The sequence below is a fragment of the Salegentibacter haimaensis genome, from assembly GCF_054121495.1.
Map to the genome: position 1 here is coordinate 442922 of NZ_JBSYGH010000001.1, position 57671 is coordinate 500592.

General features: G+C 42.7%; 53 protein-coding genes (2 of these 53 running past the window's edge). 34 read left to right on the forward strand and 19 right to left on the reverse strand.

Features of this window, described 5'->3' with window-relative positions; all coding sequences use genetic code 11:
* Positions 1-421: the 5' portion of a PepSY-associated TM helix domain-containing protein gene (locus ACW6QP_RS02090; RefSeq protein ID WP_457909173.1), read on the reverse strand. Its footprint begins 761 nt before the window's first position; the window shows 421 of its 1182 coding nt (coding positions 1-421); the start codon lies at positions 419-421; the stop codon falls past the left edge of the window.
* Between the two features lie 218 nt (positions 422-639).
* On the opposite strand from ACW6QP_RS02090, the gene ACW6QP_RS02095 reads away from it, so the two are divergent.
* The 13 genes from ACW6QP_RS02095 to ACW6QP_RS02155 all read left to right on the forward strand — a co-directional run bounded on the left by ACW6QP_RS02095 (position 640) and on the right by ACW6QP_RS02155 (position 13888).
* Positions 640-1581: a ribose-phosphate pyrophosphokinase gene (locus tag ACW6QP_RS02095; protein ID WP_457909174.1), complete on the forward strand. Its 942-nt coding sequence runs from the start codon at positions 640-642 to the stop codon at positions 1579-1581.
* 105 nt (positions 1582-1686) lie between these two features.
* Positions 1687-2328 carry a 50S ribosomal protein L25/general stress protein Ctc gene (locus ACW6QP_RS02100; protein WP_457909175.1) on the forward strand — a complete coding sequence of 214 codons (642 nt, stop codon included), beginning with the start codon at positions 1687-1689 and terminating at the stop codon, positions 2326-2328.
* 177 nt (positions 2329-2505) lie between these two features.
* A complete protein-coding gene (pth, locus tag ACW6QP_RS02105; protein WP_457909176.1) occupies positions 2506-3135 on the forward strand; it encodes an aminoacyl-tRNA hydrolase in 630 nt (209 codons plus the stop codon).
* 7 nt (positions 3136-3142) lie between these two features.
* Positions 3143-4081, forward strand: a complete 939-nt coding sequence (locus ACW6QP_RS02110; RefSeq protein ID WP_457909177.1) for a bifunctional riboflavin kinase/FAD synthetase — start codon at positions 3143-3145, stop codon at positions 4079-4081.
* On the forward strand, positions 4071-5390 hold the full coding sequence (locus tag ACW6QP_RS02115) for an HTTM domain-containing protein (RefSeq protein WP_457909178.1): 1320 nt from the start codon (positions 4071-4073) through the stop codon (positions 5388-5390). The genes ACW6QP_RS02110 and ACW6QP_RS02115 overlap by 11 nt, the downstream gene beginning before the upstream one ends.
* Before the next feature lie 58 nt (positions 5391-5448).
* The gene (locus ACW6QP_RS02120; protein ID WP_457909179.1) at positions 5449-6642 is read left to right on the forward strand and encodes an alpha/beta hydrolase-fold protein; all 1194 of its coding nucleotides are present in this window, start codon (positions 5449-5451) and stop codon (positions 6640-6642) included.
* Positions 6643-6733: 91 nt separating this feature from the next.
* Entirely contained in the window at positions 6734-8005 is a 1272-nt protein-coding gene (gene serS, locus ACW6QP_RS02125) for a serine--tRNA ligase (protein ID WP_457909180.1), read from the forward strand.
* 48 nt (positions 8006-8053) lie between these two features.
* Positions 8054-9841: a tetratricopeptide repeat protein gene (locus tag ACW6QP_RS02130; protein ID WP_457909181.1), complete on the forward strand. Its 1788-nt coding sequence runs from the start codon at positions 8054-8056 to the stop codon at positions 9839-9841.
* A 32-nt stretch (positions 9842-9873) separates the two neighbouring features.
* The gene (locus ACW6QP_RS02135; RefSeq protein WP_457909182.1) at positions 9874-10182 is read left to right on the forward strand and encodes a DUF4286 family protein; all 309 of its coding nucleotides are present in this window, start codon (positions 9874-9876) and stop codon (positions 10180-10182) included.
* A gap of 9 nt (positions 10183-10191) precedes the next feature.
* Positions 10192-11019: a 16S rRNA (adenine(1518)-N(6)/adenine(1519)-N(6))-dimethyltransferase RsmA gene (gene rsmA, locus ACW6QP_RS02140; protein WP_457909183.1), complete on the forward strand. Its 828-nt coding sequence runs from the start codon at positions 10192-10194 to the stop codon at positions 11017-11019.
* Positions 11003-12355: a magnesium transporter gene (gene mgtE, locus ACW6QP_RS02145; protein ID WP_457909184.1), complete on the forward strand. Its 1353-nt coding sequence runs from the start codon at positions 11003-11005 to the stop codon at positions 12353-12355. Before rsmA ends, mgtE begins: the two co-directional genes overlap by 17 nt.
* Before the next feature lie 124 nt (positions 12356-12479).
* A complete protein-coding gene (locus ACW6QP_RS02150) occupies positions 12480-13460 on the forward strand; it encodes a 2-hydroxyacid dehydrogenase (RefSeq protein WP_457909185.1) in 981 nt (326 codons plus the stop codon).
* A 38-nt stretch (positions 13461-13498) separates the two neighbouring features.
* On the forward strand, positions 13499-13888 hold the full coding sequence (locus ACW6QP_RS02155) for a VOC family protein (protein ID WP_457909186.1): 390 nt from the start codon (positions 13499-13501) through the stop codon (positions 13886-13888).
* Between the two features lie 563 nt (positions 13889-14451).
* Here ACW6QP_RS02155 and ACW6QP_RS02160 read toward each other — a convergent pair.
* From ACW6QP_RS02160 to ACW6QP_RS02185, 6 genes are all read right to left on the reverse strand, one after another.
* The gene (locus ACW6QP_RS02160; RefSeq protein ID WP_457909187.1) at positions 14452-14769 is read right to left on the reverse strand and encodes a GIY-YIG nuclease family protein; all 318 of its coding nucleotides are present in this window, start codon (positions 14767-14769) and stop codon (positions 14452-14454) included.
* Positions 14770-15337: 568 nt separating this feature from the next.
* Positions 15338-15988 carry an SDR family oxidoreductase gene (locus tag ACW6QP_RS02165; RefSeq protein ID WP_457909188.1) on the reverse strand — a complete coding sequence of 217 codons (651 nt, stop codon included), beginning with the start codon at positions 15986-15988 and terminating at the stop codon, positions 15338-15340.
* Positions 15989-16075: 87 nt separating this feature from the next.
* Positions 16076-17878: a GNAT family N-acyltransferase gene (locus ACW6QP_RS02170; RefSeq protein WP_457909189.1), complete on the reverse strand. Its 1803-nt coding sequence runs from the start codon at positions 17876-17878 to the stop codon at positions 16076-16078.
* 46 nt (positions 17879-17924) lie between these two features.
* A complete protein-coding gene (locus tag ACW6QP_RS02175; RefSeq protein WP_457909190.1) occupies positions 17925-19175 on the reverse strand; it encodes an aspartate kinase in 1251 nt (416 codons plus the stop codon).
* On the reverse strand, positions 19172-19651 hold the full coding sequence (locus ACW6QP_RS02180; protein WP_457909191.1) for an N-acetyltransferase family protein: 480 nt from the start codon (positions 19649-19651) through the stop codon (positions 19172-19174). The genes ACW6QP_RS02175 and ACW6QP_RS02180 overlap by 4 nt, the downstream gene beginning before the upstream one ends.
* 97 nt (positions 19652-19748) lie before the next feature.
* A complete protein-coding gene (locus tag ACW6QP_RS02185) occupies positions 19749-20231 on the reverse strand; it encodes an N-acetyltransferase family protein (RefSeq protein WP_457909192.1) in 483 nt (160 codons plus the stop codon).
* Positions 20232-20336: 105 nt separating this feature from the next.
* On the opposite strand from ACW6QP_RS02185, the gene fbp reads away from it, so the two are divergent.
* Positions 20337-21338: a class 1 fructose-bisphosphatase gene (gene fbp / locus ACW6QP_RS02190; protein WP_457909193.1), complete on the forward strand. Its 1002-nt coding sequence runs from the start codon at positions 20337-20339 to the stop codon at positions 21336-21338.
* 48 nt (positions 21339-21386) lie between these two features.
* Here the strand turns inward: fbp and ACW6QP_RS02195 are convergent, their stop codons facing one another.
* Positions 21387-21815 (reverse strand): tellurite resistance TerB family protein, encoded by a 429-nt coding sequence (locus tag ACW6QP_RS02195; protein ID WP_457909194.1) that lies wholly within the window; start codon positions 21813-21815, stop codon positions 21387-21389.
* Between the two features lie 145 nt (positions 21816-21960).
* Here ACW6QP_RS02195 and ACW6QP_RS02200 point away from each other — a divergent pair, with 145 nt between their 5' ends.
* The 4 genes from ACW6QP_RS02200 (at position 21961) to ACW6QP_RS02215 (ending at position 27747) form a co-directional block, all read left to right on the forward strand.
* Positions 21961-23025 (forward strand): ligase-associated DNA damage response exonuclease, encoded by a 1065-nt coding sequence (locus ACW6QP_RS02200; RefSeq protein ID WP_457909195.1) that lies wholly within the window; start codon positions 21961-21963, stop codon positions 23023-23025.
* Between the two features lie 59 nt (positions 23026-23084).
* Positions 23085-24680, forward strand: coding sequence for an ATP-dependent DNA ligase (locus ACW6QP_RS02205; protein ID WP_457909417.1), 1596 nt, complete (start codon positions 23085-23087; stop codon positions 24678-24680).
* 17 nt (positions 24681-24697) lie between these two features.
* A complete protein-coding gene (locus tag ACW6QP_RS02210; protein WP_457909196.1) occupies positions 24698-25150 on the forward strand; it encodes an endonuclease domain-containing protein in 453 nt (150 codons plus the stop codon).
* Positions 25151-25278: 128 nt separating this feature from the next.
* Positions 25279-27747 (forward strand): ligase-associated DNA damage response DEXH box helicase, encoded by a 2469-nt coding sequence (locus ACW6QP_RS02215; protein ID WP_457909197.1) that lies wholly within the window; start codon positions 25279-25281, stop codon positions 27745-27747.
* Here ACW6QP_RS02215 and ACW6QP_RS02220 read toward each other — a convergent pair.
* On the reverse strand, positions 27744-28259 hold the full coding sequence (locus ACW6QP_RS02220) for a DUF1440 domain-containing protein (protein ID WP_457909198.1): 516 nt from the start codon (positions 28257-28259) through the stop codon (positions 27744-27746). The two genes, ACW6QP_RS02215 and ACW6QP_RS02220, sit on opposite strands and share 4 nt — an antisense overlap.
* A gap of 98 nt (positions 28260-28357) precedes the next feature.
* Between ACW6QP_RS02220 and ACW6QP_RS02225 the strand changes: the two genes are divergently transcribed.
* A complete protein-coding gene (locus ACW6QP_RS02225; RefSeq protein WP_457909199.1) occupies positions 28358-29140 on the forward strand; it encodes an amidohydrolase in 783 nt (260 codons plus the stop codon).
* On the opposite strand, the gene ACW6QP_RS02230 is transcribed toward ACW6QP_RS02225, so the two are convergent.
* Positions 29137-30750, reverse strand: a complete 1614-nt coding sequence (locus ACW6QP_RS02230; protein WP_457909200.1) for an Ig-like domain-containing protein — start codon at positions 30748-30750, stop codon at positions 29137-29139. The two genes, ACW6QP_RS02225 and ACW6QP_RS02230, sit on opposite strands and share 4 nt — an antisense overlap.
* A 57-nt stretch (positions 30751-30807) precedes the next feature.
* Positions 30808-31488, reverse strand: coding sequence for a ComF family protein (locus ACW6QP_RS02235; RefSeq protein ID WP_457909201.1), 681 nt, complete (start codon positions 31486-31488; stop codon positions 30808-30810).
* A 65-nt stretch (positions 31489-31553) separates the two neighbouring features.
* On the opposite strand from ACW6QP_RS02235, the gene ACW6QP_RS02240 reads away from it, so the two are divergent.
* From ACW6QP_RS02240 to ACW6QP_RS02265, 6 genes are all read left to right on the forward strand, one after another.
* Positions 31554-32438, forward strand: coding sequence for a hypothetical protein (locus ACW6QP_RS02240; protein WP_457909202.1), 885 nt, complete (start codon positions 31554-31556; stop codon positions 32436-32438).
* Positions 32439-32504: 66 nt separating this feature from the next.
* Complete coding sequence (locus ACW6QP_RS02245; protein ID WP_457909203.1) at positions 32505-34040, forward strand: glycine--tRNA ligase; 1536 nt, start codon at positions 32505-32507, stop codon at positions 34038-34040.
* Positions 34041-34154: 114 nt separating this feature from the next.
* The gene (locus ACW6QP_RS02250; RefSeq protein WP_457909204.1) at positions 34155-37115 is read left to right on the forward strand and encodes a GEVED domain-containing protein; all 2961 of its coding nucleotides are present in this window, start codon (positions 34155-34157) and stop codon (positions 37113-37115) included.
* Between the two features lie 77 nt (positions 37116-37192).
* Positions 37193-37954 carry an exodeoxyribonuclease III gene (locus tag ACW6QP_RS02255; RefSeq protein WP_457909205.1) on the forward strand — a complete coding sequence of 254 codons (762 nt, stop codon included), beginning with the start codon at positions 37193-37195 and terminating at the stop codon, positions 37952-37954.
* A gap of 8 nt (positions 37955-37962) precedes the next feature.
* The gene (locus tag ACW6QP_RS02260; protein WP_457909206.1) at positions 37963-38913 is read left to right on the forward strand and encodes an OmpA family protein; all 951 of its coding nucleotides are present in this window, start codon (positions 37963-37965) and stop codon (positions 38911-38913) included.
* An 18-nt stretch (positions 38914-38931) separates the two neighbouring features.
* Positions 38932-39966, forward strand: a complete 1035-nt coding sequence (locus ACW6QP_RS02265) for an aldo/keto reductase (RefSeq protein WP_457909207.1) — start codon at positions 38932-38934, stop codon at positions 39964-39966.
* On the opposite strand, the gene ACW6QP_RS02270 is transcribed toward ACW6QP_RS02265, so the two are convergent.
* The 6 genes from ACW6QP_RS02270 to panC form a co-directional block, all read right to left on the reverse strand.
* Positions 39963-41102: a peptidoglycan DD-metalloendopeptidase family protein gene (locus tag ACW6QP_RS02270; protein WP_457909208.1), complete on the reverse strand. Its 1140-nt coding sequence runs from the start codon at positions 41100-41102 to the stop codon at positions 39963-39965. The two genes, ACW6QP_RS02265 and ACW6QP_RS02270, sit on opposite strands and share 4 nt — an antisense overlap.
* Before the next feature lie 32 nt (positions 41103-41134).
* Positions 41135-42499, reverse strand: a complete 1365-nt coding sequence (radA, locus tag ACW6QP_RS02275) for a DNA repair protein RadA (RefSeq protein WP_457909209.1) — start codon at positions 42497-42499, stop codon at positions 41135-41137.
* A gap of 20 nt (positions 42500-42519) precedes the next feature.
* Positions 42520-43671 carry an alpha/beta hydrolase gene (locus ACW6QP_RS02280; protein WP_457909210.1) on the reverse strand — a complete coding sequence of 384 codons (1152 nt, stop codon included), beginning with the start codon at positions 43669-43671 and terminating at the stop codon, positions 42520-42522.
* 124 nt (positions 43672-43795) lie between these two features.
* Positions 43796-44788 carry a lysylphosphatidylglycerol synthase transmembrane domain-containing protein gene (locus ACW6QP_RS02285; protein WP_457909211.1) on the reverse strand — a complete coding sequence of 331 codons (993 nt, stop codon included), beginning with the start codon at positions 44786-44788 and terminating at the stop codon, positions 43796-43798.
* Between the two features lie 4 nt (positions 44789-44792).
* On the reverse strand, positions 44793-45143 hold the full coding sequence (panD, locus tag ACW6QP_RS02290) for an aspartate 1-decarboxylase (protein ID WP_457909212.1): 351 nt from the start codon (positions 45141-45143) through the stop codon (positions 44793-44795).
* A gap of 9 nt (positions 45144-45152) precedes the next feature.
* The gene (gene panC / locus ACW6QP_RS02295) at positions 45153-46004 is read right to left on the reverse strand and encodes a pantoate--beta-alanine ligase (RefSeq protein WP_457909213.1); all 852 of its coding nucleotides are present in this window, start codon (positions 46002-46004) and stop codon (positions 45153-45155) included.
* A 110-nt stretch (positions 46005-46114) separates the two neighbouring features.
* Between panC and ACW6QP_RS02300 the strand changes: the two genes are divergently transcribed.
* The 5 genes from ACW6QP_RS02300 to ACW6QP_RS02320 all read left to right on the forward strand — a co-directional run bounded on the left by ACW6QP_RS02300 (position 46115) and on the right by ACW6QP_RS02320 (position 52531).
* Positions 46115-46924 carry a glycogen/starch synthase gene (locus ACW6QP_RS02300; RefSeq protein ID WP_457909214.1) on the forward strand — a complete coding sequence of 270 codons (810 nt, stop codon included), beginning with the start codon at positions 46115-46117 and terminating at the stop codon, positions 46922-46924.
* Positions 46925-46940: 16 nt separating this feature from the next.
* Positions 46941-48497 (forward strand): DUF4270 domain-containing protein, encoded by a 1557-nt coding sequence (locus ACW6QP_RS02305; protein ID WP_457909215.1) that lies wholly within the window; start codon positions 46941-46943, stop codon positions 48495-48497.
* Positions 48498-48521: 24 nt separating this feature from the next.
* Positions 48522-50369 (forward strand): glutamine--fructose-6-phosphate transaminase (isomerizing), encoded by a 1848-nt coding sequence (gene glmS / locus ACW6QP_RS02310; RefSeq protein ID WP_457909216.1) that lies wholly within the window; start codon positions 48522-48524, stop codon positions 50367-50369.
* A gap of 331 nt (positions 50370-50700) precedes the next feature.
* Complete coding sequence (gene atpD / locus ACW6QP_RS02315; protein ID WP_457909217.1) at positions 50701-52215, forward strand: F0F1 ATP synthase subunit beta; 1515 nt, start codon at positions 50701-50703, stop codon at positions 52213-52215.
* Between the two features lie 28 nt (positions 52216-52243).
* Complete coding sequence (locus ACW6QP_RS02320; protein WP_457909218.1) at positions 52244-52531, forward strand: F0F1 ATP synthase subunit epsilon; 288 nt, start codon at positions 52244-52246, stop codon at positions 52529-52531.
* A gap of 72 nt (positions 52532-52603) precedes the next feature.
* Here the strand turns inward: ACW6QP_RS02320 and ACW6QP_RS02325 are convergent, their stop codons facing one another.
* Both ACW6QP_RS02325 and ACW6QP_RS02330 read right to left on the reverse strand, forming a co-directional pair.
* Complete coding sequence (locus ACW6QP_RS02325; RefSeq protein WP_457909219.1) at positions 52604-52810, reverse strand: helix-turn-helix domain-containing protein; 207 nt, start codon at positions 52808-52810, stop codon at positions 52604-52606.
* A gap of 2 nt (positions 52811-52812) precedes the next feature.
* Positions 52813-53322 carry a DUF2975 domain-containing protein gene (locus ACW6QP_RS02330; protein ID WP_457909220.1) on the reverse strand — a complete coding sequence of 170 codons (510 nt, stop codon included), beginning with the start codon at positions 53320-53322 and terminating at the stop codon, positions 52813-52815.
* 271 nt (positions 53323-53593) lie between these two features.
* On the opposite strand from ACW6QP_RS02330, the gene ACW6QP_RS02335 reads away from it, so the two are divergent.
* The 4 genes in view from ACW6QP_RS02335 to ACW6QP_RS02350 are tightly spaced (at most 15 nt apart) and all read left to right on the forward strand, a layout consistent with a single transcriptional unit that may run on beyond the window.
* Complete coding sequence (locus tag ACW6QP_RS02335) at positions 53594-55903, forward strand: putative monovalent cation/H+ antiporter subunit A (RefSeq protein WP_457909221.1); 2310 nt, start codon at positions 53594-53596, stop codon at positions 55901-55903.
* A 15-nt stretch (positions 55904-55918) separates the two neighbouring features.
* Positions 55919-56332, forward strand: coding sequence for a Na+/H+ antiporter subunit B (locus tag ACW6QP_RS02340; RefSeq protein WP_457909222.1), 414 nt, complete (start codon positions 55919-55921; stop codon positions 56330-56332).
* Between the two features lies 1 nt (position 56333).
* Positions 56334-56687 (forward strand): Na+/H+ antiporter subunit C, encoded by a 354-nt coding sequence (locus ACW6QP_RS02345; RefSeq protein WP_457909223.1) that lies wholly within the window; start codon positions 56334-56336, stop codon positions 56685-56687.
* A protein-coding gene (locus tag ACW6QP_RS02350) for a proton-conducting transporter transmembrane domain-containing protein (protein ID WP_457909224.1) crosses the window boundary here: on the forward strand, positions 56684-57671 show its 5' portion. Its footprint extends 536 nt past the window's final position; 988 of the gene's 1524 nt are visible here — the first part of the coding sequence; it begins with the start codon at positions 56684-56686; its stop codon lies beyond the right edge, outside the window. Before ACW6QP_RS02345 ends, ACW6QP_RS02350 begins: the two co-directional genes overlap by 4 nt.

The window sequence follows — 57671 nt, forward strand, 5'->3', positions numbered from 1 at the left end:
TCGGAAGCCAGAGCCGCATATGTCCGTCGAGCACGAAATGAAAAAATCCGCTGAGGTGATTTTCGGTTGCCAGCACCTCGCCGGTCCAGGGTTCTATAAACACCGAGCTGTAGAATTCTGGTTCGGGCTCATAAAAAATCACCTGTATGGGCTGGTCTCCACCCGGGTACAGGGTCCCGTGTACGTGCTTCCCGGGGAAAACCGCTTCGGCGATATGTTTGGCTTCCAGGGGATCGATTTCTTCCGCAGATTGTGGTATAACTTCCGGGGTATTATCCGTCAAAACTTTGATCTCTTCCTGAAATGCCCACAGGCAACCCGTAATGGCTACTATAAATACTACCAGGCCTGTGCCCAAACCTAAATACAAATGAAGTTGTCGCACCAAATTTCTAAGCCAGCCCTTTTTCTTCTTAGCCATTTCTATAATGAGGTTAGTTAATCAATATTTAGATTTAATCTAAATAGGGCGCTAAAATAAATGCGCGAATTGGGATTGACAAGTTTTATTTAGAATTTTTATAAATAAGGATTTGATTATTTCTTCATAATAGTTTCAATCTCAAATCAAATTCATAAACCGATTAAATTTCTAAATTTGCAGGGCAACTATTTTCACACATAAAACAACACAAGTCTATGCCTAATTTAATCCCTGAGGCTAAAATCTTTAACTGTACTCAAAGCCGTGAACTGGCCGAAAAAATCGCAGCTTCTTTTGGTACAAAACTGGGTAATGTAATTACCTCAACTTACAGCGATGGTGAATTTCAACCTTCGTTCGAAGAATCGGTGCGAGGCTCGCGGGTCTTTATTATTGGTTCAACCCACCCGGGAAGTGATCATTTAATGGAGCTGCTGCTTATGTTAGATGCTGCTAAAAGAGCTTCTGCGCGCCATATCACTGCGGTAATCCCTTATTTTGGCTGGGCCCGGCAGGATCGTAAAGATAAACCCAGGGTGCCAATAGCGGCCAAAATGATCGCCAGCATTCTCGAAACTGCGGGTGCTACGCGTATTATTACAATGGATCTTCACGCCGATCAAATTCAGGGCTTTTTCGAAAGACCCGTAGATCATTTATATGCTTCCACCATATTTTTACCTCATTTGCGAAGCCTGGGTCTTGACAATCTAACCATCGCCTCTCCCGATATGGGAGGTTCGAAAAGAGCCTATGCCTATTCCAAAGCTTTAGAAAGCGACGTGGTGATTTGCTATAAGCAACGCGCCAAGGCCAATGTGATTTCCCATATGGAGCTAATTGGCAACGTAGAAGGTAAAAACGTGGTCCTGGTAGACGATATGGTAGATACTGCCGGAACGCTCACCAAAGCCGCCGATGTGATGATGGAGCGGGGCGCCCTTAGCGTTAGAGCTATTTGTACCCACCCGGTACTTTCAGGCTCGGCTTATGAGCGCATCGAAAACTCCAAACTTCAGGAATTGATCGTTACAGATTCTATTCCGCTAAAACAGGAATCCCGGAAAATAAAGGTGGTAAGCTGCGCCGAACTCTTTGCAGATGTGATGAAGCGGGTGCACGAAAATGAGTCGATTAGCTCAAAATTCATCATGTAAGCAGAAGCTTGAATTTCAGAAATTTAAGTTTTCCAGGAAATTATGAAATCTAAGTTTTCATACAAAGGAAAAAAGCTTACTTTTGCAGCCTAAAAATTTTTACACATGAAATCGATTACGATCAACGGATCTAAAAGAGAAAGCGTAGGCAAAAGGTCAACCAAAGACCTGCGTAATGCTGGAAAGGTTCCTTGCGTATTATACGGAGGAGATGCTGAACCATTACACTTTGCTGCTGATGAAATTTCGTTTAAAGACCTGGTTTACACTCCCGATGTGCACACCGTGGTAATTAAGCTTGAAGATGGTACCACTTTCGATGCTGTACTTCAGGATATTCAATTTCACCCGGTTAGCGATGCTATTTTGCACGTAGATTTCTACCAGATTTACGAAGACAAACCAATTTCTATGGAAATCCCAATTCACACTGTTGGTGTGGCCCGTGGGGTTAAAAATGGTGGGGTATTGCGTTACAACCTGCGTCGTTTGAAAGTTAGAGGATTGCCTGGCGATCTTCCAGACTTCATCGAAGCCGATGTAACCAAGCTTAAAATTGGTCAAAAACTTTATGTTACTGCTGTTGAAGATGAGAAATTCAAAATTCAGCATCCAGATAACACCGTAATTTGTCAGGTAAGAACTTCAAGAAACATCGTAGCCCTTGAGGACGACGAAGATGATGAAGATGAAGTAGCTGCAGACGAAGTACCGGCAACTGAAGTAAACGAAGAAGGAAAAGAATAAGCTCTTTTTCAACCTTTAGAATTAATAAAAAGCATCCCACCGGGGTGCTTTTTACTTTAAATAAAGCTTGCTTCCGGTCTTGGTGCCCGGGAGAACTTTTTTAATTTTATATTTACTCCTCAAAACGAGCGTTTAATTGTTTCGGGCCAGGCCCGGGATAAAATTTAAAAGAATACTATGCTTTCTTTCTTCGGAAGAATTCTTAAACCAAAAGCTCCCCGGGAGGAAGAAACCGATCCCATGAAGAAATTTTTGATCGCCGGCCTTGGCAACATAGGCCCAAAATATGCCAACACGAGACATAATATAGGTTTTAAGGTGCTGGATTACCTGGCCGAAAAAGAAGAGGTGAGTTTCACTTCTGAAAAACTGGGAGATATTGCCCGCTTCAAATTTAAAGGCCGCACTTTTATTTTGCTGAAGCCTGCAACCTATATGAATTTAAGCGGAAAAGCCGTGAATTACTGGCTTCAGAAGGAAAAAATTCCTTTGGAGAACTTACTGGTAATTACAGACGATCTCAATTTACCCTTCGGAAGCATTCGTTTAAAAACCAAAGGCAGCGACGGGGGCCATAACGGGCTTAAGGATATTCAGCAAACTTTGAATACAACTAAATACAACCGCTTTCGGTTTGGTATCAGCGATGAGTTTTCCAAAGGCCAGCAGGTAGATTATGTGCTGGGAGAATGGGGTGAGGAAGAAGAAAAACAACTGCCCGAACGCCTGGAAAAGTCGGCCGAATTGGTTAAATCTTTTGGCACTGCGGGAGTGAACAATACAATGAATTCGTTTAACGGAAAATAGGCCCATCTTGAAGGAACATAAAGGCGCAAATTCATTTCAAAGTCAAAAACAAACGGTGGTTACCATAGGCACCTTCGATGGGGTTCACGCCGGTCACCGCAAAATAATAGAACGCCTGGTGAATTCGGCTAAAGCCGATAACCTGGAGTCGGTGATTTTAACCTTTTTCCCGCATCCCCGAATGGTGCTGCAAAAGGAAAGCGGCATAAAGCTGATTAACACCATAGAAGAACGAAAACAAATTCTTTCAAAAACCGGTATAGATCACTTAGTGGTACATCCATTTACCCAGCAATTTTCAAGGCTAACTGCCCTGGAGTTTGTACGCGATATTCTGGTGAATAAATTAAGAGCCAGAAAGGTGATTATTGGTTATGACCATCGGTTTGGCCGAAACCGAAACGCCGATATCAATACCCTTAGGGAATTTGGCGAAGAGTTTGGTTTTGAGGTAGAGGAGATCACCAAAGAAGAGGTAAACCAGGTAGCCGTAAGTTCTACGAAAATTAGAAATGCATTATTGGAAGGCCGTGTTGAACGGGCCAACCTTTATTTGCAATCTCCATTTAGCCTCTGCGGAAAGGTGGTCTCTGGTCGTGGCCTGGGGAGAGAATTCGATTTTCCCACCGCCAATCTGGAAGTGAAAGAAGAGTATAAGCTCATCCCGAAAAACGGGGTTTATGTGGTGCGTTCAAATTTTGATGAACAAACCTGGTACGGGATGATGAATATAGGAACCAATCCAACCGTTGGCGGGGAAGCCCAAACGATTGAGACCTATTTCTTTAACCTCGATCAAAATCTCTACGACCGGGAGCTTTGCATAGAAATGTTGGTTAGAATACGCGACGAGAAAAAATTTGAATCGGTAGATGCCCTTAAGATCGCAATGCGGCAGGATGAGGCCTTCTCCAAACAATACATAAAAGATAATTATGCTCAATAGGTGGCTGTTTAAGCAGGTAGATAATTCTGCCCTGGTAGTGTTTAGGGTGTTTTTTGGTCTGCTTATTACCATCGAAGCCTGGGGAGCCATTTTCACGGGCTGGATTAAGCGTAGTTTTATCGAGCCTCAATTCACTTTTAATTTTATAGGTTTTGAGTTTCTCCAGCCCCTCCCGGGAAATGGAATGATCTGGTTCTACGGAATTATGGGTCTTTTTGGAATTTTCGTAATGCTGGGTTATAAATACCGCCTGAGTATGCTGGCTTACACGCTGATGTGGAGCGCGGTCTACCTGATGCAGAAAACCTCCTACAACAATCATTATTATTTGCTCATGCTGCTTTGCATGATTATGTTTTTTCTGCCGGCTCATCGCTGGCTTTCCATAGATGCCTGGAAAGATAAAAGCCTGCGCAGCATTTCGATGCCTCGCTGGGTTTGGTTGTTAATCGTAATTCAGCTCTGGATTGTTTTCACTTATGCTTCAATAGCAAAAATGTACCCCGATTGGCTGGATGGCAGCCTTCCGGCAATTTTAATGGCCGCAAAATCTGATTACTGGCTCGTAGGCGACTTTTTGCAAAAACCCTGGATACGCTATGCTATAGCCTACTTCGGACTCATTTTCGATTTGCTTATTATCCCGGCCCTACTTTGGCGAAGAACCCGGTGGATAGCCTTTATCGCAGCGATTTTCTTCCATCTTTTCAATAGTTTTATCTTCCATATCGGCATTTTTCCTTATCTGTCGCTTGCATTTAGTTTGTTCTTTTTTCCGTCAAAAGATATTAATCGATGGTTCCTCTTCCGCAGAAAACCTTATTACGAAGGGGATGAGGTAATTGTACCTTCTTACCGTAAACCTCTCATCGCAATTATGGCAGGATGGTTTATAATTCAGCTGGCCTTACCGCTTAGGCATTGGTTTTTTCAGGATAATGTTTTGTGGACCGAAGAGGGACATCGCCTTAGCTGGCGAATGATGCTTAGATCGAAGTCTGGCCGAAGCACCTTTAAAGTGGTGGAAAAAGGCACCACCGATACTATTTATGTAAAGAAAGCCGATTACCTCTCGCGCAAGCAGCTTCGGGCGATCAATTCCAAACCCGATCTGCTATGGCAGTTTGCACAGCGATTAAAGAAAGAATATGCCAATGAGGGTAAAGATGTACAGGTTTTTATCGATGCGAAAGTTAGCGTTAACGGGAGACCTATGCGAAGACTCATCGATCCTAAAGTTGATATGGCCGCCGAAAAATGGCAGCATTTTAAACACCACGACTGGATCCTGCCTTCAGATTTAGACTAAGATTTATTAGTTTCTGAATATTGATTTTATAAATTAGATGAATTTTTAAAATCAAAAAATGAAAAATTCTATAGTCTTTGTCTTTCTTTTTACAATTTCTTTATCACATGCTCAAAGCGATATTAACATAGGTAAATCTCATACTTTGCCTTCTGAAATTCTACAGGAAGATCGCCTGCTTGATATTTATTTGCCAAAAAGCTATGCAGAGACCGATAAAAAATATCCTGTTTTATACCTGCTGGATTCCTATTATAATTTTACCCAGGCCGTGGGGACGGTAGAATATTTGGTTTTAAATAAGCTGATTCCCGAAATGATCATAGTCGGGCTGCGAAATTCGAGGCGAATTCGGGATTTAACTCCCCAGGGATTTAACTTAAAACAAGAACAAAAAGATGCACGACCTACCCGGGGCGGCGCCGACAAGTTTTTCACATTTTTCGAAGATGAATTAATTCCTCATATCGAAAGCGAATATCGGGCTGCGCCGTATAAGGTTTTGGTGGGGCACTCCCTGGGTGGCCTTTTCAATACCTATACTTTTTTGAAAAAACCTGAGCTCTTTGAGGCTCACATAACTATTAGTCCGAGTTTGTGGTATACCAACGAATTAATTTCAGAAAATCTCGATTTGGGTTTTGAATTAGATGAAGATCTAAGTGCTGCGTTTTATCTCAGCATCGCAAACGAAGGGGGCACCATGTTGGGGAATACCTACAGGCTTGCCGGGCAATTCACCTCCTATATCAAAGAAAATGATGTAGATCTTCGTTTTAAATTCGAGCCAATGTTTGAACAAACTCACGGCTCCCTGGGCCTACCTTCCCTTTTTAATGGGCTTCAGTTTATTTTTGAGCCAATTCAGTATGAGGTTCCTTCCAATAAAAAAGAAATTATGGCTGAAGGCGGTGTAGACAAGGTGCTTGAAGATATAAATTCCCACTATGCGGGGCTTTCAGAAAAATATGGTTTTGAGATCAATTATGAAAAAGCCCTTACCAACTTTGGCTTCACCCTGCTCGATGAAGATGAATTTAAGGAGGATGCCATAAAAGTCTTTAAAATCAACCTGGAGCAGAATCCAAATTCGTTTGAAGCTCAAAATTTTCTTGGAGTGGCTTACGAGGAAAATGAACAATTTGAGCAGGCAAAAAATAATTTCAAGAAAGCTTTGGAAATGGTAAAAGCCTCTGGAGATCCAGAATGGGAATTCTATGAAACCGACTACAAACGCGTTAATTCCAAATAAACTTTAAAAACTAACAGGTTTAGAACTATCAGCCCGATTTTTCTTCGCTGCTTTTTTTACATTTGCAGCTTCAAACCGGTAAAGCCAGGAAATGTTACAAGTCAATAATATCAGAGAGAATAAAGAAGCTTATATCGCTGCTTTAAAAAAGAGAAATTTTGAAGCTGCACAGCTATTCGATCAGGTTTTAGAGCTCGATGAACAGCGTCGCGCTACTCAGGTAAAACTCGATGATATTCTGGCAGAATCCAACAGGCTTTCTAAAGAGATAGGTTTGATGTTTAAAAATGGAGAGCATCAAAAAGCCAATCTTATCAAGCAAAAAACCGCCGGATTAAAAGATCAGTCCAAAGAACTTTCAGAAAAATTGGGTCAAATCCAAACCGATTTGGACCAACTGCTTTATACCATTCCTAATATTCCAAACGATTTGGTGCCGGCCGGAGTAAGCGAAGATGATAATGAAGAGGTTTTTCGCGAGGGTGATATTCCGCAGTTGGAAGAGGGAGCTTTGCCACACTGGGAACTGGCAAAAAAATATGATATTATAGATTTTGAGTTGGGCAACAAGATTACCGGAGCCGGATTTCCGGTGTATAAGGGAAAAGGAGCCAGGCTACAGCGTGCACTTATTACTTATTTTCTGGACAAGGCTGAAGAAGCAGGATATACCGAGTACCAGGTGCCTTTAATGGTTAACGAGGCTTCAGGCTTTGGTACGGGCCAGCTTCCCGATAAGGAAGGCCAGATGTATCATATGCCCGAAGATAATCTGTATATGATCCCCACGGCCGAAGTGCCAATCACCAATATGTTCAGGGATGAATTGTTAACAGAAAAAGATTTGCCAATCGCCTGTACCGGGTATACGCCTTGTTTTAGGAGAGAGGCCGGGTCTTATGGCGCTCACGTTCGCGGGCTCAATCGCCTGCATCAATTCGATAAGGTAGAGGTGGTTCGCGTTGAAAAACCCGAAGATTCTTATGCTGCACTCGATAAAATGGTGGAACACGTGAAAAGCCTATTGAAAGACCTGAAATTGCCTTATCGTATTTTGAGATTATGCGGCGGGGACCTTGGCTTTACCTCGGCATTAACTTACGATTTCGAGGTGTTTTCTACCGCCCAGGATCGCTGGCTGGAGATTAGCTCGGTGTCGAATTTTGAGACTTTTCAGGCCAACCGTTTAAAACTGCGTTACAAGGCCAAAGACGGGAAAAAACAATTGGTGCATACCTTAAACGGGAGTGCGTTGGCCCTGCCGCGAGTTCTTGCCGGAATATTGGAAAATTACCAAACCGCCAATGGTATCGAGATTCCTGAAGTCCTGCGACCTTATACAGGTTTTGACCGCATAGATTAAATTCCCTATTTCGCTGCTGAAAATTAGGCATTTGCTTATCTTTACGATATGCGAATTCAGGCTTTTATTATCTTATTTTTTATGGCTTTGGGCAGTCTTTCTGCGCAAAGTGAAGACCTGGCCAAACGATTTTTTGATCGTGGCGAATATGAAAAAGCCCTGAAACTCTATGAAGACCTGGCGGCTAAAAATCCGGCGAATCCTGTGTTTTTCTTCGGAATGGTTAACTCGCTTCAGCAAATGGAGAATTTTTCTGAAGCTGAAGTCCTCTTGCGCGAAAGGCTGGATAATTCGGCCAACAATCCTACTTTGCTCATCGAATTGGGGCATAATTACGAACTTCAGCAAAAGAAAGACAGGGCAGAGGAATATTATCGGGAGGCTTTAAATGCGGTCGACGCTCGGCCCAATTTCGCTTTTTCGATCGCCAGGGCATTTGAAAAATACAGCCTGCTCGACTTTGCCGCCGAAACCTATGAAAAGGGGATGAGCCTGAAACCCGACCAGAATTTTCATCATCAACTCGCCAGAATTTATGGCGAGCAGGGCAAAACCGAACAGATGTTCGAAAACTACCTGGAACTTATCGCAAGCAATCCCAATTTTTTCAATATCGTAAACCGGGAATTTGGCAGGTACATCACCGAAGATCCCGGGGGAGAAGCCAATGAAATCTTCAGAAAGTTGCTTATCAAAAAGATGCAGGCCGCCCCACAGGAAGTTTTGTATAATGAAATGTTGAGTTGGCTTTATATTCAGCAACGGGAATTTTCTAAAGCCTTTTCCCAGGAAAAAGCGCTTTACCGCCGGGGGGAAACCGGCCTCGAAAATTTACTGAATCTCGCCGGGTTGGCCCGCAGCTCTGGCGATGCTAATGCCGCCAGGGAGATCATTGCCTTTATTATCGAAGAAACTCCTTCAGAAAATCTTATCCTTCAGGGCCGAAGATTTATTCTGAATCTCGATGCAGAAACCGCCCGGGCTTCAGAATTTAATAAAATTGAAACCGATTACAGGGAGCTTTTAAGCACCTATGGTTACGATTTAAATACGCTGGAGGTACAACTCGATTTCAGCAATTTCCTGGCTTTTAAACTGGGGAAGAAAGAAGAGGCGATTAAGATGCTAAAGGAGCTTTCAGAAAAAACAAATTCCGATGCTTCTAAAGCCAGGGTTAAAATGGCCCTGGCCGATATCCTTGTTTTTGAAGAAAAATTCAATGAGGCCTTAATCTATTATTCACAGGTACAAAATCTGGTGAAAAACCAGGAACTTGCTCAAAATGCAAGGTTTAAAGTTGCAAAAACCAGCTATTTTAAAGGCGATTTCGAATGGGCTAAAACTCAGTTGGATGTTTTGAAATCTTCCACTTCTCAGCTTATCGCCAACGATGCGATGGAGCTAAGTTTGCTTATTCAGGATAATTCTATTGAAGATTCTACGCAAACCGCCTTAAAGCAATACGCCCGTGCCGATTTGCTTGCATTTCAGCAAAAAAATTCTGAAGCGATTAAGTTGCTTTCAGAAATTCTTGAGCAGCATAAGGGAGAAAAAATTGAAGATGAGGCTCTTTTAAAACAGGCCGGTTTGCTGGAAAAGGAAGGCGAATTTCAAAAAGCTGCCGACAATTACCTTAAGATCATCGAATTGTATCCTAAAGAAATCCTGACCGATAATGCCCATTTTTATCTTGCGGGCCTGTATGCCGATGAATTAAACGAGCCTGAGAAGGCCAAAATTCATTACGAGCAAATTATCTTTAACTTTGCCGACAGTATTTACTATGTCGATGCCAGAAACCGTTTCAGGGCACTGCGTGGCGACGAGCTCAATTAATTCAATTCTCACTCCCTAAAAAATTGGAAGTTATGTATATATATAACGTGACCATAAACGTGCAGGAAGATGTGCACGATGCCTGGTTAAAATGGATGAAAACAGAACATATTCCCGATATGCTGGCGACCGAAAAATTTAGCAAAGCGCTTATGACCCGTGTTTTGGTAAACGAGGAGATGGGCGGAATCACGTACTCGGTGCAGTATACCAGCCCAAGCCGGGAGCTTCTGGATAAATATTACGAAGAAGACGCAAAAGAACTGCGGTCGCGGGCGAAGGCCTTTGAAGGAAAAGTAGTGCTTTTTAGAACCGAGCTGGAAATAATTTCAGAACAATAAAATTTCAACATGAAAAACCGGAATAGACAGCAGAGGCACCCACAGGGGGAGCAGGCGGGAGTACGCGCTAAAAAACACCTGGGCCAGCATTTTTTAAAGGATGAAAATATCGCTCAAAAAATCGCCGATACCCTAAGCCTGCAAGGCTATTCCAAAGTTTTGGAAATTGGCCCCGGGATGGGGGTGCTCACTAAATACCTCCTGGAAAAACCGGTTGAAGTTCACGTGATCGAGATCGATACCGAAAGCGTGGAATACCTCAATGCGCATTATCTAAAACTGCATAACAGGATTCACGAAAAAGATTTTTTGAAATATGATCTAAAAGAGATTTTTGCTGAAGAGCAATTCGCCATCACCGGCAATTTCCCCTACAATATCTCCACCCAAATCGTCTTTAAAACCCTCGAAATGCGCGAGCAAATCCCCGAATTTACCGGGATGTTTCAAAAAGAAGTGGCTCAACGAATCTGTGAGAAACCTGGCAGCAAAACCTACGGAATTCTCTCTGTCCTGGTGCAGGCCTTTTATGAAGCCGAATATCTGTTTACCGTGCCCCCGGGGGTTTTTAATCCGCCGCCGAAAGTCGATAGCGGGGTGCTGCGTCTTCAAAGGAAGGATAATTTCAGCCTTCCCTGCGATGAAAAACTCTTTTTCAGGGTGGTGAAAACGGCCTTTCAGCAAAGGCGAAAAACTCTTAGAAATAGCTTAAAAAGTTTTAATCTCCCCGATAATTTAAGGGAAGATGCTATCTTTGATCTGCGTCCCGAAAAGCTGGATTACCAGGCTTTCATAGATTTGACCCAAAAAATTCAGGCTTATGCAGTTTCAGATTAGCAGTGAACTTATTGAAAAAATAAAATTCCTTGTTGCCGAACAAAACAACGAGGAACTTTTACTGCATCTGGAAGATATTCACCACGCCGATATCGCAGAGATTCTTACCGAACTCGACCTGGAAGAAGCAGTGTATGTGGTGAAACTGCTTGACAGCCAAAAAACCGCTGAAGCTCTTATGGAGCTGGAAGAAGGCGTGAGAGAACGAATTCTCGATACGCTTTCCCCAAAAGAGATCGCCGAGGAGCTCGAGGAAATGGATACCGATGATGCGGCCGATATCATTTCTGAACTCTCTCCCGAACGCCAGCAAAACGTAATCGCCGAAATGCTCGACGAGGAGCACGCCGATAATATCGTGGAGCTGCTTCGTTACGATGAAAATTCTGCCGGGGGTCTTATGGCCAAAGAGCTGGTGAAAGTCAAAGAAAACTGGAGTGTGACCGGTTGTATGGAGGAAATGCGCAAGCAGGCCGAAAATGTAACCCGGGTGCATTCCATCTATGTGGTTGATAATAAAGATAAACTAAAAGGCAGGCTCTCACTAAAAGATCTGCTCACAGCGCCCAGTCACGCTAATATTCAGGATGTGTATATTCCGCAGGTAGATTATGTAAATGTGCATACTAAAGGCGAAGAGGTAGCCCGAATAATGCAAAAATATGACCTCGAGGCTATCCCGGTAGTAGATGAAATGGGCCGACTGGTAGGCCGGGTTACCATCGATGATATTGTAGATTTTATCAAGGAAGAAGCCGAAAAGGATTATCAGATGGCGGCGGGTATTTCTGAAGATGTGGAAGCCGATGATAATATTTTTAAGCAAACCCGGGCAAGGCTTCCCTGGTTGCTAATTGGGATGTTTGGCGGATTAGGTGCTGCCAGTATCATCGCAGGTTTTGAAACCATTATGACTCAGTTTCCGAAGCTTTTAATATTTGTTCCCTTAATCCAGGCCACCGCAGGAAATGTTGGTGTGCAATCTAGCGCGATTGTGGTGCAGGGTTTGGCCAATGGGACCTTAAAAGGGAATGTAATTCCCAGATTAATAAAAGAAACCGGTTTGGCGCTTATCAATGGGATATCTATAGCCACAATCGTTTTTGTAATCAGCAGCTTTTGGTTTGGCACTTCCTATACCGAATCTATAAGCATCGGGATTGCACTGGTATCGGTAATCATTCTTGCGGCTTTAATTGGCACATTTATCCCGATTTTACTCGAAAAAAATAAAATCGACCCGGCGGTGGCAACCGGGCCCTTTATTACCACCAGCAACGATGTTTTCGGGATTCTTACCTATTTTTTAATTGCCAAGGCCATCCTCGGATTCTAATCTGAAAGCCTACATTTTTTTCAGTTTTTCTATCATTGCTTATCTTTGCCTGTTCGGTTCATTTCACTCGAAATGCTTAAAAACCGATTAAAAGTGAATAAAATTTCAGTAAAAAAGATAAAAAATGATCATTTTACATTCAGATACAAATCATCCTGCTTTAATTAAAAAACTTTCTGAAGCAGGGCATCATAACATTGAAGGCTATACTCAAAGCCGGGAAGAAACACTTACCAATCAGCATCTTTACGATGGCATTGTTATTCGAAGTCGATATACGATCGATAAAGAATTTTTAGATGCGGCACCAAATCTAAAATTTGTTGCCAGGGTTGGTGCAGGCCTTGATAGCATAGACGTGGAATACGCCCAAAAACGCGGCGTAAAACTTTTTTCTGCTTCCGAAGGAAATCGCAATGCGGTTGGAGAACACAGCCTGGGAATGCTCTTGTCGCTTTTCAATAATCTAAACAAAGCCGATAGGGAAGTACGGGCCGGCCTTTGGCATAGGGAGGAGAATCGTGGTCTCGAACTTGACGGGAAGACTGTGGGTATTATTGGCTACGGAAATATGGGAAAAGCCTTCGCCAAAAAACTTCGCGGATTCGAGGTCGAGGTGCTTTGTTATGATATTAAAGAAGGAGTAGGCGATGAGAACGCCCGGCAGGTAAGCTTTGAGGAATTTGCAGAAAAGATTGATGTTTTAAGCCTGCATACCCCTTTAACAGATGAAACCCGGCAAATGATCAATAACGACTTTATTGGCAAATTCAAAAAGCCATTCTGGTTTATCAATACCGCCCGTGGGAAATGTGTAAAAACCGTCGACTTGGTTGAAGGGCTTAAATCCAGAATAGTTTTAGGAGCCGCTCTCGACGTGTTGGAATATGAGAAAGATTCTTTTGAGAGTTTATTCTCCAATGAAAAAAATGTGGCTTTGAGTATTAATAATAAAATTCCGCAGGAAATGCAGGACCTAATGGAGATGCCTAATGTGATTTTGAGTCCGCATATCGCTGGTTGGACGGTAGAATCTCACGAAAAACTGGCCACAGTAATCGCCGATAAGATCATTGCCGAATTTGGCCGTGCCGATGAAGATTAAATTGGTTACTTTCATATTTTAGAAAGCAATCTGGAAATATGAAAAAACGAGTAACCGGCATAGGAGGGGTCTTCTTTAAAACCAAAGATCCCGATGCCATTAAAACCTGGTATAGAAAACACCTTGGGTTTGATACCGACCAGTGGGGTTGCACTTTTTGGTGGAAAGATAAAGACGGAAATGACTGTTCTACACAGTGGAGCCCTTTCAGAGAAACTACCGAACATTTTAAACCTTCAGAAAAGCAATTTATGATGAACTACCGGGTTGAAAATCTGGAAGAATTGCTTAAAGTCTTAAAAGCTGAAGGCGTGAAGGTTTTTGATGAAATTCAGGAAGCCGAAGAAGGTAAATTTGGCTGGATCATGGATCCTGAAGGCACTAAAATAGAGCTCTGGGAACCTAATGATAAAGCTTTTTTGGAATGAGGCCAATTTTGTCATTTCGACCAACGTGAGAAATCCCATCTGAGTAAGTTATGGGAGTGGATATCCCGTGATTTGATTCCTCGTCGCTCCTACGTCGCTCTGTCGGAATGACAACAAACAGCATCTTGTCATTCCGACCAGCGGGAGAAATCCCATCAGAGTAAGCTTTGTGAGTGGATATCCCGTGATGTGATTCCTCGTCGCTCCTACCTCGCTCTGTCGGAATGACAAAAACAGCATCTTGTCATTTCGACCAGCGGGAGCAATCTCATCTGAGTAAGTTATAGGAGTGGATATCCCGTAATGTGATTCCTCGTCGCTCCTACGTCGCTCTGTCGGAATGACAAAAACAGCGTCTTGTCATTTCGACCAACGTGAGAAATCTCATTTGAGTAAGCTTTGTGAGTTGATATCTGTAATTTGATTCCTCGTCGCTGCTACGTCACTCTGTCGGAATTATAAAAACAGCGTCTTGTCATTTCGACCAAAGGGAGAAATCCCATCTGAGTGAGCTTTAGAATTTGAATTTGTCAATGAGATTCTTATTGCTTCGGAACAACACATTATTGAAACCAATGATTTATAGATTCTAACTTGGGATTTACAGAGCGTATCAAATTCAATTTCTTCTCTTTCCGAAAAGCTTTCAATTGCTTTTCTCTAACAATTGCCTGTTGTATCCAACCATATGTTTCTACATAAATTAGATCGGTAAGGTTATATCGTGCGACAAAAGTTTTCCTTTGTAGATTGATGAATTCAGCATGTTCCTGAAGCCGACGTTTCATATTGTTTGTGAGGCCGATATAAAATGTGGTTCTATATTTATTGGTGAGTATATAGATGTAGAATTTATAAATCCCTTCATTAAATTCAATCATAAGAAGATAATGTTTATGTCTAAAATACTCATAACCAATTAATAAAATGCCCAGGCCTCTAACATTTCGCCCAGCGGGAGCAATCTCATCTGAGTAAGTTATAGGAGTGGATATCCCGTAATGTGATTCCTCGTCGCTCCTACGTCGCTCTGTCGGAATGACAACAAACAGCATCTTGTCATTTCGACCAGCGGGAGAAATCCCATCAGAGTAAGCTTTGTGAGTGGATATCCCGTGATGTGATTCCTCGTCGCTCCTACCTCGCTCTGTCGGAATGACAAAAACAGCATCTTGTCATTTCGACCAGCGGGAGAAATCCCATTTGAGTAAGTTATGGGAGTAGATACCCCGTGATGTGATTCCTCGTCGCTCCTACGTCGCTCTGTCGGAATGACAAAAAACAGCGTCTTGTCATTTCGACCATCGGGAGAAATCTCATCTGGGTGAACTTTTGTGACTTTCTAAGATTCCGGAAAACCGCAGTAAGGAATGTCACCTCGAGCGCAGTCGAGAGGTTGGTTTTTAACTAAAACCGCCACTCGCTTGCGCTCCAAATGACCTTGAAACTCTAATTATTCTGGCTTAACTCTATCAAAGCCGATTTTATGGGTTCTTCACCTTCAATCGCCTGGAATGCCATATTTTTCCCTAAAGGATCGGCCAGGCACATCACCAGCAAGAAAGCCACGTCATCCCTGGAAATTTCTCCTTTTTCCTCAAGTTTGGGAGCCAATTTCACCTTTGCTAATCCTAAATCATCGGTTAGGGCCCCGGGTTGTACGATGGTATATACAATCCCGCTATCTACCAGGTAATCATCGGCTTCTTTTTTGGCTTTGAGGTAATGCTCTAAGTCCTTGTTTTGTAAGGGATCGTCGGTTCCCATCGCACTAAGCATAATAAATTTTTTCACCTTATGTTTTTTGGCGGCATCTACCATTTTCTTAGCACCCTCCTGATCTACGCTAGTGGTTTTTTCAGGTCCGGTTTTACTGCCAGATCCTGCTGCAAAAATTACCCGGTCTATTCCTTTAAAGGCGTGATCTACATCCTTTTCCAGGTCGGCAAAAACGCTTTCCACATCCATATCATCGAACATCTGTTTTTGCTGTTCGTCGCGAATCATCGCAACAGGCTTAAAATGCTTGGTGTTATTTAAGATTTCTATTACTCTAAGACCAGTATGACCGGTTGCCCCGGCAATGAGAATTTTTTCCATTTTTCTACTTATTTAATTTTCCTTTAATATAAGCAGAGTCCGGAAAGCTGAAAAATTTACCCGGGCTTAATAACACAGAATTAACAGCTATTCAGCCTGGCCGAATTTCTCCTCAAGTTCCTTTTGAAATTCTTCCATTACAGGTTTTACGGTGCTTTCGGGAAGATCGGCGATTCTAATATACATAAGGCCATCTATCGCATCGTTAAACAAAGGATCAACATTAAAGGCAACCACCTTTGCGTTTTGTTTGATGTATTTTTTTATAAGCACCGGGAGTCTTAAACTATCAGGTTCGATTTCATCTATAAAACGATCAAACTTGTTTAAATCAGCTTCGCTTGCATCGAAAACCAGATCCTTGTCGGCATCCTTAAGCTTTACTTTAAATTCTTTTTTAGGTCTTACATACTGCGCAACATAAGGATCGTAATAATGAGATCTCATAAATTCGATCATTAGCGATTTCGAGAAATTCGAGAATTTATTGCTAATGCTCACCCCACCAATTAAATATTTATGTTCCGGAAATCTCAACGTGCAGTGTACAATTCCCTTCCAAAGCAAAAAAAGCGGCATTGGTTTTTGCTGATATTCCTTTACCACGAAGGCCCTTCCCATCTCGATAGATTCGCTCATCATCTTGTGTAATTCTGGCTCAAACCGAAAGAGGTCTTGTAGGTAAAATCCGCTTATACCGTGATCTTCAAAAATTTCCTTACCCATTCCCATTCGGTAGGCCCCGGCGATTTTACCGGCTTCGTTATCCCAGAGAAAGAGATGGTAATAATATTCATCAAAATGGTCCAGATCGGTGGCGTTATTTGTTCCCTCCCCAACTTCCCTGAAGGTGATTTCCCTTAGCCTTCCTATTTCCTTCAGTATATTCGGAATCACTTCTTTTTTCGCCAAAAACACCTCATAATTCTTGCTCTGAAGCAATCGCTTATCCAATTGCCTGCAGGTTTCAATTTCTTCGGCCATAAGACCGCCTGCGGTTTCGGCGGCTATTGCTTTAGGGGATTTTGGGAGCTTTAAGCTTTTCGGCAGTTTGGAAAACATTTTTTTCTTCTCAAAAACATTGGCCAGCATATAAGTTTTTCGACGTAGAAATGCAGTAAAGCTCTCCAGGTTGGTAAGTTGAGAAAATTCTTCCGGTTTAATCGGGTTCCCTATGCGAACCTTAATTTTCCGCTTGCGTTGAGACAGCATTTCGCTGGGCAATTTTGCTGTACGCAAAATGTCGTTAGCCGAGGCCAATCTATAGAAAAACGTAGAATTTCGCGCGTGAAAATATACTGGGATCACAGGCACCCCGGCCTTCTGTATCAGTTTCATCGCTGCGGGGTCCCAGGGCCTGTCTACGATTAACTTTTCATCTTTGTGGGTGGAAACTTCTCCCGCGGGAAAGATTCCCAGCGGCTTCCCTTCTTTCAGGTGTTTTAAAGCAGCCTTTATGCCCGAGGTGCTGGATTTTGCCTCTTTATGATTTTCAAACGGATTTACCGGAAGTATATAAGGCTCCAGGGGTTCCAGTCGCTGCAACAGGAAATTGGCGATCACTTTGTAATCGGGCCTGTTTTTTAGAAAAATTTTCATCAGAATCATCCCGTCTATTCCTCCAAGCGGGTGATTGGCAATGGTAATAAAGGGTCCTGAAGCCGGGATTCTCCTGAGATCTTTTTCCGGAATTTGATAGTCTATTTCGAAACCTTCTAAAATCGAGTCTATAAATTCGGGACCGGGTAGGTGTTTGCGTTTTTGGTATTCCGAATTAAGTTTGGAGAGCCTTGTGGTTCTTAAAACCATCCAGCCTATAGTAGTTCCCAAAGGCCCGAATTTGTCGAGTTTCATCACCTTTGCGACTTCCCTGGAGCTAACTATTCCCATAATTTCCTGTAGATTGGTTACTACAAATATAGGAATAGACTTATAACTAATTTCTGGTCACCAATTGTACGGTATCCCGGGTAATTTGTTTGAGCAAAACTTCCTTGTCTTTTTCCAGCATCGCAATCGCCTCTTCGTTAAAATGCCTGATAGTATACAGGCTTACCCCGGTGTTGTATTTTACGCGGTATCGGGCCTTAAGGTGCTGTAATAATTTTTCGAGTTGTTTAAAGCGGTTATCCACACAAACCGAAAAGCTAATTGCCGAATTTTGAATAAGATCGACCTTCATTTGGTATTTATGCAGCAACCTGAAGATGTCACTGATGTTTTCTTCGACCATAAACGAAAAATCCAGAGCCGATAGCGAAATCAGAACCTGATCTTTTTTCACTATAAAACAGGGGATTGCGGGGTCGAGATGTCTCCCGCGATTTACCGTGGTGCCTTTTGCCTGGGGGTTGGTAAAAGACTTCACCAAAAGCGGAATTTCTTTCTTCTGAAGGGGTTGCAGGGTTTTGGGATGAATTACAGAGGCCCCGTAAAAAGCCAGTTCGATCGCTTCCTCATAAGAAATTTGATTCAGCAATTCGGTTTTGCTGAATTCTCTTGGGTCGGCATTTAGCACTCCGGGCACATCTTTCCAGATAGTAACGCTTTCGGCATTAAGACAATAAGCAAAAATGGCGGCGCTGTAATCACTGCCTTCCCTGCCCAAAGTAGTAGTGAAATTATCGGCATCGGCACCCAGGAAACCCTGGGTGATATTCACCAAACTGGGGTTTATCCCGGTTTGGATGGCAGTTTGGGTTTGCTCCCAGTCTACCCGGGCATCTCTATAGGTACTATCGGTTTTTATGAAATTTCGGGCATCGGTCCAGCGATTCTGGAAGCCTTTAAAATTCAGAAATTCACTTACTATAGTTGAAGAAAACAACTCCCCGTATGAAACGATCTGGTCATAGACGAAGTCATAACGTTTTGAGCGGTTATGCTCTAAAAAATTGGTGAGCTCGGTGTATAGTTTTTCGAGTTTTTCATAAACTGCCGAGCCCGGCTCGGGCAGTAATTCTGAAGCAATTTCGAGATGTGTGTTATAAATCTTCAGCAAAGATTCGGGAAGCTGGCCTGTTTCAAGGTACTCATCGACCACCTTTTCCAAAGCATTGGTGGTTTTTCCCATCGCCGAGATCACGATTAAACGGTTTCCATTCCCGGTTTGCTCCAGGACATTCAGAACATTTCTAACGGCGGCAGAATCTTTTACCGAGGCCCCTCCGAATTTAAATACTTTCATTCGCTCCTTTCTACATTCTGCTGAATTCCGCGTTCATCCATATGCACGGTATACCAGCTTTTTTTGATTTCTGCACCGGTGTTTTCGTAAAACTCTATGGCGTTTTTATTGCCTTCAGAAACCACCCATTCTACACGTCTAACGCCATTTTTATGGGCATATTTCACCACTTGTTGATAAAGCGCTCCTCCAAGGCCGGTGCCTCTCATTTTTTTTCTTACAATTAGATCTTCCAGATGAACCGTGCGGCCTTTCCAGGTCGAAAACCTGAAATATACCAGGGCCATCCCTTCAATTCGACCTTTTACTTCGGCTACAAAACATTTAAAATTTTTCTCCTCAAAACCTTCCTTTACAAGATCGTCAAGATGAATTTCAACCTGGTCCAGCGCGTTCTCGAATTCTGCCAGTTCCTTGATCAATTCCAAAACCGCCGGCATATCGGCTTTTTTGGCTTCCCGAATAGTATATTCCATAGTTGTAAGTTTTAGTTGGTTCCCGGCGTGGCCGGATACCCAAAAATAGGAAATGACATTTAGAAACTTCCTGCACCGGGCCGGCATTAGCTAAAAATTAACCTGATTTTTTTAAAAAATCCAGCATTGCCTGTTCATCCATTTGCACGGTACACCAATTTTCAAAAACCGTGGCGCCGCTGCGTTCATAAAATTTTCGGGCGTGAGTATTCCAGTCCAGCACTACCCATTCGGTTCGCTTTACTCCCAATTCACGGGCATAGGCGATAACTTTTTTATAGAGCGCATTGCCAAGGCCTTTTCCGCGGAAAGATTCCCGAACGATGAGATCTTCCAGGTGAATGGTTTTGCCTTTCCAGGTGGAGTAGCGAAAATAAACCAGCGCCATTCCCTGGATGCCTTTTGAGGTTTCGGCCACAAAACAGGTGAAGGCGGGATTTTCTCCAAAACCATCCCGTTTAAGATCATCAGCAGAAATAATTACCGCTTCGGGTTCTTTTTCGAATGCTGCCAGTTCTTTTATAAGTTCGAGCACGGCCGGCATATCTTCGGGCCGGGCTTCGCGAATTTTAAATTCCATTTTAACGTATTTCGCACAAATTTAAGCATTGAATTATATTCACAGCGAAAACGTTGTAGTAAACCGAAAATTTAGATACTTTTGGAAGCCTAAAACCGGCTTTTAATGGCAAAACAATATCAAACCCTCGGGGAATTTATCATAGAAAATCAGGCAGCCTTTCCTTATTCTTCAGGCGAACTTTCCAGACTTATAAACTCGATTAGACTAGCAGCCAAAGTGGTGAACCACGAGGTAAACAAGGCCGGTCTTGTAGATATTATCGGGGCCTATGGCGAGAAAAACGTACAGGGCGAAGACCAGCAAAAACTGGATGTCTATGCCAATAAAAAGTTTATCCAGACTCTTACCAATCGCGAGATCGTGTGCGGAATTGCTTCAGAAGAAAACGATGATTTTATAACTATCGAGGGTTGTGACGGGCAACACAAAAACAAGTACGTGGTGCTTATGGACCCCCTGGATGGCAGCAGCAATATCGATGTAAATGTATCGGTTGGGACTATTTTTTCGGTCTATCGTCGCGTGACTCCTGTGGGAAGCCCGGTTACTCTTGAAGATTTTCTTCAGCCCGGAAAGCAACAGGTAGCGGCCGGTTATATAATTTATGGCACCTCCACGATGTTGGTATATACCACCGGGCACGGGGTGAATGGCTTTACGCTTAACCCGGCTTTGGGATCCTGGTATTTGTCTCATCCCAATATGCAAATTCCTGAAGATGGTCGTATTTATTCCATCAACGAAGGTAATTATGTTCATTTTCCGCAGGGGGTGAAAAATTATATCAAATATTGCCAGGAAGAAAAAGACGACAGGCCTTATACCTCAAGATATATTGGTTCTATGGTGTCTGACATTCACCGCAATATGATTAAAGGCGGAATTTTTATGTATCCTAAAAGTTCAAAAGCCAATAATGGGAAATTGAGACTGCTCTACGAATGCAATCCTATGGCCTTTATTACCGAACAGGCCGGCGGGAAGGCCAGTGACGGCTTTCAGCGGATAATGGATATTGAGCCCACCGAGCTGCACCAAAGAGCTCCTTTTTTCTGCGGAAGTAAAAATATGGTAGAAAAGGCTGAAGCCTTTATGCAGGATTAAAAAAAGCCGGTCCTAAACAGGGCCGGCCTCAATAATTATTTCTGAATTCTAATCCTGTTTTTCCAGCAGGTACCGGTAATCTTCAAAACTAAGCTGCCCTGTGAAAATATCTATGGAGCGCTTTATAATGCCTTCAGAAGCCTGGCTCGAAAATCCAAGGCCTATGGCATAGCGTTTAATAAGCTCTTCCTCTTCAGGATCAATGCTATTATCGGCAAAAATCACCTTAAATAGGTCGTGAAGGCGTTCCAACCTGCGTTCAACGCTATTATAGGAACTTATAGGATAGGCTTTGGGATTTCTCAAAATGGTTTTATAGTCGTTCTGACTTATATCCAGCTTTTGTGCGAAGCGTTTCAGTAAAACTTCTTCCCGCTCATTAATATCTCCATCTACGGTAGCCATATTTACAATGGCCGCAAAATGGCTGAGGTTTCTTGAACGCTCCAGTGAATTATATAGATCTGAAATTGCCATAATTTGGTTGGTTTTCCAGTAAAGATAACGAAATTGCAAGATTTTTTTTCATTAAAAAAGCCTTAAAATTCATTCGCTAATCTTTTCTTAATCCTTTTCTGAAGGCTGTGTTTTTATATAAATTCAGGTTTAAGTAAGCAAGAAAATGAAGCAGCCCCTACTCGAGTTCACCAAAAAAGGAATTTATTGTAAAGCCGCGGGAGTCTACCTGGATCCCTGGAAACCGGTAGATAAAGCTATAATTACTCATGGTCACGCAGACCATTCGCGTTGGGGCCATAAAAAGTATATCACCCATCACAGCAATATTCCGATCATCAAACATCGGCTGGGAGATATTATAACCAGTGGGGTGGAGTGGAACGAAAGCTTTAGTATAAACGGGGTGAAATTTTCGTTGCACCCGGCCGGGCATATCATAGGATCCTCTCAGATAAGGGTAGAACATAAAGGAGAAGTTTGGGTATTTACCGGCGATTACAAAGATGAAGATGATGGCGTTGCTGTTCCCTATGAACCGGTAAAATGTCACAGCTTTATCACCGAATGCACTTTTGGTCTGCCGGCATTTAAGTGGCAACCCCAGGCCCAGGTTTTTGAGGAAATCAATAATTGGTGGCAACAAAATAAGGAAGATGGTCAAAGCTCGGTGCTTTTCGGATATTCCCTCGGAAAAGCCCAGCGACTGCTGAAACATCTTGACCCGTCTATCGGGAAGATCTATACCCACGGGGCCATTGAAAATATGACCGAAGTGCTTCGCCGGCAAATCGATTTTCCGGAAACCATAAGAATCACAAGAGACACAAAGAAGGAGGAAATTAAGGGGAATCTGGTGCTGGCACCGCCCAGCGCCCACGGTTCACCCTGGATTCGTAAGATGGTGCCTTATGTGAGTGCCTCGGCCAGCGGCTGGATGACTTTTAGAGGCGCACGCCGAAGAAGAGCCATAGACCGGGGCTTCGTCTTGTCTGATCATTGCGACTGGCAGGGCCTGCTAAAATGTATAAAAGCCACCGGTGCTGAAAAAGTGATTTGCACTCACGGCTATACAGAAATCTTTTCCCGATTCCTTTTAGAACAGGGTTATGATGCCCGCACCGAAGAAACCCAGTATGAAGGAGAGATGGGAGAGGATGCAGACCCCACCCCCGCTCCTCCCGAAGGGGAGGGAGAAAATGCGGGAGCTAAAAATAAGTCGAAAGGATGAAAGAAAAAGCAAAGGATAAAAAATCTCTTAAGCATTCCGATAACTTTAATAAGGGAGGTTTGCAGGTTTTCGCAGATCTCATCAAAACTCTGGATAGCACAAATAAAACCACACTAAAAGTAGCGGCCCTGGCCGATTATTTCAAAAATGCATCCGACAGGGATAAGGTTTGGACCATCGCCATCTTATCGCATCGACGCCCTCCCCGGCCTGTGAACACAACACTTATGCGAGAATGGGCTTCAGAATTAGCCAAAATCCCGCTTTGGCTGTTTGAAGAATCCTATCATATTGTTGGCGATCTGGCAGAAACCATTGCGCTGGTGATCCCGCCTTCCGAAGAAAATTCAGAAAAAAGTCTGGACCAGATTTTAAAGGAGATCATAGCCCTAAAAGCAAGAAGCGAAGAGGAAAAAAAAGCCTATTTGCACGAAAACTGGTTAAAGCTTAATTATTACGAACGTTTTGTGTTCACCAAACTCATCACCGGAAGTTTTCGAATTGGGGTAAGCCAAAAATTGATGACCCGGGCCTTATCCAGGGCTACTGAAATCGATGAAGATATCCTGGCCTACAAACTTATGGGAAACTGGGACCCGGCGAAAATCAGCTTTTCCAAGCTTATTTTGGAAGAAAATGAGGAAGATTATCTCTCAAAACCCTATCCGTTTTACCTGGCCTATGCGTTGGAAGGCGAGGTGGAGGAATTGGGAGAAGTAGCCGCCTGGAGCGCCGAACATAAATGGGATGGGATTCGCTCGCAGGTGATCTTGAGAAACGATGAGCTGTTTGTGTGGAGCCGGGGAGAAGAGCTGGTGACCGATAAATATCCCGAATTTCAGGAGTTTGTAGGGGTGATTCCTAATGGGACTGTGCTGGACGGGGAAATTCTGCCATATCCAAAAGGTCAAATCGGGACTTTTAAAGACCTGCAAACCCGCATTGGCCGAAAAACAGTCAGCAAAAATCTTCTGAATAAAATCCCGGTTATCCTTAAGGCTTATGATGTGCTGGAGTGGAAGGGAGAAGATATCAGGCAAGAACCTTTTAAAAAGCGCCGGGAAATCCTTGAGAAATTATTTGCTGAAGTTAATTCGGAAGGTTTTCCGCTGCATTTGTCTGTCGCTATTTCTTTCGATTCCTGGGATGAGGTGGCCCTGGAGCGGGAACGCGCCCGGGAAGAAAAAAGTGAAGGTTTGATGCTGAAGAAGTTGGATTCACCCTATTTAGTGGGCCGAAAAAAAGGCGACTGGTGGAAATGGAAAACCGATCCGTTAACCGTAGATGCAGTGCTTACCTATGCAATGCGTGGCCACGGAAGACGTAGCAATTTATTTACCGACTATACTTTCGCGCTTTGGGATGAAGATCGAAAAGAGCTGGTGACCTTCGCAAAGGCATATTCCGGGCTTACCGATAAGGAATTTAGGAAACTGGATGCCTGGATCAAGAAAAATACCCTGGAGCGCTTTGGACCCGTTCGAAGTGTCACCCCTCATCATGTTTTTGAAATCGCCTTTGAAGGCATTGCCGAATCTAAAAGACACAAAAGCGGGGTAGCCACAAGGTTTCCGAGAATGCTACGCTGGCGCACCGATAAAAACATTCACGAGGCCAATACTTTAGAGGAATTGAAGGCTTTAATTCCTGAGTAGGGTTTTGTAAACTTTAAATGAATTTTATAAAAGCTCCTACCCTGGCAAGGGAAGGTGGCAGGCTGAAAGCCTGTCGGAAGGGTAGAGTTGAAAAGTTGCGAGGTACGAGAAAAAAACAAATTCATAATCGGAAATACCTTAAAGCCTGGAGAAAAGATCTTAGAAAAAGTCTCACTCCTGCAGAAGCTTTTTTATGGATACAGCTAAAAAACAGGAAGTTGAAAGGTCGAAAATTTAGAAGGCAGCATAGTATTGAAAATTTTATAGTCGATTTCTATTGTCCAGAGGAGCAAATTGTGATAGAATTAGATGGAGAGGTTCATAATAATCCGACTGCAGAAGAATTAGACCAAAGCCGCAATCTAAGATTAGAAAAATTGGGATTTAAAGTGTTGCGATTTGAGAATAGGAGGGTTTTTGATTTTTTACCATCTGTATTAAAAGAAATTGAAAATAATTTTAAAGACTGAACCACCCCACCCTGCGGGTACCCCTCCTTGGAAAGGAGGGGAGCTTTTGATTTATTTTATTAAAAGCTCCTTCCCTGGCAAGGGAAGGTGGCAGGCTGAAAGCCTGTCGGAAGGGTAGAATTGTAGTTATGAACAGAACCGAACTCATAAAATTAGCTGAATCCTGGTTTGACAGCCAGGGCTGGAAACCTTTTGCTTTTCAAAAACAAAGCTGGAAAGCCTATTTGCAGGGGAAAAACGGTTTGTTAAATGCCCCTACCGGAAGCGGAAAAACCTACGCTCTTTGGGTGCCGGTGGTGCTGGATTATATAAAAAGAAACCCCAATTTCAAAGAAAATCACAATCCGGGTCTTAAAGCTATTTGGATCACTCCGCTACGGGCGCTTTCGGTTGAAATCGAGCAGGCGGCCTCCCGCTTTGCGGCAGAAATGGGGACCCAGCTTAGCGTGGGAATCAGGACCGGGGATACCCCACAAAAAATCCGTGCGGCACAAAAACGAAAGATGCCCGATCTTTTAATCACCACCCCAGAAAGCTTGCAATTACTGCTGGCCTCTAAAGGCTATGCCAAAACCTTTAAGAACCTGGATGCGGTGATTGTAGATGAATGGCACGAACTTTTGGGAACCAAGCGTGGGGTGCAAATGGAGTTGGGTTTATCCCGTCTTAAATCTGTAGCTAAACACCTTAGAATTTGGGGCATTTCGGCTACTATCGGGAATTTGGAACAGGCCCGTGAAGTTTTGCTGGGCCCCGATTCTGAAGCTTTACAGAATTCAGAATTGATTCGGGCGAATATTAAAAAGGAAATCCAGGTGAGATCTATTATTCCGAAGAAAATGGAGCGATTTCCCTGGCGGGGACATCTGGGTTTGCATTTGCTCGATGAGGTAGTGCCCATTATCAAAAATTCAAAAACAACCTTGCTGTTTACCAATACGCGATCGCAATGTGAGATCTGGTTTCAGAAGTTAATTCATAAATATCCTGAATTTGCCGGGGAGGTGGCGATGCATCATGGCAGCATCAATAAAGAAACCAGGCTGTGGGTAGAGCAGGCCATTCGCAATGAAAGTTTGAAAGCGGTGGTATGTACCTCGAGTTTGGATCTTGGAGTAGACTTTGCCCCGGTTGAAACCATAGTGCAAATTGGCGGGCCTAAAGGCGTAGCGCGATTTTTACAACGTGCCGGCCGCAGTGGGCATCGCCCGGGTGAGGAAAGTGTGATTTATTTCCTGCCTACCCACGCGATAGAACTTATAGAAGCTTCAGCTTTGAAAAAAGCGGTTAAGGAAATGGCGGTAGAAGACCGTATCCCATACCTGCAAAGTTTTGATGTGCTGCTGCAATACCTTACTACCCTGGCGGTTTCTGACGGGTTCTTTCCGAAGGAAATTTGGCCGGAAATAAAGTCTACTTTCTGTTTTCAGGGTATTCAACCCGAAGAATGGGAGTGGGCGCTCAATTTTATTACTAAAGGCAGCCAGAGTTTGCAGGCCTATGATGAGTATAAAAAAGTGGAAATCGAAGGCGATGGCAGGTTTAAGGTGAATAATCGCGGGATTGCCATGCGACACCGCCTTCAAATTGGAACCATTGTGGGCGATGCGGTTTTAAGCGTGAAATATATGAAAGGAGGTTATATAGGAAGTATCGAAGAATGGTTTATTTCGAAGCTAAATCCGGGCGATGTCTTCACTTTCGCAGGTCGCAATCTGGAGCTAATTCACATCAAGAATATGCAGGTTCTGGTTAAAAAATCGAATAAGAAAACCGCCAAAGTGCCCAGCTGGGTGGGTGGAAGAATGAGTTTCTCGGCACAGATGAGTGAATTGTTGCGGCACGAAATGTATGAAGCTGCGGCTTCGCTCAATCAAAAATCCGGTTCTGAAGAATTAAAAGCCCTGAAACCGGTTTTGGAAAGACAGGCGAAAGAATCGATAATCCCTTCAGAAGATGAATTTCTTATCGAGAGCTTCAAAACCCGTGAGGGCTATCACGCTATCTTTTATCCTTTTGAAGGCCGCTTTGTGCACGAGGCCCTGGGCAGTTTGATGGCTTATCGCATTAGTTTACTTAAGCCAATTAGCTTCTCGATCGCTTTTAACGATTATGGCTTTGAGTTACTCAGCGACCAGGAAGTCGAAATGCAGCAGGTGTTGGATAATGATCTTTTTTCGTCGGAATTTTTGATGGATGATCTTTATAAAAGTTTAAATGCCACAGAAATGGCCAGGCGAAAATTCAGGGATATTGCAGTTATTGCCGGGATGGTTTTTACCGGCTACCCTAATAAATTGATTAAAAGCAAACATTTGCAAAGCAATTCGCAATTGCTGTTTAGCGTGTTTAGGGATTATGAAAGCGAAAATTTGCTGTATTTGCAGGCTTTTAGAGAAACCTTTGAGCATCAATTAGAAGAGGGAAGATTAAGGTTGGCGCTTCAGCGAATTTCCAAACAGAAAATTGTCTGGAAAAACTGTGAAAAACCAACCCCATTCTCATTTCCGATAATTACCGACAGGCTTCGGGAAAAGTTGTCTTCAGAAAAACTGGAAGACCGCATCAAGCGAATGCTAAAAAGCCTGGAAGCTTAAGATTGGTTGTTTTCTTTAAGTCTTTGGTTTACGTAACTGCGTACCAGCTCGGTAGTAACGCCGAATAGCACGTGGGCGATAAGTTCGTTAGCCTGGGTTTTAATGGGAACATCTGCCGGGTTTTCCTCAAGTCCTAATAAAGGGAAAGAGGTTTCGTGGGTAGAAAACCAGGTGGTGCCTCCCAGGATTACTCCATCCATCACGTTTAATTCGTCTTTATCTTTTTTTCCGTAACCATAGGCCGCACCTACCGAAGCCCCAAGAGGAAAGTTTACCATCTGTTCGGCCATAGCCTCATTATGCACGCTAATTGGCGAGCCGGTGATACGGGTAGAAAGATCGTCTAACACTTTGATCTGGGCCGAGCGTTGTTCTACTTTACGAACCGGTAAAAATTGTTCTACCATCGTTTTAACGGCAGTACCTGCAAGGCCGCCAAGGAAACCAGCGAGCAGGCCGCGGGCAGTGCCTGAAAGATGTGAGTCATTTTGGAGAAAACCACTTAAATTCATAAGTTCAATTTTTTTAATTCAATTAAAACTATTTAAAGTTTAAACTTCAGGCAACCATTTAACAAGCATTTATAACTAAATTTTTGTAAAAAACCAATATGAATCAATTCTTAAACATAGCCCTGCTTCAGGTAGATCTTAACTGGGAAAACCCCGAAGCCAACCGCAGTCTTTTCAGCAAGGAAATTGAAAACCTAAATGAAAAGGTAGACCTGATTATTCTTCCTGAAATGTTTACTACCGGCTTTAGTATGAATGCGGAAGCTCTGGCCGAGCAAATGGACGGGCCCAGCCTGCAATGGATGCGCGAAATGGCAAAATCTCAGGATGCCGCCGTTACCGGAAGCCTTATTATTGAGGAAAACAAGAATTATTACAACCGCCTGTTTTTTGTTTACCCCGATGGGAGTTATAAAATCTATGATAAGCGCCACACCTTCACCCTGGCTAAAGAAGACCAAACCTATACCGCAGGAACCGAAAAGCTGATCGTGGAATATAAAGGCTGGAAAATTTGTCCGCTGATCTGTTACGATCTTCGATTTCCCGTTTGGTCCCGAAATACCGAAGATTATGATCTTTTGATCTATGTGGCTAACTGGCCTAATAAAAGGGTTAATGCCTGGGACGCACTTCTCAAAGCCCGCGCTATTGAAAATATGAGCTATTGTGTGGGCGTTAACCGCACCGGAATAGACGGCGGAGGTTACGAATATTCAGGCCATTCGGCGGTTTATGATTGCCTGGGAAAAAATTTAACCGGAGAAGATAGAGAAGAGGTTTTTGTAGAGACCGTAAAACTCGACAAAAATCATCTTCAGGAAACCCGGGATTCACTGAAATTTCTTCAGGATAGAGACAGGTTTGAAATAAAACTTTAATCCAGGTTAAAACTTTCGCTTACATCCCAATTGGCCCGCACTTCTAAGGTATCTCTGAAATACTGAATGGGTTCGGGCTGCCTTTTTTCCAGGAAATTCCCGGTATCCCATTTATTATTGGCGTTCTCGTCTATGATTACCCGCACCAGGTATCTTCCCGGTCTTACATAGGGAAATTCGATACTGCCAGATGAATTTGGAGGAAATTCGGCAATAACTTTTCCTTCGAGATCGGTTAGCTGGGCGATTAAATTGCGCTCTCTCCTGTTCTGAAGTCTAATTACTACATTGCCATAATCTGCCAGGGACCGGGTGCTTAGGTTTTGGCGAATGGTATCGTTGGTTTTCCCGAACATATCGGTAACCGCTCCTGGAAGTGCCCTAAATTGGTAGCGATTACTTTCGGTTTTGTCGAAAATTATACGCAGCTGATTTTTTCTAAGTTCGAGTACTGTGCTAAAAGCCACCTCAACCGAATCCTGATCGATAATTCTAATAAATTCTTCATTGCTTTCTACCAATGGCGTGTTGGCTCTAAGCCTAAAATCCTGGTTGAGTTCGATAGTTCCCGAAGGTTCGGCGGTGATCTTTAAGGAATCTCTTTCGGGATTGGCAATTTTCGCAAAAAGCGTGTCCCGTGTGCCGGGGCTTCGCACCTCAAAAGAAAGGCTGTCTATTTCGAGTTTTGGTTTGTACCAATAGTAAAGCGTGTCGGTTTGAGGATCTTTCACCAGGCGGGAATCGAAGCCCTCAGGAGTTGGATTAAGCAATCTAATTTCAACGCTATCGGGATTTACAAAGCCTTCATAGCCAAAAATAATTTGCTGGCCCTTAAAGAGTTTAGGCCTTGCGGGAGTGAAAGTTAGTTCTTCTTTAAATAAGGTGAGATGATAGGTAGAATCGGTTGGAATGCTAATGGGATCGGCTACAAATCCTATTTTTTCACTTTTTGGATTATAACGGTAATTGTCATTGTTGTCTTCAATAGCTACCAGTTTATAGGTACCGGCCTTAAGGTTTTCCAGTTCAAAATTTACGCTGCTATCAAGGGTGTAGGTTACATAAAATGGATCTTGTTTATACACTACCGAGTCGGTATAGGCCGAGTCTACTTGATAGAGAAAAACCGAGATAAATTCGGCCGGGGCCTTTAGTCTTGCATCGCTAACACTTCCGGTAACCTTTAAGGAGTCCAGATATGAACCGGTGGAAAATACATATTTGAAATAAGGCAACGGATTTCCTTCATTATTGTCTACAATACTTTTTCCGAAGTTAATCGTGTAGGTAGTATTGGGTTGCAGGCTATCGAGGTTTTGAATTCGAATATCCCTGCGGGGGCTACCCAATGGCAATATAGAAGGCCGCGGATTTATAGGCGGGGAAATAATGATTTGCTGCCGGGGGTTATCGAGTTTTAAATATTCGTCGAAATAAATTCGAATTTCTTCCCGCTTGAAATTAGTGTTGTAATTTTCGGGGGAAGCGCGAAGAAACTTTGGCGGGTCTTCATCTATGGGCCCACCTTCGGGCATACCCTTTTTGGCACATTGCACCAGGCTAAGTAAAAGAACGCAAACAAGCAGGATACCGGGAATTCGCTTCAGCATAATTTATTTTAAAATCTACTCACAAAGAAACGATTATTATTCATTTTTCTGAAAGTATCAATCGGTTATCGCCATTGCGGCCAGGCTAAGTTGCAGGCCGGGAATTTGGTTGAGTTTATTTCCGCAGGCTTCCAGAGTAGCGCCGGTGGTGATAATATCATCGGTGAGCAGTACTTTTTTATGCTGAAGTTTTTCTGAATTTTCGACCTCAAAATTAGCATCGATTTCGCCCCAGCGGGCCAGGCGTTCCTTTAGAGTTTGAGTGGCTGAAGCCGTTCGTTTTACCAAAACATCGTCTATATACTCAGCCTGTAAACTCAAGGCCAGCTCGCGGGCAAAATTCTCCACCTGGTTGTACCCCCGGCTTTTTAATTTTCTTTTATGCAAAGGTACCGGAAGCACCACCTCGATTTCTTTAAATTTTTGATTTTCTGATAATTGAGCACCCATCCAACGGCCCAGGTAAGTGCCAATATCTTTTTGCCCTTTGTATTTGAGATTATGCATTAATTGCTGAACTTTGGTTTTCCTGGCAAAATGTAGAAATGCGGTAGCAGAAACCACCTCCAGTCGCCCATAAAATACTTTTTTAACAGGATTTTCGTTTTCAAGATGATAGTTGGTTAAAGGAAGTTCATGTAGGCAGCAGGTGCATATAACGCATTCATTGTTAAGGAGTTCGGCTTCGCAGCAGTTGCAAATTTCCGGGTATAACAAATTTATGAAATCGTGAAACATTTGTTAAGTGCGTTTTGCTAAGTGGTTTAAACCTATAAATTTACAAACTAAATCAATCTGTTAATATGATGACTGAGAAGAAAAACAACACCGCTTTGAAAGTCTTAACCGGAATTCTGGCTGTGGCTTTGGTCGCTCTTGGAATTTACACGGTTAAATTTTACAATGAGGAAAAAGAAAATAAAGCCATCCTCCAAAAGGAAAAAGCCGTAATCGAAGACGAGCTCAATGACCTTATTATCAAATATGATGAGGCCATTGAAGAGAATGAGATTATGGATCAGGATCTGGTGAATGCGCGGGAACGCATTTCACGGCTTTTAGATTCGGTTAAAGACAATGAAGCCAATCTGGTTTTGATTTCCCGGTACAGAAGAGAAATCAGTAACCTGAGAGCCGAAAAAGACAGGCTCTTCCGCGTGGTAGATAGTCTTAGCGCCGAAAACCAAAGAATGACGACGACTTTAGACAGTACCAGTATCGCCTTACAGGAAAGAACCAGACTTTCAGATTCTCTTCAAAATACCAATCAGAGTCTATCAAATAAAGTAGATAGGGCCGCGCAGCTAAAAATTACCAATCTTAGCGGCGAAGGTGTGATTGTAAGAAATAGCGGTAAACTCGTAGAAAATGATCGTACCCGACGTGTAGACCAGATTAGAACCTGTTTTACTATCACTGCTAATGATCTGGCAGGACCGGGAGAACGCAATATGTATGTTCAGGTTTACAATCCCGAAAACGAACTGGTAGGCGATGAAATCGTGGTAAATCACGAGGGTGGACCTATGGTTTACAGTGCTGCATCTAAAGTTTATTATGAAAATAATGAACTCGATGTTTGTATTCTGAGCAATACCAGCGAGGACAAGCTACTTGAAGGGACTTATAAGGTTTATGTCTATGCCGACGCAACCTTGTTGGGAACCGGTTCTTTTAGTTTGAGATAAATTAGAAATTAAAATTTACAAAAGCCGTCTTGGTATTAATCAGGGCGGTTTTTCTATTTTTGCGCTATGGCAAAACAAGACGATCAATTTAAAAATGTAATATCCCATGCAAAAGAGTATGGGTATATTTTTGCATCGAGTGAAATATATGATGGGTTAAGCGCGGTTTATGACTATGGTCAAAACGGTGCTGAACTCAAGAAAAACATCAAGGATTACTGGTGGAAAAGCATGGTGCAAATGCATCAAAACATAGTAGGCCTGGATTCTGCGATTTTAATGCATCCTACCACCTGGAAGGCTTCAGGTCACGTAGATGCTTTTAACGATCCATTAATCGATAATAAAGATTCCAAAAAACGCTATCGTGCCGATGTATTGATTGAAGATTATGCTGAAAAAATCAATCAAAAAGCCCAGAAAGAGATAGAAAAAGCCAGGAAGCGTTTTGGTGAGAAATTCGATGAAGAAGAATTTGTAAACACCAACCCCAGGGTAATTCGGTATAGAACTGAACAGAAGGAAATCCTGGAGCGTTTAGCCAAATCGCTTTCCGATGAAAACCTGGCCGATGTTAAGGCTTTGATCGAGGAGCTTGGAATTGCCTGCCCCGAGAGCGGTTCGAAAAATTGGACCGATGTAAAGCAGTTCAATTTAATGTTCGGTACCAAGCTGGGAGCTTCGGCCGAGTCGGCTACCGATCTTTACCTTAGACCCGAAACTGCACAGGGAATTTTCGTGAACTTTTCTAACGTTCAGAAAACCGGGCGAATGAAAATTCCTTTTGGAATAGCACAAATAGGTAAAGCCTTTAGAAACGAAATTGTAGCCCGACAGTTCATTTTTCGCCAGCGGGAATTTGAGCAAATGGAAATGCAGTTTTTTGTGCGTCCCGGCGAAGAATTAAAATGGTTTGAATACTGGAAGGAAACCCGCCAAAAATGGCACGCTTCGCTTGGTTTGGGTGATGAAAATTACCGTTTCCATGATCACGAAAAACTGGCGCATTACGCTAATGCTGCCACCGATATAGAATTCAATTTCCCCTTCGGATTTAAAGAACTGGAAGGAATTCACTCCCGTACCGATTTCGACCTGAAAGCTCACGAAGAATATTCAGGAAAAAAACTTCGTTTTTACGATCCCGAATTAGGAGAGAATTATGTGCCTTATGTAATTGAAACTTCCATAGGATTGGATAGAATGTTTTTGGCGGTTTTCTCGTCTTCTCTTCAGGAAGAAGAGCTAGAAGGTGGAACCACCAGAACCGTACTGAAACTACCGGCAATTCTTGCTCCCACCAAGGCAGCGGTCCTCCCATTGGTTAAAAAAGATGGCCTGCCAGAGTTGGCAAAGGAAATCATCGATGAATTAAAATGGGATTTCCAGGTGCAATATGATGAAAAAGATGCCATTGGCCGTCGTTACCGTCGCCAGGATGCTGCGGGAACCCCACTATGTATTACGGTAGACCACGATTCCTTAGAAGATAGAAGCGTAACCCTGCGATACAGGGATTCTATGGAGCAAAAACGAGTTTCAATTAGCGAGCTAGCCGGGCTAATTCGAAAAGAAGTAGAATTTAGAAGTTGGATGGGATAGGAATTCCCTACTAAAATAGTCTTAAAAGAGGTGGCGAAAATTAGATTCGTTGCCTCTTTTGTTTTTGATATTTCAAGATTGTTTATTTTTAAAGAATATTTGAAATATCTCCAGATGAAAAAACTATTACTTCTTTTTCTTTTTAGCTTACTTTTTCATCCTGGACTGCAGGCTCAGGTTAGAGAAATAGCCGGCCCGGTTTATATTGATTCGGCCAGGGCAGTCCTGTCATCATCATTTTCAAAACGCAAATTACAGGCCCCTTCTACGGAATATAAATTGTACAACCCCAGAAACCGCGGGATTAATGCCGTGGTTCCAGGGAAGGGTTTACCAAAGACTCAGGACCCGGCCGCACAGCTCAAAATGGGAGAAATTCCCGGAAGGGCCCCACTCATCACTTTTGAAGCTGCCTCCACCCGTTCGACGCCCTCAGACCCTACAGGCGCTAAAGGTCCAAATCATTATGTAAACGGATGGAATTCGGCATTTTCAATTTTTGATAATGAAGGAAATCAAATCACGCCGCCCGCTTCCCTTGCAAGTATAGGAGGCGAGTTCACCAACGAAAATCTGGGGGATCCCATAATTTTATACGATGAATTTGCCGATAGGTTTATCATAAGCCAATTTAGCGACACTCCTGAAAGTTTTCTTGTAGCCATTTCGCAGGGGCCAAACCCCGTGACCGATGGCTGGTATACTTACAGGTTTCCAACCAATGGGGTATTACCAGATTATCCGAAAATTTCGGTTTGGAGCGACGGCTATTATATCACTACGAATAAAAACTGGAGAACCGCCGGGGAGACCCCGGTGATTTATGCCATTGAACGCGATAAAATGCTGGTGGGAGAATCGGCCAGGGTGGTTGGTTTTCCGCTACCTGGGATTCGTACCAATGGGTTTTACAGCCCTGCTGGATTTAATGCTACCGGGAACAGACTACCTCCACGCGGGAATGCACCTATAATTTATTTGCAGGATGATGCCTGGTCTGGGGTAGAGGTAGACCATCTTAAATTATGGAATGTGAACATGGATTGGAATTCCATAGGGAATTCCACAATTTCAGAATCCCAGGAACTTGGCCCTGGCCAGGGAGTTTCTCCCTTTATAGCTACTTTCGATGGGGGCTCTTTTGAAAACCTTTCCCAGCCATTTGATGGTCGCGATATAGATGTGTTGCAGGCCGCGATGATGTACAGCACCCAATACCGCAGGTTTGCTTCGCATAATTCGGTGGTGATGAATTTTGTGGTAGATGTAGACCCGTCTCCGGGAGAGCACGCGGCCATTCGCTGGTATGAATTAAGGCAGCCTGCCGATGGTGGCAACTGGCAGGTGCATCAGGAAGGAACCTATGCGCCAGATAAAAGCGATCGTTTCTGCGGAAGTATTGGAATAGACGCGCTGGGGAATATTGGTCTTGGGTATACGGTGTTGGACGATAGCCCTGAAAACCCAATTTTTCCCTCATTGCGTTATACGGGAAGATATGTAAACGATCCTCCCGGGCAAATGACTGTGGAAGAGCGCAGCATCATAGAAGGGCAAAGCAATAACCCGAGTTTTAGATATGGCGATTATGCTCATCTTGCCGTAGATCCCGATGACGGGTTAAGCTTTTGGCATAACGGCGAATATTTTGATGGACTTGAGCGTAAAAATCAGGTGGGTGTGTTCAAGATTGCACCCGACTTTCCTAACGATGTTGGTGTTATCGCTTTGGTTTCTCCCACCGATGCTACATTGGGAAATAATGAAGAAATCACCATTAGAATTCGAAATTTCGGTACTAATGCCCAGTCTAATTTTGAAGTGAGTTACCAGATCGATGGGGGCGAGCCAGTTACTGAAACCTTTACGGGAAGTATTGCAGCCACCAGCACTGCCGAATATACTTTTTCCCAAACCGCCGATCTATCGGAAGAAGGCAGGGAATATGATTTTGTACTTAGCACCTATCTCGATATAGATCAGGCTGAATTTAATGACGCCTATGAAACCACGGTAACCCATTTACTGCCTAATGATGTTGGGGTGACCTCCATAGATTCTCCAGATAATGGGCAGAACCTGGGAATGGAGCAGGTGGCCGTTACTATTGAAAATTTTGGAGGGATGCCGCAATCCAATTTTCCGGTAGAATACAGGGTGAACAATAATTTTAGCGTGGTGCAGAATTACACGGGAAGTTTAGAACCTGGCGAAAATGATGTGTTGATTTTTGATCGGGCTGCAAATTTATCTAATCCCGGCAGGTATAGAATTAGTGCCCGAACCCGGCTTGAAAATGACCAAAAGGAATCCAACGATGAAAAGGTGAAATTTGTAGTACACCAGGATTGTATTCCTGAAGGTTCAGATTGTACTTATGGGGATGGGATTTTCTCTTTTGAATTGGGCGATATTCTGAATGAGAGAATTCCCTGTGGAAATGGATATGAAGATTTTACCAGCGATTTCACCGATCTTGATCGCGCCCAGTCCACGCACGAAGTTAGGGTGCAGAGCCTATACGCCAGCGATGACGATGAACAAATGTCTATGTGGATAGATTTCAATGACAATGGGGTATTTGAAGATTCAGAACGGGTGATTACTTCTGAAGTTATTCCTACCCGAAGAAGCTGGCATAGTGTGAGTTTTACTTTACCCGGCGATGCCGCTTTGGGAGAACATTTACTCAGGGTTCGTGCCGGAGACGTTAGTTTTGAAGGTGATCTAAACGATCCCTGTAATGTTATGGAGTACGGGACTACCCACGATTATACCGTTAATATCATAGACAGCAATCTCGACATTGAGGATTTTCTGCTTAACGATGCCGATTTAATCATTATTTCTGAAGATCAGCGCTATTTTAGAGCTATCATGGAAACCGATTTTGATGAGACCCTGCGCATCACCATTCACGATATCACCGGAAGAAAAATACTCGAAAACCAGGTGTATAATGATGGTCTTGGCTACACTTATGAATTCGATATGAGTTATGCGGCCCGTGGAGTGTATTTGGTAAGAATGGGCACCCGAAAAGTAGGAAAGGTCAAGCGAATAATTGTGAAATAAATATTTTCCTGTTTTTAAACTTTTGTTCCATTTGTGCATTCTTCAGATAAGTTTATTTTTGGGGAAAATACCTTCCTATGAAAATTATTTCTTATAACGTTAATGGAATAAGAGCTGCGATAAGAAAAGGATTTTTAGAATGGGTCCAACAGGCCAATCCAGATGTGCTTTGTCTTCAGGAGATAAAAGCCGAACCTAACCAATTGAATCTCGAAGATTTTGAAGAAGCCGGTTTTCCTTATCATTACTGGTATCCTGCTCAAAAAAAAGGTTATAGCGGGGTTGCGATTTTGAGCAAAGTGGAACCTAAGAATGTCGAATACGGCACCGGAATCGATTATATGGATTTCGAGGGGCGAAACCTAAGGGTTGATTTTGATGATTTTTCGGTGATGAGTTTGTACCTGCCATCGGGAACAAACCTGGCCAGGCTGGATCATAAGCTTCAATATATGGCCGATTTCCAGGAATATATAGATGAATTAAAAGAAGAAGTGCCTAATTTGGTGATTTGTGGCGATTATAATATTTGCCATCGCGCCATAGATATTCACGATCCCGTAAGATTGAAAAACGTATCGGGCTTTTTACCGGTGGAAAGGGAATGGATTGATAATTTCATGAAAAGCGGATTTATAGATTCTTTCAGGCACTTTAATGACGAAGCGCATCACTATTCCTGGTGGAGTTATCGCGCGAATGCCCGGGCCAATAATAAAGGCTGGAGAATCGATTATAATTTGGTGGCCGAACCTCTGGAAGATCGTTTAAAACGCGCGGTTATTTTACCCGATGCTTTACATAGTGATCATTGTCCCGTACTTGTTGAATTAGAATAAACCTATCTATGAAAAAAATACTTTTAATCGCCAGCATTTCGGCTTCAGTCTTGAGTTCTTGTGTTTCTTCAAAAAAATTTAATGAACTGGATTCAAAATACAGCAGGCTGCAAACCGAGAACAGAGATTTAAACAGGGAATTGGAAAAATTCCGTGGTATGGAGTCTGAATATCGAAATTTGCAGGAAGAGCATGCAGCCCTTCAACAACAATTTCAAAAGCTAACCACCGATTTTAATACTTTGGAAGCTTCGCATCAAAAACTTCGAAATTCGTACGATGCGCTTTCAGAAAATTCTTCAGCAGCCATAGCCGAAAATTCCAGGCAAAACCGCGAGCTGCTTAGTCAGTTGGATGAAAAAGAGCGCAGGCTGGCAGCTGAACAGGCCCGGTTGGAAAAACTCGAAAAAGATCTCGATGCCAGGTCGCGTAGAATTGATGAACTGGAAAGTTTAATCGCTTCCAAAGATGCAAAAATGAATGCTTTGCGCGAGGCAGTTTCCAAAGCGCTAACCAATTTTGAAGGCAAAGGCTTAACCGTAGAGCAAAGAGACGGTAAAGTTTATGTTTCTATGGAAAATAAATTGCTATTCAGTTCGGGGAGCTGGGCGGTAAATGCCGAAGGCCGGCAGGCTGTAAATCAGTTAGGAGAAGTATTGGCTCAAAACCCTGATATTTCGGTTTTAATTGAAGGGCATACCGACAATGTGCCTTATGGCGGAAGTGGAGCTCTGAAAAATAACTGGGATCTTTCAGTAAAACGAGCCACTTCTATCGTAGAAATTCTAAGACTTAATCAAAATATTGATCCTTCAAATCTTACTGCTGCAGGTCGTGGAGAACATGCGCCGGTGGCCAGCAACGAAACTTCCGAAGGAAAAGCAAAAAACCGCAGAATTGAAGTTATTCTGGCTCCAAAGCTGGATGAGGTCACCAAATTGCTGCAGGAAACCGAATAACCACCCCAAACCAACCTGATGAAATATACTGCCTTACCTAATTCTGATATAAAAGTTAGTAAAATATGCCTGGGCACGATGACCTGGGGACAACAAAACTCTGAAGCCGAAGGACATTCCCAAATCGATCTCGCATTGGAAAAAGGGGTGAATTTTCTCGACACCGCCGAAATGTATGCAGTACCGCCCAAACCCGAAACCCAGGGACGTACCGAAGAAATAATAGGAACCTGGTTAAAGAAAACCAGTCGCCGGGATGAGGTGGTTCTTGCTTCGAAAGTTGCCGGGCCCGGTCGTGCTGTGGCGCATATTAGAGATAATTTGGGCTTCAGCAGGGAAGCAATGGAAGAAGCCCTGGATAAGAGCCTAAAACGCCTGCAAACCGATTATATAGACCTTTACCAGTTGCACTGGCCGGAGCGCAATACGAATTTCTTTGGAAAACTTGACTATAAGCACAAGGCAGACGAAGAATGGGAAGATAATTTCAGGGAAATCCTGGAGAATTTGGAACAGTTCGTCAAAAAAGGAAAAATTCGTCTTGCAGGCCTTTCTAACGAAACCCCTTTTGGGGTGATGCGCTGCGTGGAAGAGGCGAGGCAGGCCTATCTTAGAATGAGCACGGTGCAAAACCCGTATAGCCTTTTGAATAGAAAAGATGAGATTGGCTTAACCGAGGTTTTAGAAAGGGAAAATGTGGGTTATTTGCCTTATTCTCCTTTAGGTATGGGGATGTTAACCGGGAAGCATCTCAGCGGTCTGGCAAAAAACAGCCGGCTGGACCTTTTTCCGCAGTATTCCAGGTATACAGGCGAGAGAGCGATGGAAGCTACCAAAGCTTACAAAGAAATAGCCGATAAACACGAGCTTAATTTTACACAAATGTCTCTGGCTTTTGTAAATAGCAGGTCTTTTGTGACCAGCAATATTATTGGAGCTACTTCGAATGAACAATTGCTGGAAAATATAGAAAGTATTGATTTGCAGCTTACGCCTGAGGTTCTAGAGGATATCGAAAAGGTGCATTTGTCAAATCCGAATCCTGCGCCTTAAAGCGGGCTTGCCAGGCTTTGGTGAATAAATACGGCCTGGTCATTACGGGTGCGGGCGTGAATCCATTGATCGCTTTTACCCAAATACTTCAGGGTGTCGCCGGCCTCTAGCCGGCCTATGATTTTTGAACCCGTAGTGCCGGGTTTATTTCGAAGATTCGCAGTGCTGCCGTTAATCTTCAGGTTTTGTGGTTTTTCAGAAATAAAATCTTCTGGTTGAAGCTCTGGATAGGTAAAAACAAAAGGCAGCGGATTAATTGCACCCCGGTAACTGCGGTAAATCCCGAAGTGTAAATGAGGCGGGGTGGTTCGTGCATTTCCGGTATTGCCAACAAAACCAAGGGTGTCACCAATTTTCACGTTTCCGGAAACATTTGCTATGCTGTCTAAATGCGCGTAGTAAAGCGAAAGATTTCTTTTGCTATCTCTTAGCCAAACCTGTTTTCCGCCTAAACCTTTTTCTCCGGTAAAACCAATTCTACCATTCGTAGCTGCGATTACCGGCGTGCCGCGGTTTGCAAAAATATCGATGCCTTCGTGGCTGCGGGCACCACCATCCCGGTTGGCTCCCCAAAAACTTTTAATGGCCGAATTTCCCATTCCGGCTACCGGAAATTTAAAAACCGGCTGTTTTTCTATTAAAAACCGGTAGTTGCCAGAAGCTTCTATGCCGGGCTGTAAAACCAGTTTGTAATTGGAAGCATCTTTGGCTTCAAACAAAAACGGCTTGTTTTCCAGTTTAATTGATTCAAGTTTCCGAAATTCCCGTATGCTATCCCCACCTACTTCAAAAAGTTCCATAAATACCGGCCCTAAAAGAGTATCTGATTCCAAAGAAAAGCTCAATCGCTCCCCGGCCTGTAAATTGAGATCATAAGAATAGATCTCAAAGCTGCGGGGAAAGAATTTTCCGGTTTGTGAATAAGGCAAATCGGGGCTTAGGCTATCCCGTTGTGCGAGTTCTAACTGTGCTTCCCAAATCTCAAATAACTCATCTGAAATTTCAAAATCTCTCTGGTATTTCTCCCTGGCTGTGGGTTTGGTAATAAGATCTGAAGCTTTATTGATCTGAGAACAGCCTGTAAATAACAAGAGAAGGCTCAGAAACAAAAAAATATATGGGCCGGTTTTTTTCATAGCAGCCTGATTTATTCAGAAATTATGCCAGTTTAGCCGAAGAGATGGCTAACCACGTCTTCTATGCGATTTACTTTTACGATGCTTATGTTGTAATTTTCCTTCGGAAGTTTGCTTTGTTTGGAGATTAAAATCCAGGCGAAACCGAGTTTTTCAGCTTCGAGTATGCGTTGTTCTACACGGGGGACGGGCCGTATTTCTCCTGCCAGGCCAACCTCAGCCGCAAAACAAACATCCTTTTCAACAGGAATATCCTCATTTGAAGATAGGATCGCGGCTACCACAGCCAAATCTATAGCCGGGTCGTCAACGCTTATGCCCCCGGTGATATTCAGAAATACATCTTTTGCTCCCAGCCTGAAACCCGCGCGTTTTTCAAGCACGGCAAGGATCATATTTAATCTTTTGGCATTATAACCGGTGGTAGAGCGCTGTGGGGTACCATAAACCGCCGTGCTTACCAAAGCCTGAATCTCGATCATAAGCGGGCGCATACCTTCAAGAGTTGAAGCAATTGCAGTTCCACTAAGGGAATCGTCATTTCGTGAGATAAGAATTTCAGAAGGATTATTAACCTCTCTCAGGCCGCTGCCCTGCATTTCGTAAATTCCCAGTTCGTGGGTGGAGCCAAAGCGATTTTTATGGGCTCTAAGAATGCGGTAAACGTGGTTTCTGTCACCTTCAAACTGCAGAACGGTGTCTACCATATGTTCCAGCACTTTAGGGCCTGCAATGCTGCCTTCTTTGGTGATATGACCAATTAAGATTACCGGGGTGTTGGTTTCTTTAGCGAATTTAATTAGTTCGGCGGTACATTCGCGAATTTGCGAGATACTGCCTGCAGCGCTTTCTATATAATCGCTGTGCAAGGTTTGAATCGAATCGATGATAACTACCTCGGGCTCCAATTCTTCAATTTGCCTGAAAATATTTTGAGTTTTTGTCTCGGTAAGAATGTAACAATTAGTAGGATTGGAATGAATACGCTCTGCCCGCATCTTAATTTGCTGCTGACTTTCCTCACCAGAGACGTATAAAACTTTATACTTAAGCAGTAATGAAATTTGAAGTAAAAGCGTGCTCTTTCCAATTCCCGGTTCCCCTCCCAAAAGCGTAAGGGAGCCCGGAACAAGACCGCCGCCCAAAACCCGATTTAACTCCTGGTTAGAAGTGTCCATCCGGTCCTGGGGTGCCGTCTCGATTTCAGCAATTCTTAGAGGTTTTGCGGTTTTCCGGGCATTGTTTTGCGCCGGAGTTTTCCAGCTTTTTGGGTCGGGTTTTTCTACAAGTTCTTCAGCAATAGTGTTCCATTGATTACAGGCCGAGCATTTGCCCTGCCACTTGGAATATTGACTGCCACAATTCTGGCAATAAAAAGTAGTCTTAACCTTGGCCATAAAGCGAGAAATAGTTTTCGCTAATAACCGAAATCTTTTTTAATTGCATCGGCTCTGGCTAACATAAAATCGGTATCCAGGAATCCAATTTTTTGCTGTCCGTAGGCATTCTGATAGGTTCTCATCGCCTTTTTAGGATTACCAGTTTCCTCTTCGTAACGTGCTTCGAAGTAAATACCCAGCATAGTGCCCGGGTAGTGCTCATAAGCCATTTTACTTAAGGCTTTATACTCATCCCAGCGCCTGGTCTTTTCGATGGCTTTATTTACAGCCATAAAATCGTTAAGCCTAATTTTCTTTTTAACTCCAAATAAATTATTGATGTTGCTATACTTTTCATTTAAATAATCTACTGAAGAGATCGAGGTTTGCATCAGGACGTCGTTATATTCTTTGGTAGTAATGGGGCGATAAACCTCGAACATACTTTCAAGTGCAGAAGGGATAGCTTTACCTACCAGAGAATAGTGAGTTGCATTTGGGAAATTATCAAAAGTATAGGCCAGCTTATCGCTGTTTATCTTTTTAAGTTCCCCATCGCATTTCAGGATTTTTTCTTTTAGATCGCTAATATCATCGCTTCCGGTGGCCATATAATAATATTTCTTCCGGCTTTGATTGGCCAGGGCTCCGGCAATACGCTCGGTCATTTGTGGCGCCAGATCTGGGCTAAGGTTGATGTAGCCATCAAAAATAGGATCTTCCTTCAGCAAATAATAATTGATGAAGTTTGCAGTATAATCGTGGCCTACAATAACCTTAAAATCGGCTGTGCGATAATTTTTATCGATATGCGTCAGCAGTTCCATTCCCAGGAATTCAAAGAAATCGGCTCCCGTGTCTATAGGAAGGAATGTACGATCTGGGTCATAATAGGCATCGTCATAGCGTTTGTTGTCGTGCATAACGCCTACGACTATCATTTCGGGACTGTCTTCCCAATATGAATAGTAATCTACGTTACCGGCAACAGGTTCAAAAAGGTATTCCCCGTCTAAAACTACCATTACAGGATAGCTTTTATCGCTGTTTTGCTCGTAGTTTCGGGGCAGTTGGATCTTGATTCGGCGCTCTTCGCCTAACTTCTGAGACTTAAGAGTCTCGTATTTAATTTGACCGGTAAGCAGGGCCGGAGCCACCATTACCAGCAGTAAAAGTAATTTTTTCATCATAGGTGCATTCTTGGTTAATACTCAACAAGGTAAAGATAATTTTTGACTCAGGCTCAGGCTGTTAAAGAAATTGCAAAGCTCTATTTTTAAGGAAAAGCTTAACAGCAAGTCTTAAAAACAGCTCCTAGGGTTTAACAATTTCGTCTTTTTGGGACTTACGGTTAAGTATAGGGAGTAGGATAAATGAAAGTCCGCCGAGAACTAAAACTAATAAGGTTTGAGACGCCCAGGTGATCCAGCCAAAGGCTTCACCCGATTGTTTGCTGATTCCGAAGAGAATTAAGATAGCGCCAATGGCTACGGGATAAACTCCAATTCCGCCATTGGTAGCCGAAATTGCAAGCGAACCCACCACAAAGGCAGCCATCACCATACCCGGGCTTGCTTTTTCGGCCAGTTCAGGAACCGAATAGATAATCACCCAAAACATAAGCACGTACATAAGCCAAATAAACAGGGTGTGAAAAATAAAGGCCCATTTTTGCTGCATTTTAAAAATGCTGCGCATTCCTTCCAGAAGTCCCTGAGCCATTTTTCGAATGCGAACCAGAAAGGGAATTTTTGAATGCTGAATAATTTTTAACCCGCCAAGAAACCCCAGAACTAAAACAGCCAAAACAATGAGACTGGTGAGCGGATTGATGTTATTGGCCTCAAAATAGGTTAAAAGATGCTCGGTTTGTAAAAATATGGTGCCGGCCATAATTAATAGCATGATACAAACGTCGGCTATTCTTTCAGAAATTATGCTTCCGAAGGCTTTTTCAAAAGGGATTTTCTCGTAAGTGGAAAGACTTGCGGCCCGTAGCACCTCTCCCGATCTGGGTATACCGAAGTTGGCCAGGTATCCGGCCATAACCGCCATAAAGGAATTGGAAAACCGGGGTTTGAAGCCCATTGGTTCCAGCATAAATTTCCAGCGGTAAGCGCGTGATATATGTGAAAGCGTTCCAAAAAGTATGGAGAGTAAAATCCAAAGGGGGTTTGCATTGATAATATTGAGCCAAAGCTCTTGGCGTTCCTCGGGGGTGGCGCGGCCAAGAGAATACCAGATGAGAAAAACTCCCAATGCAAGCGGGAGTACAATTTTTAAAATATTAGCTGTTTTTTTCTTCAAGGAATTATTTCAGCAAATTGGTTTCTTCGTCGGGGAACACCAGTGAGGGCTTAAAGTTCTTAGCTTCTTCCAAATCCATTAAAGCATAAGCGATTAAAATCAAAACATCTCCTTTGGCTACTTTTCTGGCTGCCGCACCATTTAAGGTGATCTCTCCCGAATTTCGTGGCCCGGGAATTACATAGGTTTCCAGCCTTTCCCCATTGTTGTTATTTACAATTTGAATTTTTTCGCCCTCAATAATATTGGCGGCTTCCATAAGATCTTCATCGATGGTGATGCTTCCAATATAATTAAGATCGGCTCCGGTAACTTTTACGCGATGAATTTTAGATTTTACTACGTGAACAAGCATGGAATTTAATTAGGAATTTAAGGCAATATTATCGATCAAGCGTACATCTCCGGCATAGGCCGCGATAAAAGCGCGATATTGATTGCCCGGTCTTTTTCTTTTAATTTTTTTCAATGTTTTGGTATTGGCAATTTCAAAATACTCCAGTTTTAAAAACGGATGATTTTCGAATTGGGTTTGCACCCATTGCCGCACATAATCTGCACTTTCTGTGCCAAATAAATCCCTGGCTCTTTGCAGGGTTTCATAGATATAAGAGGCTTTTTCGCGATGCAGTTCGCTTAGTCGTTCATTGCGCGAACTCCTTGCAAGCCCCGACTCCTCTCTTAGAATAGGGCAGCCAACAATCTCTACCGGAAGCCCGGCTTTTTCTACCAGTTTTCTAACGATTTGCAATTGCTGAAAATCTTTCTCTCCAAAAAAGGCTTTATCGGGTTTAATTGTCTCCAAAAGAATTTTAACCACCGTTCCTACCCCGTTGAAGTGTCCAGCGCGAAATTCACCTTCCATCACTTTTTCCAGGCCGTCAAAATTGAAGTTTTGGGAACTTACTTTCGAGCCATAAAGCTCTGCCGGGCTGGGGGCAAAAATCCAGAAATCGCCATTTAAATCGCTCAATAAATCAAGATCTGATTGCAGGTTTTGGGGATATTTTTCCAGATCTTTTGGATTGTCGAACTGGGTAGGGTTTACAAAAATGCTAATCACCACCTGGTCACAGGCTCGAGATGCCTGTTTTACCAGAGATAAGTGACCCTCGTGCAGGGCGCCCATAGTGGGCACAAAACCAATGCTTTTTCCGGCTTCCCGGGCTCCTGTAACAGCATCAATAAGAGCTTGCTTTTGCTTAAAAACCTGCATTTTAATTCAAAATTAACAGCGTGCAAACTTAATATATTAAGGTGACTCTGCATAAATTTTTGTAATTTTGCGTGTTTTTTGTTCGCAATCGCATTTAAAGCACCAAATTTATGAAAGATAAGAGGATATTATACGTATCATCTGAAGTAATACCTTACCTTCCCGAAACTGAAATTTCATCAACCTCTTTTGAAGCCGCCAAAATGGTGAATAACCTGGGTGGTCAAATCAGGATATTTATGCCCCGGTTTGGAAATATCAACGAGCGCAGGCACCAATTACACGAGGTTATTCGCTTATCGGGGATGAATCTGGTAATTAATGATCTGGATATGCCTCTAATCATTAAAGTGGCCTCGATTCCTAAAGAGAGAATGCAGGTGTACTTTATCGATAATGAAGATTATTTTAAAAGAAAGGCAACCCTTACCGATGAAGACGGGAATTTGTTTTCTGACAATGATGAACGAGCCATATTTTTCGCAAAAGGCGTAATTGAAACCGTTAAAAAATTGAACTGGTCGCCCGATATCATTCACGTTCACGGTTGGCTGGCCTCCTTGCTTCCTTTGTATCTTAGACGATATTATGGCAACGACCCTTTGTTTACCGAAGCTAAAATTGTAACCTCGGTATACAATCAAAGTTTCGATGGGACGTTAGACATGGAAATGCGAGACAAAATTCTTTTTGATGGAATGGAAAAATCAGATATCAAACATCTGAAAGAACCCAGTTATCAAAACCTAATAAAAACAGCTGCCGATCATTCTGATGCCCTTATAATTGGTGGAGATAATGTTCCGGCAGACTTAGTAGATTACCTGGAAAAAATCAATAAACCCTTATTGCCTTACAAGACCCGGGAAGAGTTATCCCAGGCTTACCAGGATTTCTATACTACCAAAGTTTTATCCTAATAGAAATTATTGCTGAATGATATTTAAAAAAACTAGGCTGGGGATTGCAGCACTATTTGGAATCGCTGTAAGTTTTACAGCTTGTGATGATGAATTCGTAGAAGTTGGAGGTGAAGTAATAGAAAATCCTACCGATATTGATTTTTTAGAGTTAGAGGTAGGGTCCTACACCCAGGATCTTAAATCTGTACAGACCAACAATTTAACCGATTACCAACTGGGGGCCTATAACCATCCGGTTTATGGTTTGAAACAGGCCAGTATTTTAACACAATTGTCCTTAGGTTCTACTCCTCCTGCTTTTGGAACCGAACCAGAGTTAGATAGTGTGGTAATGAGTATACCCTACTATTCCCGTGAAGGTGAAAGCAATGACGCAGGCGATTTTGACTATATCCTTGATTCAATTTTCGGAAATCAGCCATTCAAACTTAGTATTTATGAGTCGGGTTATTTTCTAAATGATTTAGATCCCGATGCCGATTTCCAGGATGCTCAAAAATATTATAGCGATCAACAGGATGTGTTTGAGCAAAACATAGTTGGGGAAGCTTTATATGTAGATGAAAATTTCAGGCCTTCGAGCAACGAAATTGTAGACTATGAGTTTAATGGTGAGGAAAATGACACCATCGTTTCACCACCGGCACTGCGTATTAAACTTCCGGTTTCATTTTTTGAACAAAAAATTCTGGACCGCGCTGGGTCTTCACAGCTTTCGAACAACAATAATTTCAGAAACTACTTTAGAGGTCTTTTCATTAAAGCTGAAGCCATTAATAATGATGGTAGCCTTATTTTTCTGAATCCCGCTTCGGGTCGGGTTCGTTTGTATTATACCAATGAACAGGAGATCGAAGATGAAGATGGAGAAACCCAAACCGCAAGACTTCGCAATCAATATACTTTTAGCTTTGAGTCTAATGTGGTGAATACTTTCCGAAATGAGAAGCCAGGAGATGTTACTGCTGAAATCGAAGATTCACAAAATGCCGGTGCGGCCCGAAATTTGTATCTGCAGGGTGGCGAAGGTAGTATAGCGGTAATCGATTTATTTGAAGATGAGGCCGAACTGCAGGAACTTAGGGAAAGAAACTGGATTTTTAATGAAGCCAGTCTTAAATTGTATGTTAACCAGGAAAAAATGAGTGGGCTTACCGAGCCCGAAAGACTTATCGTTTATGATCTTACCAATAATCGTATGATCGCAGATTATGCTTTTTCAAGTACTCAATTGAGGGACCTAAGTCAGAATGATCCCTTAAATTCTCTGACCACCTTTTCAAGACCCCTGGAAAGAGGAGAAGATGAGAACGGGATATTTTATAAGATAATGCTTACCCAGCACGTTAGGAATATATTGAATAACGATGGGGATAATGTAAAACTTGGATTGGCAGTAGTGCAAAATATTAATCGTGTAGGCTTAGTGGGCGTAAGAAATTCTGGTGAGGTGAAGCGAGTGCCTACTTCTACGGTAGAAGCGCCTTTTGGAACCGTGATTCACGGAAATTTCTCTGATGACGAAGAAAAGCGCCTGAAACTTAGAATTTACTATACTGAAACTGAATAATAATTTAACCAGGAAACTTAACTTATGTGCGGAATTGTAGGTTATATAGGGCATAGGGATGCTTATCCCATAGTGCTGAAGGGACTTCAAAGATTGGAGTACCGCGGATATGATAGTGCGGGAATTGCCCTGCATAACGGTGAAGATCTAAACCTTTGTAAAACCAAAGGTAAAGTTGCCGATTTAAAAGAAAAATTAGAAAGTTCAATGCCCACCAGCGGAAACGTTGGGATTGGCCATACCCGATGGGCAACCCACGGGGAACCAAATGATGTGAACTCTCACCCTCATTATTCAAATTCCGGAGATCTTGTGATCATCCACAATGGGATTATTGAAAACTATGATGCTCTTAAAAAAGAGTTGAAAAGCAGAGGTTACACCTTTGAAAGCGATACCGATACCGAAGTGTTGGTGAACCTTATCGAAGACGTGATTCTTAAAGAAGGAGTAAAGCTTGGAAAAGCAGTTCAAATTGCGCTTAACCAAACTATTGGAGCTTATGCGATTGCTGTTTTTAATAAAACCAAGCCCAACGAGATAGTGGTAGCCCGTTTGGGAAGTCCGTTAGCTATTGGGGTTGGAGAAGACGAATTTTTTATCGCTTCAGATGCTTCCCCATTTATTGAATTTACCAATAATGCGATTTACCTGGAAGACGGTGAAATGGCTGTGGTAAGACGCAATAAAGGCGTTAAAGTGAGAAAGATCCAGGATGATACCCTGGTAGATCCTTATGTACAGGAACTTCAGTTAAATCTTGAGCAAATTGAAAAAGGTGGTTATGACCATTTTATGCTGAAGGAAATTCACGAGCAGCCAGCTGCGATTACAGATACTTTCCGTGGAAGAATGTTGGCCGATGAGGGTATTATTAGAATGGCCGGGGTAGACGATAATCTTGAGCGAATCGCCAATGCCAAACGAATTCTTATCGTTGCCTGCGGTACCAGCTGGCACGCCGGTTTGGTGGCGGAATATATCTTCGAAGAATTGGCGAGAATTCCTGTAGAGGTAGAATATGCTTCAGAATTCAGGTATCGTAACCCGATTATTTCTGAAAAAGACGTGATTATTGCAATTTCCCAAAGTGGAGAAACTGCCGATACTATGGCGGCCATAAAACTTGCCAAGGAAAAAGGCGCTTTTGCCTTTGGAGTGTGTAATGTGGTGGGATCTTCAATTTCCAGAGAAACTCACGCCGGGGCTTATACCCACGCGGGGCCAGAGATTGGAGTGGCTTCTACCAAAGCTTTTACTACTCAGATTACGGTATTGACTTTAATGGCGCTGAAACTCGCCAAGCATAACGGCACGATTTCGAACTCCGATTTCAGAACTTATTTGCAGGAGATGGAGCGTATTCCGGGTAAAATCGAAAAAGCTCTTGAAGGCGATGCACATATTAAAATGATCGCCGATATCTATAAAGATGCCCGCAACTGTTTGTACCTGGGAAGAGGTTTTAACTTCCCTGTTGCACTTGAAGGGGCTCTTAAGCTTAAAGAGATTTCCTACATCCACGCTGAGGGTTATCCCGCAGCCGAGATGAAGCACGGGCCTATCGCTCTTATCGATGAAGAAATGCCGGTGGTAGTGATTGCTACCAAGAGAGGTCATTATGAAAAGGTGGTGAGCAACATCCAGGAGATCAAATCCAGAAAAGGTAAAATTATCGCTATAGTTACCGAAGGAGATGAAGAGGTGAGAGAATTGGCCGATCACGTGATCGAGGTGCCCGAAACTCTGGAGCCGCTTACTCCGTTAGTGACCACTATTCCGCTTCAGCTGTTATCGTATCATATTGCAGTAATGCTTGGAAAGAATGTAGACCAGCCACGAAACCTGGCAAAATCGGTTACTGTAGAATAAGCAGGCTTCCGAAGAATAAATTTAAAATCCCTTTTAGAGCAATCTGAAAGGGATTTTTATATGGAATGAATTTTTATGGAGGTTGAATCAATGAAGAATCTTCCAAAATTCAGCCTGAATTTTCAGAAAATCTAAAATGTTTTTCTGCTGAAATCGCGCGATTTAAGGCTTGTGGCGCCAAGCTAAAAAGTTCTGCTTTATGGAATATGATTTTATCAGGAAAAAACTATCTTTGCAGCCTGAAAATAACCTGTTTGGAATTTTCAATTTATAATTCGATCTGGCAGGTGTTTTTACGATTTTTAAATACTAAACATTAAAGAATTAAATAATGTCTAAAGTAACAGGTAAAGTTGCCCAGATTATTGGCCCTGTAGTTGATGTTGTGTTCAACTCAGAAAATGCTGAACTGCCAAAGATCTATGACTCTTTGGAAATCACAAGAAAAGATGGTTCTATTTTGGTACTTGAGGTGCAGTCTCATATTGGAGAAGACACTGTAAGAACCGTTTCTATGGATTCTACAGACGGTCTTAGCCGTGGGGTAGAAGTAGTGGCCACCGGGGCACCTATTCAAATGCCTGTTGGTAAAGATGTTTACGGGCGCCTTTTTAACGTGGTAGGAGATGCTATAGACGGGATTGGGAATCTTCCCAAAGCCGGAAAAGATGGTCTGCCTATTCACCGTGATGCGCCAAAATTTGAAGACCTTTCGGTTTCTACCGAGGTGCTTTTTACCGGGATCAAGGTAATCGACCTTATCGAGCCTTATGCAAAAGGAGGTAAAATTGGTCTTTTTGGTGGTGCCGGGGTTGGTAAAACCGTACTTATTCAGGAATTGATTAACAATATCGCCAAAGGCCACGGTGGTCTTTCGGTTTTCGCCGGAGTTGGAGAGCGTACCCGTGAAGGAAATGACCTTCTTAGAGAGATGCTTGAATCTGGTATTATAAAATATGGTGATGACTTCATGCATTCTATGGAAGAAGGCGGATGGGATTTGCAAAAAGTAGATAAAGCTGCTATGCGCGAGTCTAAAGCTACCTTCGTATTCGGGCAGATGAATGAGCCACCAGGAGCACGTGCACGTGTAGCCCTTTCTGGTCTTACTATTGCTGAATATTTTCGTGATGGAGCCGGAGAAGGACAGGGGAAAGATGTACTTTTCTTCGTAGATAATATTTTCCGTTTTACCCAGGCCGGTTCAGAGGTGTCTGCACTTCTTGGACGTATGCCTTCAGCGGTAGGATATCAGCCAACGCTTGCTACCGAGATGGGTGCCATGCAGGAGCGTATTACTTCTACCAAAAACGGATCGATTACTTCGGTACAGGCCGTATACGTACCTGCCGATGACCTTACCGATCCCGCGCCGGCAACAACTTTTGCCCACCTGGATGCAACCACGGTACTTTCACGTAAAATTGCAGAGCTTGGTATTTATCCTGCGGTAGATCCTCTGGATTCTACTTCCAGAATTCTTACCCCTGAAATTTTAGGAAAAGAGCATTATGATTGTGCACAACGCGTAAAAGAGCTTTTACAGCGTTATAAGGAACTTCAGGATATCATCGCTATTCTTGGTATGGAAGAACTTTCTGAAGAAGATAAACTGGCCGTATCGCGTGCAAGACGTGTACAGCGTTTCCTATCTCAGCCATTCCACGTAGCCGAGCAGTTTACCGGGCTTAAAGGAGTGCTTGTAGATATTAAAGACACCATTAAAGGCTTTAATATGATTATGGACGGGGAATTAGATCACCTGCCAGAAGCTGCCTTTAACCTTAAAGGTACCATCGAGGAAGCTATTGAGGCCGGAGAGAAAATGTTGGCTGAAGAAGATTAATTAGAAGCTTAACAGCAAATAAAACAATATGCATTTAGAAATAGTAACCCCCGAAGCGGTAGTTTTTAAAGCTGAAGTTGAAGCGGTAAAGGTGCCGGGCAGCGAAGGAGAATTCCAGATGCTCAATAATCACGCACCTATAGTTTCTACCCTTACCGAAGGTGAGGTGAAGATCAACTATACCTCGCTTGATAAATACGTGCTGGAAGATCTTTCGGCCGACTTCAGAAAAGAAGGAAACAATGTTTTGTACTACCCTATAAAAGGAGGAGTTCTTGAAATGAAAGATAACAAAGCCATTATCCTGGCCGACTAATCTTTCAGCTAATAAATTTTTAAAAAGCCGATGGTTCTATGGATTATCGGCTTTTTTGTTTGTTTCCAGAATTTATTCCTTTAGATACTCCAACAAATCGCCAGGCTGGCAATCTAAAGCCTCACAAATTGCCTCTAAAGTTGAAAATCGTATAGCTCTGGCCTTGCCGGTTTTTAAAATGGATAGATTTGCTTGAGTAATTCCAATATGTTCTGCGAGCTCATTACTTTTCATACCGCGCTTCTCTAAAATACTATCAAGGTTTATCAGTATTGGCATTACTAGACTGTTAATTCGTTTTCTTCTTTTAATTTATTTGCATTTCTAAAGACCTTGGAAAGCAGAATAAAAAATAAGCCAATCCCAATTACGAACCAAAAATCAAAAAAATCGAATTCTATCCGTAGTCTGCCAGCGAATATGATGCGAAATACAAATAGAAAAAAGGCATCAGCTACTGTAATTAAAATCAGTAATTGACCTATAAGATTAAAGCCAGTAAGTTGTTTTTTGGTGAATAATGGGCCGCTTATTAGACTGTCGATTAAATTTTTGAATAAATAGATTATGAAAATCCAAACTGAACCAATTATCAACCCGAAAATTAAAATGAAAAAAAGAGCATTCGCAGATTCTATATTATATTCTGTTTTAATTAATAAAAAATTTAGAATCGATTCTGAATCGTAAAATAATGAATAGAGTAAAATAATAAATGCAAAAAGCCATATCAGGATATTTAAATAAAACGATGCTCTAACGAGAAGTTTAAGGATGTCTGAAAAAATCATTAAGTAATTTATTGTTTATCAATAACAAATATATCTATAATTATTGATAATCGATAAAAATATATTTTTAATTGAGTTAGTTTTTAACTTTATCTTTCCCTGTAGATCTATGAAATCTTAAATATTTAGGATGAGTTGTTCACTAAAATTTAATTTTTTTTCATTTAATCTATTTTAAATCTATAATGAATTCTTAAGCTGCTTTCCAGCCTTCGCAAACTTCGATAATAACTGTTATATTTGCGGGGAACGGTAATTTTTTAGATTAAATATGCTAACAGCTGTACTCCTGGGATTTTTATTTGCTTTTTTACTGGTGTTTACCGGGAAGTTCTTTAAAGGTAAAGCCTCCGTTCTTGCCAGTTTAATTCCTTTATCCTTACTGGTTTATTTTTCCAGTTTCATCCCTCAAATTTCGAAAGGTGAGGTGATCACCAGGACTTATGAATGGGTTCCGGCTTTTGGCGTAAATCTTAGTTTTAGTCTTGACGGGCTCTCCCTGCTTTTTTCCTTAATGATTACGGGAATCGGGTTTTTGGTTTTTGCCTATACTTCTTCTTATCTGAAGGGGCATCAATACCTGGACAGGTTCTATGCATACCTTAGCATGTTTATGGCCGCGATGCTGGGTCTGGTGCTTTCAGAAAATATAATTTCGATGTTCCTGTTCTGGGAATTGACCAGTATAAGTTCATTCTTTTTAATCGGATTCAATAATACGAGTAACGCCTCAAGAAAATCGGCATTAACAGCGCTTGGAATTACCGGCTTTGGCGGCTTTAGCCTCCTGGCGGGCGCCCTGCTTTTAGGAAGCATAACCGGCACCTATAGCATTACCGAAATGCTAACAATGAAAGAAGCCATCGCGGGTCACAAACTTTACCTGCTGGCTGTAATTTTTATATTTGGTGCAGCCTTTACCAAATCGGCGCAGTTTCCTTTTCATTTCTGGTTGCCCGGGGCGATGAAAGCGCCAACTCCCGTGAGTACTTACCTGCACTCTGCGACTATGGTAAAGGCGGGCGTTTATTTATTGATGAGATTTACCCCGGTACTTGGAGATACCGGCTTTTGGAATACTACACTTATTGTCGTTGGAGGAATTACGATGTTGTATTCGGCGGTGCATACGCTGTTTAGAACCGACCTTAAGGGGATTCTAGCCTATTCAACCATTTCTGCGCTGGGAATTCTCGTGTTCTTAATAGGTTTGGGGACCCAGGCCGCTTTTTTAGCTGCTGCTGTGTTTATTGTGGTGCACGCGCTTTATAAAGCCACACTCTTCCTGGTTACCGGAATTATAGATCACCAAACCCACACCCGGGATGTTACCGTCCTGGCCGGACTTAGAAAAATTATGATGCCGGTGGCCATTGCCGGAATTCTGGCAGCTATTTCAAGTGCAGGGATTCCGCCCAGTATAGGTTTTCTTGGAAAAGAGCTCACCTATGAGGCTTCCACTCATTCTACCACGATGGTGATCCTTATCGTCGCGGCCATTGTGATTACTAAAATTCTGCTGCTTTATGCCGGTTTTGTAGCGGGAATTAAACCCTTTACAGGAAAACTTCCGCAGAAATTTGAAGACGTTAAAATGCCTGGCCCCTTATTATGGGTGCCTCCATTATTACTAGCCGTTTTAGGAATTCTCTTCGGTATTTTCCCGGCCCTTATAGAGTCTTCAATTATCAAGCCCGTGGTTTCTGCCCTGGGCGCCGATGCTTCCGATATTCACCTGGCTCTTTGGCACGGATTCAATACGGTTTTGGTGTTGAGCCTCATCACCATTGGAGTAGGAATTTTGTTATACTTCCTTTTAAAACCTTCAGCAAAACTCGAGGCAGGTATTGGAAAATTAGAACCCATTTCTCCAAAATCTATCCTGGAGAAACTCAGTCATTATTTCGCAGTGCTTTCAAAATTCTGGACCAATGTTTTTCAGAATGGTTATCTAAGAAATTATGTTACTACCATTATAATATTTCTGGTAGCCCTGGTTGGCTACATATTTTGGGGAAGCCCGAGATTGGTCATAGATCACACCAAATTATCGCAGGTTACAGCTTATGAGCTGGTAGCTTTGATTTTAATGGTAGTAGGAATATTGTACACCGTATTTACAAAATCGAGATTGGCCGCCGTGGCTGCGATGGGGGTTGTAGGTTTGGCCATTTGCCTGGTTTTTGTATTCTACAGCGCTCCCGATCTTGCAATGACCCAATTCTCAATTGATACCTTAACCGTTATCCTGTTTGTACTGGTGCTTTACAGATTGCCAAAGTATCTCACCCTGTCTGATTATAAAATGCGAATAAGAGACGGGATAGTTTCTCTAACCTTCGGAACGGTAATTTGTTTGCTGGCGCTTCAGGTGCTGGCAGAACCGGCCAATAATGAGGTGGGAGATTATTATGCGAAAAACGCCTATATCGAAGCCCACGGAAAGAACGTGGTGAATGTGATCCTGGTAGACTTTAGAGGAACAGATACTTTAGTAGAAATTTCGGTATTGGCTATTGCCGCAATTGGCGTATTCGGACTTTTAAAATTGAGATTAAAAAGTTCAGATCGCAATGTCTAAAATGATAATAAATCAATGAAAACATTAATACTTAAAACAGCCTCTGATTATCTTTTACCGGTATTGCTGGTTTTCTCGGTGTTTATTTTGCTGAGAGGTCACTATTTGCCCGGTGGAGGCTTTGTGGGCGGCCTTATCGCTGCCATCGCTTTTGTGTTGCACGCATTTGCCAATGGTCTTGATAAGTCTAAAGAACTTTTGCGTATTCACCCCGGGTTTTTAATGCCGGTAGGTCTTGCCCTGGCATTTTTAAGCGGAATTGCGCCGGTGCTAATGCTCGATCAGCCTTTTATGACGGGCCTTTGGTACCCCGAATCGGTGCCGGTTATTGGCAGCATAGGTTCGGCTTTGTTTTTTGATATTGGCGTTTACCTGGTGGTAGTGGGAGTTACCCTAACCATAATTTTTTCAATTTCTGAATCGGCTTAAAATGGAAATACTTTTAGCCATAGTTATTGGTATACTTTACGCCGCGGGAATCTATATGATGCTGCGCCGAAGTTTGGTGAAGCTCATCATAGGGATCATCCTGCTGGGGAATGGAGCCAATTTGCTTATTTTTTTACTGGGCAGAATTACCAAAGGCGCGCCTCCCATTATTCCTGAAGAAACCAAAATCTTTATGGAAGCCTATGCCGACCCCGTGCCTCAGGCCCTTATTTTAACTGCAATTGTAATTAGTTTCGGGTTGCAATCTTTTGCCATTATCCTCGTAAAACGAGCTCATAAAGTGGTGAAGACCGACGACCTGGACGAAATGAACGCAACCGACGAAGATTCATGACACAACAATTAATATTTTATCCCCTACTGCTGCAGCTGCTTTTAAGTATTCTCCTTATGTTTTTATGGAGAAGAACCGAAGCACAAAAAATTGTGAGTATTGTTGGTAGTGCTATTAATATAGCGCTTTGTGCCTATGTGTTTAGCTATGTTTGGAGGTTTGGCACCCAAACCCTCCAGGCAGGTAACTGGGAAGCTCCCTTCGGAATCACTTTTGTTGCCGATACACTTTCGGTTACTTTAGTGCTGTTGACCTCGTTGGCAGGATTCGCAGTCTCAATGTTCTCTGCAGGCTCGGTGATTCCCGACAGGCTTAAATTTGGTTATTTTCCCATACTTCACTTCCTCATTCTTGGATTAAACGGAGCTTTTCTAACCGGCGATATTTTTAACCTGTATGTGTGGTTTGAGATCATCATCATAAGCTCTTTTGTGCTCATTACCCTGGGAGGAGAAAAAGCCCAGTTAGAGGGTGCTGTAAAATATTTTACGCTGAATTTCCTCGCCTCAATGATTTTTCTTACCGCCATTGCAGTGCTTTATGGTCTAACCGGAAGCCTTAATATGGCCGATCTGGCCGGGAAGGTAGCAGCCGTAGAGAACAGGGCATTGGTTCAAATAACCGCCATTCTATTCTTAATCGGCTTCGGAATAAAAGCCGCGGTATTTCCGCTTTATTTCTGGTTGCCGGCCTCTTATCACACGCCACCTTCAGCGGTTTCGGCCATTTTTGGTGGTTTGCTTACCAAGGTTGGAGTATATGCGCTGTTAAGAGTTTTTAGTCTTATTTTTGTTGGCGATGCCTTCCCTACCCATATCTTCCTGGTGATGGCGATTTTCACCCTGTTTAGCGGGGGTGTGGGTGCCCTGGTTCAGAATAATATCAGAAAAGTATTTTCATACCTCATTATTTGCCATATTGGATATATGATTCTGGGTCTTGGTTTGTTTACCGAAGTAGCTCTTGCAGGTACCATTTTTTATC

Bases quoted from the DNA above. Each gene is read 5' to 3' on its own strand.
- ACW6QP_RS02300 (WP_457909214.1), top strand. From the start codon at position 46,115: ATGAAAGATAAGAGGATATTATACGTATCATCTGAAGTAATACCTTAC.
- ACW6QP_RS02340 (WP_457909222.1), top strand. From the start codon at position 55,919: ATGAAAACATTAATACTTAAAACAGCCTCTGATTATCTTTTACCGGTA.
- serS (WP_457909180.1), top strand. From the start codon at position 6,734: ATGTTACAAGTCAATAATATCAGAGAGAATAAAGAAGCTTATATCGCT.
- ACW6QP_RS02230 (WP_457909200.1), bottom strand. From the start codon at position 30,750: ATGCTGAAGCGAATTCCCGGTATCCTGCTTGTTTGCGTTCTTTTACTT.
- ACW6QP_RS02155 (WP_457909186.1), top strand. From the start codon at position 13,499: ATGAAAAAACGAGTAACCGGCATAGGAGGGGTCTTCTTTAAAACCAAA.
- ACW6QP_RS02175 (WP_457909190.1), bottom strand. From the start codon at position 19,175: ATGAAAGTATTTAAATTCGGAGGGGCCTCGGTAAAAGATTCTGCCGCC.
- ACW6QP_RS02095 (WP_457909174.1), top strand. From the start codon at position 640: ATGCCTAATTTAATCCCTGAGGCTAAAATCTTTAACTGTACTCAAAGC.
- glmS (WP_457909216.1), top strand. From the start codon at position 48,522: ATGTGCGGAATTGTAGGTTATATAGGGCATAGGGATGCTTATCCCATA.
- ACW6QP_RS02195 (WP_457909194.1), bottom strand. From the start codon at position 21,815: ATGGCAATTTCAGATCTATATAATTCACTGGAGCGTTCAAGAAACCTC.
- ACW6QP_RS02130 (WP_457909181.1), top strand. From the start codon at position 8,054: ATGCGAATTCAGGCTTTTATTATCTTATTTTTTATGGCTTTGGGCAGT.
- ACW6QP_RS02160 (WP_457909187.1), bottom strand. From the start codon at position 14,769: ATGATTGAATTTAATGAAGGGATTTATAAATTCTACATCTATATACTC.
- ACW6QP_RS02280 (WP_457909210.1), bottom strand. From the start codon at position 43,671: ATGATGAAAAAATTACTTTTACTGCTGGTAATGGTGGCTCCGGCCCTG.
- ACW6QP_RS02320 (WP_457909218.1), top strand. From the start codon at position 52,244: ATGCATTTAGAAATAGTAACCCCCGAAGCGGTAGTTTTTAAAGCTGAA.
- ACW6QP_RS02100 (WP_457909175.1), top strand. From the start codon at position 1,687: ATGAAATCGATTACGATCAACGGATCTAAAAGAGAAAGCGTAGGCAAA.
- rsmA (WP_457909183.1), top strand. From the start codon at position 10,192: ATGAAAAACCGGAATAGACAGCAGAGGCACCCACAGGGGGAGCAGGCG.
- panC (WP_457909213.1), bottom strand. From the start codon at position 46,004: ATGCAGGTTTTTAAGCAAAAGCAAGCTCTTATTGATGCTGTTACAGGA.
- panD (WP_457909212.1), bottom strand. From the start codon at position 45,143: ATGCTTGTTCACGTAGTAAAATCTAAAATTCATCGCGTAAAAGTTACC.
- ACW6QP_RS02220 (WP_457909198.1), bottom strand. From the start codon at position 28,259: ATGAATTTAAGTGGTTTTCTCCAAAATGACTCACATCTTTCAGGCACT.
- ACW6QP_RS02270 (WP_457909208.1), bottom strand. From the start codon at position 41,102: ATGAAAAAAACCGGCCCATATATTTTTTTGTTTCTGAGCCTTCTCTTG.
- ACW6QP_RS02170 (WP_457909189.1), bottom strand. From the start codon at position 17,878: ATGGGAATAGTTAGCTCCAGGGAAGTCGCAAAGGTGATGAAACTCGAC.
- ACW6QP_RS02325 (WP_457909219.1), bottom strand. From the start codon at position 52,810: ATGCCAATACTGATAAACCTTGATAGTATTTTAGAGAAGCGCGGTATG.
- ACW6QP_RS02115 (WP_457909178.1), top strand. From the start codon at position 4,071: ATGCTCAATAGGTGGCTGTTTAAGCAGGTAGATAATTCTGCCCTGGTA.
- ACW6QP_RS02250 (WP_457909204.1), top strand. From the start codon at position 34,155: ATGAAAAAACTATTACTTCTTTTTCTTTTTAGCTTACTTTTTCATCCT.
- ACW6QP_RS02255 (WP_457909205.1), top strand. From the start codon at position 37,193: ATGAAAATTATTTCTTATAACGTTAATGGAATAAGAGCTGCGATAAGA.
- ACW6QP_RS02210 (WP_457909196.1), top strand. From the start codon at position 24,698: ATGAATTTTATAAAAGCTCCTACCCTGGCAAGGGAAGGTGGCAGGCTG.
- ACW6QP_RS02200 (WP_457909195.1), top strand. From the start codon at position 21,961: ATGAAGCAGCCCCTACTCGAGTTCACCAAAAAAGGAATTTATTGTAAA.
- ACW6QP_RS02235 (WP_457909201.1), bottom strand. From the start codon at position 31,488: ATGTTTCACGATTTCATAAATTTGTTATACCCGGAAATTTGCAACTGC.
- ACW6QP_RS02180 (WP_457909191.1), bottom strand. From the start codon at position 19,651: ATGGAATATACTATTCGGGAAGCCAAAAAAGCCGATATGCCGGCGGTT.
- ACW6QP_RS02345 (WP_457909223.1), top strand. From the start codon at position 56,334: ATGGAAATACTTTTAGCCATAGTTATTGGTATACTTTACGCCGCGGGA.
- ACW6QP_RS02120 (WP_457909179.1), top strand. From the start codon at position 5,449: ATGAAAAATTCTATAGTCTTTGTCTTTCTTTTTACAATTTCTTTATCA.
- ACW6QP_RS02265 (WP_457909207.1), top strand. From the start codon at position 38,932: ATGAAATATACTGCCTTACCTAATTCTGATATAAAAGTTAGTAAAATA.
- ACW6QP_RS02185 (WP_457909192.1), bottom strand. From the start codon at position 20,231: ATGGAATTTAAAATTCGCGAAGCCCGGCCCGAAGATATGCCGGCCGTG.
- atpD (WP_457909217.1), top strand. From the start codon at position 50,701: ATGTCTAAAGTAACAGGTAAAGTTGCCCAGATTATTGGCCCTGTAGTT.
- ACW6QP_RS02150 (WP_457909185.1), top strand. From the start codon at position 12,480: ATGATCATTTTACATTCAGATACAAATCATCCTGCTTTAATTAAAAAA.
- ACW6QP_RS02215 (WP_457909197.1), top strand. From the start codon at position 25,279: ATGAACAGAACCGAACTCATAAAATTAGCTGAATCCTGGTTTGACAGC.
- ACW6QP_RS02305 (WP_457909215.1), top strand. From the start codon at position 46,941: ATGATATTTAAAAAAACTAGGCTGGGGATTGCAGCACTATTTGGAATC.
- pth (WP_457909176.1), top strand. From the start codon at position 2,506: ATGCTTTCTTTCTTCGGAAGAATTCTTAAACCAAAAGCTCCCCGGGAG.
- radA (WP_457909209.1), bottom strand. From the start codon at position 42,499: ATGGCCAAGGTTAAGACTACTTTTTATTGCCAGAATTGTGGCAGTCAA.
- ACW6QP_RS02240 (WP_457909202.1), top strand. From the start codon at position 31,554: ATGATGACTGAGAAGAAAAACAACACCGCTTTGAAAGTCTTAACCGGA.
- ACW6QP_RS02335 (WP_457909221.1), top strand. From the start codon at position 53,594: ATGCTAACAGCTGTACTCCTGGGATTTTTATTTGCTTTTTTACTGGTG.
- mgtE (WP_457909184.1), top strand. From the start codon at position 11,003: ATGCAGTTTCAGATTAGCAGTGAACTTATTGAAAAAATAAAATTCCTT.
- fbp (WP_457909193.1), top strand. From the start codon at position 20,337: ATGGCAAAACAATATCAAACCCTCGGGGAATTTATCATAGAAAATCAG.
- ACW6QP_RS02135 (WP_457909182.1), top strand. From the start codon at position 9,874: ATGTATATATATAACGTGACCATAAACGTGCAGGAAGATGTGCACGAT.
- ACW6QP_RS02245 (WP_457909203.1), top strand. From the start codon at position 32,505: ATGGCAAAACAAGACGATCAATTTAAAAATGTAATATCCCATGCAAAA.
- ACW6QP_RS02330 (WP_457909220.1), bottom strand. From the start codon at position 53,322: ATGATTTTTTCAGACATCCTTAAACTTCTCGTTAGAGCATCGTTTTAT.
- ACW6QP_RS02165 (WP_457909188.1), bottom strand. From the start codon at position 15,988: ATGGAAAAAATTCTCATTGCCGGGGCAACCGGTCATACTGGTCTTAGA.
- ACW6QP_RS02260 (WP_457909206.1), top strand. From the start codon at position 37,963: ATGAAAAAAATACTTTTAATCGCCAGCATTTCGGCTTCAGTCTTGAGT.
- ACW6QP_RS02225 (WP_457909199.1), top strand. From the start codon at position 28,358: ATGAATCAATTCTTAAACATAGCCCTGCTTCAGGTAGATCTTAACTGG.